We start from the raw sequence: 57,671 nt of genomic DNA on the forward strand, positions 1-57,671 counted from the left end.
CCTTCGATCCCACGGCCATCAATATCTACGCCAATTCCTGGCGCGTCGGCAGGGAGGCCTGAGCTTATGCAAAAGACGTGGAACAACAAAGCTTGGTTTCTGGTCCTGCCGGTTCTTGTGCTTGTCGCCTTTTCGGCCGTCATCCCGCTGATGACGGTGGTAAACTACTCAGTGCAGGACACGTTCGGCAACAATGAGTTCTTCTGGGCCGGCACCGACTGGTTCGAAGAAATTCTGCATTCTGCACGCTTTTGGGAGGCGCTGCAGCGTAACCTATTCTTCTCCTTCATCATTCTTGCCCTGCAGATACCGCTTGGGATTTTCATCGCGCTCAACATGCCCAAAAGCGGCATCGGCGTGCCGGTCTGCCTGGTGCTGATGGCCCTGCCGCTGCTCATCCCCTGGAATGTCGTCGGCACCATCTGGCAGGTCTTTGGCCGTGTCGACATCGGCTTGCTGGGCTACACTTTGCGGGCTCTGGGTGTTGACTACAACTACGTCAGAGATCCCGTCGATGCGTGGATAACGATCATCGTCATGGATGTCTGGCACTGGACTAGCCTCGTCGTGCTGCTCTGCTACGCCGGTCTCGTTTCCATTCCCGATGCCTATTATCAGGCGGCCAAGATCGATGGCGCGTCACGCTGGTCGGTGTTTCGCTACATCCAGCTTCCGAAGATGAAACGCGTGTTGCTCATCGCCGTATTGCTACGCTTCATGGACAGTTTCATGATCTATACCGAACCGTTTGTGGTGACCGGGGGCGGTCCTGGCAATTCGACCACCTTCCTTTCGATCGACCTCGTCAAGATGGCTGTCGGGCAGTTCGACCTCGGACCGGCGGCTGCCATGTCGATCATCTACTTCCTCATCATCCTGCTGCTCTCATGGGTCTTCTATACCGTGATGACCAGCAGCGACGCGAACGGTTGAGGGGAGCGCGCCAATGGCCGAGACAACCAAATTCAAGCCTGCCGGAAACCTCTCCTGGCTCGTATCGACCCTCTACATCGTCTTCCTGCTCCTGCCGATCTACTGGCTGATCAATATGAGCTTCAAGGAAAACGCGGAAATTACCGGTGCATTTTCGCTCTGGCCGCAAAATCCGACGCTCAGGAACTATAGCGTGATCTTTACCGATCCGTCCTGGTACAACGGATATATCAATTCAATCATCTACGTTGTGCTGAACACGATAATCTCGGTATTGGCCGCGCTGCCGGCGGCCTATGCCTTTTCCCGCTACCGTTTCCTGGGCGACAAGCACCTGTTCTTCTGGCTGCTGACGAACCGCATGGCGCCGCCTGCGGTTTTCGCCTTGCCCTTCTTCCAGCTGTATTCGGCTTTCGGACTGATCGACACACATATCGCGGTCGCTCTTGCCCATTGCCTTTTCAACGTGCCCTTGGCGGTCTGGATCCTGGAAGGTTTCATGTCCGGTGTCCCGAAGGAAATCGACGAGACGGCCTATATCGACGGATACTCCTTCCCGCGGTTCTTCGTGAAGATCTTCATGCCGCTGATCGCGTCGGGGATCGGTGTTGCCGCCTTCTTCTGCTTCATGTTCTCCTGGGTCGAGCTCCTGCTCGCGCGCACGCTGACGACAACGGCCGCAAAGCCGATTTCCGCCATCATGACCCGAACGGTTTCGGCCGCCGGCATGGACTGGGGGGTACTGGCCGCGGCGGGCGTTCTGACCATCGTTCCGGGAGCGCTGGTGATCTATTTTGTCCGCAACTACATCGCCAAGGGCTTTGCGCTCGGCCGCGTTTGAGGAGGAGAAATACCTATGACCTTTTCCTGGATGGCCTGGACGTTACCGACGGCGCTGTTTTTCCTGTCGATCCTAGGGCTTTTGATCGGCATGAGCATTTGGGAATATTTCGCTCCGGGCGGTTCGCCGCGCGTAGGGATCTTGAGATTCGAAACGACACGAGGTGACCGGCTGTTCATTTCGCTGCTCGGTTCGGCGTTCATTCATCTCGCATGGCTGGGGCTGATCGGCCCCAACCTGTGGTGGGCTCTTGCCATCGCAGTGGTCTACGCTGTCGGCGTTTTCCGCTTCGTCTGAAGGCAAGCTGAAAGAAAGGTGGCCGGGAGGACTGGCACCTCAAATCGCAATCGCAAAACCCTGGGAGGATATTATGCGACGGCATCTTATGACATCGACCGCAGCAATGCTGTTGGCACTGACCGGCTCGGCCTTCGCCGGTATGGAAGAAGCCAAACAGTTCCTGGACAAGGAAGTGGGCGACCTGTCCACGCTTCCCCGCGCCGAGCAGGAAAAAGAAATGCAGTGGTTCGTCAATGCGGCGAAGCCATTCGCCGGCATGGATATCAAGGTCGTTTCCGAGACGATCACCACGCACGAATACGAATCCAAAGTGCTGGCACCTGCCTTCACGGCAATCACCGGCATCAAGGTCTCGCATGACCTGATCGGCGAAGGCGACGTGGTCGAAAAGCTGCAGACGCAGATGCAGTCTGGCGAGAACATCTACGACGGCTACATCAATGACTCCGACCTGATCGGCACCCATTGGCGCTACCAGCAGGCGCGCAGCCTGACGGACTTCATGGCGAAAGAGGGTAAGGACGTTACCAACCCGAACATCGACATCGACGACTTCATCGGCAAGTCCTTCACGACGGCACCGGACGGCAAGCTTTATCAGCTTCCTGACCAGCAGTTCGCGAACCTCTATTGGTTCCGCTACGACTGGTTCAACGACGAGAAGAACAAGGCGGACTTCAAGGCCAAGTACGGCTACGACCTCGGCGTTCCGGTCAATTGGTCAGCCTATGAAGATATCGCAGCCTTCTTCACCGGCCGCGATGTCGGTGGCAAGAAGGTCTATGGCCACATGGACTACGGTAAGAAGGACCCCTCGCTCGGTTGGCGCTTCACCGACGCATGGCTTTCCATGGCCGGCAACGGTGACAAGGGCATTCCGAACGGCAAGCCGGTGGACGAGTGGGGCATCAAGGTTGACGAGAAGTCCCGCCCGGTCGGTTCCTGCGTTGCGCGAGGCGGCGACACGAACGGCCCGGCCGCGGTCTACTCGATCGAAAAGTACCTCGACTGGATGAAGGCATATGCCCCGGCTGCAGCACAAGGCATGACCTTCTCCGAATCCGGCCCGGTCCCTTCACAGGGCGAAATCGCTCAGCAGATGTTCACATATACGGCCTTCACTGCTGATTTCGTCAAGCCAGGCCTGCCCGTGGTCAACTCCGACGGTACGCCGAAGTGGCGCTTTGCTCCAAGCCCGCACGGCGTGTACTGGAAGGACGGCATGAAGCTCGGCTATCAGGACGCCGGCTCGTGGACGCTGATGAAGTCCACTCCGGATGATCGCGCCAAGGCCGCCTGGCTCTATGCGCAGTTCGTGACGTCGAAGACGGTGGACGTGAAGAAGAGCCATGTTGGCCTGACCTTCATCCGCCAGTCGACGCTCGATCACAAGTCCTTCACCGACCGTGCACCAAAGCTCGGCGGCCTGATCGAGTTCTATCGTTCGCCGGCGCGCCTGCAATGGTCGCCGACAGGTACCAACGTTCCTGACTATCCAAAGCTTGCCCAGCTGTGGTGGCAGGCGATCGGCGACGCATCCTCGGGCGCCAAGACTGCCCAGGAAGCCATGGACTCGCTTTGCGCCGAACAGGAAAAGGTTCTGCAGCGTCTGGAACGCGCGGGAGTTCAGGGCGAAATAGGCCCCAAGCTCGCCGAAGAACACGATCTCGAATATTGGAACAAGGATGCCGTGGCAAAGGGAAATCTGGCGCCGCAGCTCAAGGTCGCAAACGAGAAAGAGAAGCCCCAGACGGTCAACTACGATGAACTCGTCAAGAGCTGGGCGAAGGCAACCAAGTAAACTCTTTCAAACCAAGCCTGTCGCAAAGCGTCCTCCCCGGTGTCAACCGCCGGGGAGGACTATTTTATTTGACGGAGACGGGTGATATTGGTTCTCCTCCGAACGGACTCGGATGTCTGAAAACGACGAATTGCTTGATCAATTCTGATAGCTATGCTTCGATCGTACCAACTGGCCTCGGCGCTTCCACATGGCACGCAGGCCATTGTCTTCTTCTAGCCCGGGAATTGGATGTCTGGATTGTTTAATGCTGTACCGCTGCAGCGTCGCACTGCGGCGGATGCGTTCCCGCTGAAGCAGAGCATCGTCAGCATTGCTGTGATCAGCGGCATCGTCAATATTCTGGCCCTGACGTCGCCGTTGTTCATGCTTCAGGTTTACGACAGAGTGCTTTCAAGCGGCAGTGTTCCGACGCTGATCGGCCTCGCTGTACTTGCGACCGGCCTATACGCCTTTCAGTCCATGCTCGACGTCATCCGTGCGCGCGTGTTGCTGAGGATCGGTGAGGGCTTTGATCTGCGCCTGTCGGACCGGGTGCATGAGGCCGTAACCCGATTGCCTTTGCTGACGCGTATGCCGGGCGACGGTCTGCAGCCCTTGCGCGACCTCGACAATGTCCGCGGCTTTCTCTCCGGAAATGGACCAACGGCCTTTTTCGACCTGCCCTGGATGCCGCTTTATCTGGCGATCTGCTTTCTGTTCCACTTCTGGATCGGCGTGACGGCGCTGGCAGGTGCCGTCATACTCGTGTGCCTTACCTTGCTCACCAACTCGCTGTCGAAAACGGCGATACGCGACGCCATCTCTTCCAATATGGCGCGAAACGGCCTGTTGGAGGCGGCGCGCCGCAATGCCGAGGTGGTACAGGCGATGGGCATCGGTCGGCGGATTGCCGCCCGCTGGCAGCTCGCGAATGCGGATTATCTGGCTGCGAACCGCAAGGCCGGCGATGTCGCCGGTGGATTTGGCAGCATCTCCAGGTCGCTGCGGATGATACTGCAATCGGCCATTCTTGCCGTGGGTGCCTATCTGGTTATCACACAGCAGGCGACCGGTGGCGTGATGATCGCCAGTTCGATCATGATGGGTCGCGCGCTTGCGCCTGTTGATCTCGCAATCGCGAGCTGGAAGCCCTTCCTGATGGCGAGGCAGAGCTGGACGAGGCTGAAGGACCTTTTGGCGAAGGTTCCGGAGAGTGCTCCCATGACGGCGCTGCCGGTCCCTGAAAAGGAATTGCGAGCCGAGGCCGTGACCGTCATGCCTCCGGGTGAGAGAAAACCGACCGTCGCGGGACTTGGCTTTGCAGTTGCTGCAGGAAGCGCATTGGGGATCATCGGCCCTTCGGGTTCGGGCAAGTCCACGCTGGCGCGCGTGCTTGTGGGGGCATGGGTGCCTGCCGCCGGCAAAGTTCGGCTGGATGGGGCGAGCCTCGACCAGTGGGATAGCGAAGCCCTCGGACGCCACATTGGTTATCTGCCTCAGGGTGTTGAACTTTTCGACGGCACGATTGCGGAGAATATCTCCCGTTTCGAGGATAACACCGATGCACAGGCCGTCGTGGCTGCTGCCAAGGCGGCGGGAGCCCATGAGCTTATCCTGCGTTTCGACCAAGGCTATGAGACACGGATCGGCGAAGGGGGCTCCGCATTGTCGGCGGGACAGCGTCAGCGCATCGGTCTTGCGCGAGCACTCTATCGCGATCCGTTCCTTGTCGTTCTTGACGAGCCGAATGCGAACCTGGACGCAGAGGGCGAAGCCGCGGTGATCAAGGCTATTGCATCGGTTCGCCAGAGGAGAGGCATCGCGGTCGTGGTCGCGCATCGTCCAAGCGCCATTGGTGCGGTTGATCTGGTGCTGATGATGGAGGCTGGCCGCCAAAAAGCTTTCGGTCCCCGGGACGAAGTGCTCTCGCAGGTTCTCAAAGCCGCGCCGGTGCCGCCGCCGGCAAACACGGGCTTTCCTGCGACCGGTGCTGCCGTGACGCCGCTGCGTGTGATTGCAAGCCCTTTCCGCGCCACTGCGGGCGGTGAAAGCACGGCGGAATCAGAGGATGGTTCGGAGGAATCCGATGTCAAACGTTGATCGTCTGAGGGGTGAGGTCACGGGCTCCATTCGACGCCATCTGGCGATTGGCCTGTTTACCAGCGTGCTGATGGTAGGCGGCGCAGGCGCCTGGGCTGCGGTGACGAACCTGTCGGGTGCGGTGGTCGCTTCGGGACATTTCGTGGTGAACTCGTATGTGAAGAAAGTCCAGCATCCCAAGGGCGGGGTCGTCGGCGAGATTCTCATTCGTGAAGGGGACGAAGTGGCCGCGGGTCAGATCGTCATGCGGCTGGATGCCACCCAGACGCGTGCGAACCTCGCAATCGTCACCAAACGACTCGACGAACTATCCGCCAGAATGTCGCGCCTGGAAGCCGAGCGCGACGATCTTGAAACGATCGTGTTTCCCGATCAGCTGACGACGCGAAGCAACGATCCGAATGTTGCCTCGGCGATGCGTAGCGAGACACGCTTGTTTGAGTTCAGGAAGCAATCGAGAGAAGGAAAGAAAGCACAGCTTCGCGAACGTATCTCCCAATTTGAACATGAGATCGAAGGGTTGAAGGCACAGGAAGCGGCCTATCAGCAGGGGATCGAGGTGTTGAACAAGGAAATCGCCTCCTTAGGCGGCCTGCGAGAGCAGGGCATCGTGTCGGATCAGCGCTTGAACAGCCTGAGGACACAGGTCGCGACCTTCGGGGGCGAACGCGGAGAAAAGATTGCCTATCAGGCACAGGCAGCGGGCCGAATCACCGAAACCACGCTTCAGATTCTCCAGGTCGATCAGGATCTGAAGGCGGAAGTCGGACGCGAATTAAGGGAGGTCCAGGCCCAGGTCGGCGAATATATCGAGCGGAAGATTGCAGCCGAGGACGAATTGAAGCGCGTGGACATCATTGCCCCGCAGTCTGGCGTCGTCCATCAGCTTGCCGCGCATACGGTTGGCGGTGTCATTTCACCGGCCGATCCGGTCATGCTGATCGTACCGGAAGGTGATGATCTGGCATTGGAGGTGCAGATCGCGCCGAAGGATATCGATCAGATCCAGCTTGGCCAGAAGGCAGTCTTGCGCATGTCGGCGTTCAATCAGCGGACCACCCCGGAGCTGATCGGCAATGTCAGCCGGATCGCAGCCGACCTGACCACCGACGAGCGAAACGGATTGTCCTTCTATCTCGTGCGTCTTTCTGTTGCCGCGTCGGAAATGCAGAAGCTTCGGGATCTGACGCTCGTGCCGGGAATGCCTGCGGAGGCGTTGATTCAGACGGAAGACCGCACGGCACTTTCCTATCTGCTCAAGCCGCTCTCCGACCAGATCAGTCGCGCTTTTCGTGAGGAGTGACGGGGGTGAGAAGGGGCTCGGCATTCAGTATTGACAAGGCATTTGCGAAGGAGCCGACGACTGTCGGCAAGCGTTGAGCGGTGCGGATGTGAAGGCCAAAATCGGATTGAAGGACGTCGCGCTCGACGCGGGCGTATCTCTTAGCACTGCCTCGCATGTCTTGAATGGCACGGCGCCTATTTCCGTGGAGGTACGGGATCGCGTGCTGAACTCCGCCCAGCGGCTGGGCTATCTCGAGAAGCGAAAGAGCCGCGCGACGATTGCCACGTTGAGGACGATCCTTTTGGCTATCACCAGCGATGCGGCACCGCGCAGCGACCTCAATCTTGTAAGCTGGACGATGCTCAACGGCTTGCGTCAGGAATGCGAGCGACGCAGCATTCGCATCGTACCCTTGGTCAGCTCCAGCAACCGGCTCGACCCGGTGGAGGTGCGTAAATCGGCGCAGGCGGAGAAGGTGGATGGCATCGTAGTTCTCAACGACGACCGGCCTGAACTCATCCGCAGTCTTTCCGCGGTTCAGACACCACTTGTCATCCTGAACGGAGAAGATCCCTCCATGCTTGTGGATACGGTGACCGGAGAGAACCGGTTCGGGGCACGTCAAGGTACGGAACATCTCCTTTCGCTCGGGCATCGACGGATCATGCACTTGACCTGGAAAGGGCGGACGACCATCCGGCGGCGATATGACGGGTATGCTGACGCACTGCTTGCCGCAGGTATCCCCATTTCACCGGACATGATCATCGAGGCGGAGGGGTTCGAGCCGGTCCAGGGGGAAAAAGCCATTGCACGAATCCTGGCGGAGAACCGCGATCTGCGCGGTGCTACGGCCATCTCCTGCGCGGCAGACAATCTGGCTCTCGGTTGTCTCAAAGCGCTCGGTGACGCTGGCATCCGAGTGCCTGAGGATGTTTCGGTCCTGGGCTTCGACAACATCATTCTTGGCGAGTTCAGTTCGCCGCCGCTTTCGACGGTTCAATTGCCGAGCGACCGCCTTGGCGCTGCCGCGCTCGGGCTGCTCGAACAGCGGCTGCTAGCCAATGATCCGCTGCGCCCGGCTCACCGCCTGGAGCTAGGCTGCCGCCTGGTATTGCGCGGAAGCGTTCAGCCTCCGGCGCGTTAAAGTCATTTCATCCCGGTGCCGGCAATGCCGGTCGTGATGTACTTCTGCAGAAAGAGGAACACGGCGGTCACCGGCAGCAGGCTGAGAAACGTCATGGCGAGGATATAGTGCCATTGAACGGAGAACTCTCCCTGGAAGGCGTTGAGCCCCACCTGCAACGTAAAGTTTTCCCGACTGCTCAACACGATCAGGGGCCAAAGGAAGTCGTTCCATCGCCACAGGACCGAGAATATCGCAAGAACCGCAAGCGCCGGCGCGGTGAGCGGCAGGATAATGCGCCAGAAGATGCGAAACTCGCTAGCGGCATCGACGCGTGCGGCTTCGATCAGCTCGTCCGGAATGGTCAGCATATATTGACGTAACAAGAAGACGGCAGTCGGTGAGGCAACCGTTGGAATGATGATCCCCCACAGGCTATCGACGAGACCGACGCCTACGACGACAAGATAGGCAGGTACCATAACCACCGTGAGCGGGATCATCAGCGTTGAGATGATTAGCACGAAGATCGCGTTTTTGCCGCGGAAACGGTATTTGGACAGGGCGAAGGCGGCCATGGCGTTGACGATCAATGTCAGCAGGGTTGCGACAAAAGTTACAAAGACAGAATTTTTCAAGAAGGTCAGGAAGTCGAACCTGGTCAATGGGTCGGTGTAATTTTCGGTCGCAGCGGTCAGTTTTTGGACGGGAGACATCGCCCTGACATCGACACTGACAGGCGCTTCCGGCGACTGCGGATCGACCATTTGCGCTTTGAGGCCGATGCGACGGACCATCGCCATTTCCCGGGTTTTTCCATCGATCGTGACAGTCCAAAGACTCAGCGGCTTTTCATATCCCTGAACACTCGTTTCCACGGCAGTGCGCGGCAGCAAGGTAGGCGGAAAACGGGTGATCTCAGCGGCGGGCTTGAAGGAAGACAAGCCTGCCCATACAACCGGCACAAGTACGGCAAGCGTACCTGCGATCAGCCAAAGCCAGGACAGGATGTCGGTAATCTCGATACGTCCGGGCCGGCGGGTGCGGGTAAGGAATCCGATCGGATTGAAGCCATGCGACATGATCAGGACTCCATCTTGCGGCCGAGCCGCAGCTGAATGAGTGTTAGAACCAGAAGCACCAGACCCATCAGCACGGAAGCTGCCGACGCAAGGCCGAACAGACGAAGATCGCTGCCAAACGCCATTTGGTAGATATACTGCACGATGAAGCTGTTGGCTGTGCCGGGTCCACCGCCATTGGTCAAGACCCAGGCTTCGTCGAAGATCTGCACGGAGCGGATCATCAGCAGGATAAGCACGACCAGGAGGTTTGGTCCAAGAAGCGGCAGGGTGATGCGCAGGAGCGTGCGTCGAGGGGAGGCGGCGTCGATGGCGGCCGCTTCGTAGAGATCCTTCGGTATCGCCTGCAGCCCGGCAAGCAGGATGAGCGTATAGAAGCCCATATGGAACCACACGGAGACCACCACCACGAAGAAGCGCGACCAGCCGACGTCAAGAAGGAAGATTTCGGGCGGTACGCCGAGTATCTGCAGGAAGGCGTTGAGCAAGCCGTTGCGGTCCAGAAACCACTTCCAGATCAGGCCGATCACCACCGGAGACAACAAAACCGGGTAAAAGAAGATCGCCCGGAAAAAACCGCGCGCAGCAATGGCGCGATTGAGTATGAGCGCCGTGACCAGCGCTGCCAGCAAGGTTGCCGTAACGTTGAACGCGACGAACCAAAGCGTATTCCAGATCGCCGTCCAGAAGAGAGATTCACGGCAACTGCCGGGGCGAAGATAGTCCTCGCACGCAAGAAGCTGGCGGAAGTTGTCGAAACCGACGAAGGGCCTATCGGAGACGAAAAGTTCGGTCCCGCCTGTGAAAGCATATCCGGCGGCAATGGCGATCGGCAGGAAAGTGAAGATGCCAAAAAGGAGCAGATTGGGGGCGAGGAAAAGATAGGGCATCCGCTTCCGCCCCATAAAGCCCTCCAATGCATTGATCGGAGCCTCGACAATCCCCATCAGCAATCCGGCGAGCCGACCGATCATGTCTCTTACCTCAAGCAAACGCATGGGCTTCATCCCGCTGTTTGGCTTTTCGCGGAATAGCCAGGCCTGTTTCAGGATCAAAGACGTGCAGCCGATCGGGTAGCGGCGTGATCTTTAGTCTGGAACCTGGGGCTGGCGAGAAATGGCCCGCCTGGTGGATGATGATCTGATCACTTTGGCCTTCGAGCGTGCCGTAGACATAGGTTTCGGTCCCGAGGCTTTCGTAATACTGGACCACGAACGGCAGGCCGTCCTGTTCGCTCACGGAAAAATGCGCCGGCCTCACACCCGCCAAAACCGCCTTACCGATCATAGAGGTGTCAGGTTCGATCCCCGTCGTCCAGGTGGTGCCATAGCCCATATCCAAGGTCATACCGTCGTCATGCATGCCGATAACGGTCGCCTTCAACATGTTCATGCGAGGCGAACCCAAAAAACCGGCGACGAACAGGTTCTTCGGTCTCTCAAAAAGTTCGAGCGGCGTTCCCACTTGCTCGATCCGCCCGCTATTCAGCACGACGATTTGGTCGGCCATGGTCATGGCCTCGACCTGGTCATGGGTGACGTAGATCATCGTCGTCTTGATGTCGCGGTGCAGCTTGGTGATCTCAGCACGAGTCTGAACACGCAAGGCTGCATCCAGGTTGGACAAGGGTTCGTCGAACAAGAAGATGTCGGGATTGCGCACGATCGCCCGTCCGATCGCGACCCGCTGACGTTGCCCCCCGGAGAGCTGCCTTGGCTTTCTGTCCAGATAGGGTTCGATCGCCAGCATGCGCGCGGCTTCGTTGATACGAACCTCGATCTCGTCGCGCTTGAACCGTAGATTTTCAAGGCCGAAAGCGAGGTTCTTGCGAACGCTCATATGCGGATAAAGAGCATAGGACTGGAACACCATGGCAATCTTGCGCTCTGCGGGCGAGAGGTGGACGACGTCGCGTCCACTGATCTCGATCTCGCCGGTAGTGATGTCTTCCAGACCGGCTATGATCCTCAGGAGAGTCGACTTTCCGCAACCTGAGGGGCCCACGAAAACGACGAACTTTCCGTCGTCGATTGACAGGTTGATATCGTGCAGGACGGTGAGTGCGCCGAACGATTTGCTGATGTTGGTAAGCTTTAGATTTCCCATTCCCTGCTCCCGTCAGGTTCAGCGCGCCTGGTAAATGACTGGTTCTTCGTTCCAGCCGATTGGCAGCGGCTCAGGTCGGTCGACCTGCATGTCCTCGATAGTTATTCCTCCAGCACCGGCAGCAAAGAGCACTGGCATTCCTCCCGGATAGTCGATCTTCCCGACCACGCGGCCATCGGCCCCCTTGGTCCAGGCGTTCGCACGGCCCGCCGCATCGGCGCTTGGCGCCAGATCGGCATTGGTCGGTCTCAGATCGTAGCAACGGGCCGTACCCAAAGGCCCGTTCTCTTGCCGAAGCCTAAGACCTAACAGGCTCACATCCGTAATTTGAGCTGCCGAGGTCGAGACAAGTGTCATTGCGCCTTGCATGTTACCGGAAAGATCCTCGACAATGAGATTTGAGATCGGTCCCGCTTGTCGTTCAGGCACACGGTCGACCACCGTGACGGTGAGGGCTTCGCCGGAACCCCAAAAGCCATCCAGGGTTTCGTGACAATCGACCTCGATGCGACGGAAGCGGACCCTGGTGATCCGACCGCCATCGCGGGAGAACAGCCCCAGAGCACGATTGGAGTTTCGGACGAGGCAGTCCTCGAAGAGGATATCGGAGAAGTCGCCATAGGACTCCGTACCGACCTTCAAGGCGCAGCTGAAACTCTCGACCAGGCAACGGCGCACATGGACGTTTATGCACTCTCCTATCGCTTTTCCATCCACCCCGGCGCTGGTTTTCAGGCAGATGCCATCGTCTGCGGTAGAAATAATGCAGTCTTCAATGAGCGTGCGGCGGCATGCGTCAAGAACGATACCGTCGGTGTTGGGAAGCCGCCTATTGTTGGACACCGTCAGACGTCCGACATAGACATCTGCGCAATTGACGAGATGCACCGTCCACATCGGGGAATCGCGGATTTCCAGTTCTTCGAGCCGGACGTCCTGGCAGTTTTCGAAGACCACGACACGTGGGCGCGATGGCGCGGGAACAAACGTACCCATGGCAAGATCGTCGCCGACGATGAAGTGCTCACCGGCCGCTTCAATCCGCCCAGGCCCCGTCAAGGCAATGTCGGTAGCATCCTTGGCGACAATGATGCCGCGATCCGATTTCTCGGCGATCACCGAAACCGTCGTTCCGGCGTAAGCTTCATAAAAGGGGACAGGACGCAGGATCGCATTTTCCGCAAGGCGAAGCTCGACCTTGGATTTCAGCCGCAGACCGCGGGTTATGTGGTTTCCTGCACCCAGCTCGACGCGGCCACCACCGGCCTCGCAAACCTGATCGATGGCAGCCTGAATGCGGTCGGTCTGATCCTGATCGGAGGCATCAATGAGAAAGATGGGGCGCGCCGTCATTTTTACTCCTCGCCTTCGAGGAGAACTTCGGTCAACAACAGCATTGTGAGCGCCTGGCCGTAAGGGGTCGGCAGGTTGGGAATGCGCCGGTAGAATTCCAGGTCATGCCCCATGGGTGTGCCGTCGGAAACGCCCTGCACGACGCCCTCGCCGTCGATATGGGAAAGGACGGCCGCCAGCGCTCGTTCTGCATGTTGTCGGTCGGCCACTGGCAGGATCCCGGCTTCGATCCCGCGCAGGATTCCGTAGGCGATACCGGCGGTCGCCGAAGTTTCCACCGGCGAGTTCGGATCATCCAGGAGCGTATGGAACATGCCGTCGGCCCGCTGCAATTTTTTGAGCGCACGGACCTGGCTGGCTAGGACGTTTGCGAGGAACCGCTTGTCCTTGCCGTTCAGATCCGGAACCAGCTTGAATAGTTCCGGGATGGCGACGGTGATCCAGGCATTGCCCCGTGCCCAGAAAGCGTTGGCGAAATTATGCCGGCCGTCAAAGGTCCAGCCGTGATACCAAAGTCCGGTCACCGGATCCGAAAGATAGCGTGCGTGGACCATGAATTGATAAACGGCTTCGTCGACCCAGTCGCGCCGACCCATGACGACGCCCGCTCTGGCCAGGAAGAGACAGGCCATGAATAGCGTATCGTCCCACAGTTCCCCTTCGTTCAACCGCTCCTTTACAACATGCTGAAAACCTCCGTCCTCGGTCTTCGGCAATGTGTGGACGAGCCAATCCGCCCAATCCTCAACCAGATCACGAAACTCCGGCTGGTCGACATGCTCGATCAGGATGGCGAGCGGAAGCATCGGGGCCGTGCTGTTGATCTGCCGCGGCGGCAGGCCGCGTGCGATCTGTCGAGCATACCAGTCTACAAGATCGTCTATGGCAAGCCGGTCATTGGCGGCAGAGGCGCGCCGTAGAAAACCATAGAGACCTACGCCGACCTCCCAATCCCATTCATCGAACTGGATGCCGCCGGCATCCAAGCCGACCAGGCCCTCCTTGATGCCCTTGAGGCGGCTGAACGCTTTCGCGACCAGATCGATCTTATTCCTGAGAACAGGCTTGGTGAGGGGCATCGCATCCATAGGCTCAAAGGATCCTTTACGCATAGAACGGGTGGTCGATCTGGTTGTCGGCCGTACTGTCATAGGTGATGACCGGCTGAGGCTGGTCATGGACGAAGGGTCGCGGTTGATTGCCGACGGAAAAATCGCCGGAATAGGAAAGGGTCAGCGCGCCGCGCCCGGGAGGCGTCAGGGAGAGAGTTCTGCCTGACGCATCGAATCTGACCTCTGTCGCCCTGACCCGTTCGGAAAACCGTTGAAATGCCGCAGCATCGCCTGAGCCGACTACGGCTGCCCAGCCGGCGACGGAGCCTGGCGAACGCAGTTCGCGGCCTGCTGTGGGGCCTTGCTCGATCAATTGAAAGCCGTTTGTCGCATGAAGGGCAGCGAAGCCCGTGCCGGCGCGTGCCAGGAGCCATCCGTTCTCGAGAATGATTTCATCGAGCCCGTCGCGCCCAAGATAGGCATGGGTCCACGGCAGGCGGGAGCCCGTCGTATCGGCGATGAGCAAAGCCACATCGCGATGCTGCATGACGCGGGGAAGGATCCCGTTCCCGGCCCAATATGAGGGTCGTTGGGTTCCCCATGGATCATCCTCTCCCGGATGATTGATCCAAAGCCGCGCCATTGGATGGCCCGAAAGGCGGATGTCGAGCACGTGCTGCTGATGCCCCTTTCGGCCGGTCTTGTGATCGACGACGGTGGAAAGCTGGGATGAAGGGGTCTTGAACAGGACGAGCTTCGCCGGCTCGAGGCCCTGGCTATAACGCGCTTCGATGTTGCGTGGGCCATCGAGTTGAGCGTATTGCGCAAGATCCCGGGGCGGCTCGTAGGAGCCGGCGCAGAACATTGGCAGCGACGCGACGCCGCCATTCAGCCAACCGGTACCAAAAGCGACCCTTGCAAAGGGAGCGAGTTCGGTCAGAGGTCCGGCGCGCAATTCCTTGTCATAGGCGCGCCCCTGCGAGCCGGCCGGGACTCCTGCCAGCGTATGAAGCGCAATCATGCGGAAGATGAGGTCCAACTGACCGCGTGCTCTCGCGGCAAGGTCAGGCTCGGCCCATCGCTCGAGCGCAAACAGGCCGATGAAGTCGACCGGATAATAGGCTGCCGAGTTCCACTCCGCCAGGCCGTGGGCTTCGACGCTGTCAAACCAGCGATGGAGGCGTGCGGTCGCGAGTTCCGCTTGTTGCCGGCCAGTCCGGCCGGATGCGGAAAACACGGTCTCCGGCAACAACTGGCCGGCGATCAATTGGCTGATGTGGAAACAAAGGACATGGTTCTCGCTCCAGAACCACATGACGTCGTTGCCAGGCTCGTCCACCCAATAGCGGTAAGCAGAAACCGATGCCCGTATCTTTGCCGCTGTTGAGGGTGCAAGCGCTTGTTCGTGGGCAGCAAGAAGCCAGAGAAGCGGAACCATGGAGAAATCGGAGCAATCCTCACGCCGATCGATGCTGGCAAGCGTGGCGTCGATGATCGACTCTGCAGCCTCCTCGTCAACATCGCCAGACGCAGCCATGGCTAAAACGCGGCCTATACGATCTGCTCCGTGACGGGCACTGAAGGCGAGTGCTTCCTGTTTTCGTTGCGCAAGCGAGGAAGCGGCTTTCGGCGGCGTCAGGCTGTGCATGAAAGCCGCATCAATATGGCGATCCACGGTGGCCGTGCCGGAGCCGATCTTCACCCTGACGCCATGATAACCATCCGGCAGATCCGTGATGGTTTCAGCGATCAGTTCGGACCGATGGGAGGGCAGCGTAAGATCGGCGCTGCCGAGAACGGATCGGTCATGGCCGTGGCTATAAACCTCCAGATGGACCGGCACATCGAAATCGGGCGGGTTGTCGAAGATGATCTCAAGCGGTTGATCGGCGAAGACATCGGCAGACGGGCGGATGCTGCGGGCAAGAGGCTCGAGTTGCTGTACCGCGTCGCGGTCGACCACTGAGGGAAGGGCGATCTGGAGGGGGGCACTGCCGCTTAATTCAAGCTCGAAGAACCAGATCGTGTCGCGCTCTGCCAGATCTTCGGTCAGAAGCAGGACGTCGTTGCTGCCGGCGTTTAATGCCAGCACGATATCGGTTTCGCTTTCCGTATTGCGCCGGAACGGCTCGAAACGCACCTGCTCGCTGCCGTTCACCCAGATCCTCACGCCCCCGCATGTGCGTAGCCGCATGCTGACCTCTTGCGCCTGATCGACGAGGAAGGTGCCGCGCGACCAGCGACTGACATGGGTCGGTACGTGCCAGAAGCCGGTGAATTCGACGCGCCGATTGGACCCTGGGAGGCAGAGGGCCTCTGGCTGCCAGTGTAGGCGTGGTTCGATGTGACGTCCGACCATCTCCGCCCAGAAAGCTTTGCGGCAGGGCAGATCTCCGACATCCACAAAGCCATTGATGAATTTGTACTCGACACGATCCTCGGCTGGCGCAGCCTGACCCGGGAAGTAAGCCTCCGACACTTCAGACAAGATCCAGGCGGTGATCGTTTCGCCGGGTGAAACGCGATAGACGGAGCGAGCCGGATGCCCGTCGTCAGATAAACCGTCCTCCACGATCTCCTCCAATCATGAAAATATTTGCATTAAAACTCTCGAGATTCGCGGTTCCCGACGAGATCGTCTTGAATTTGAGGAAAACAGCTTGACGTTTGCGTTGTCAAGCGTCAAAAAATAGAAATTCGAGCGCGGGATCAGTTTGGGAACATCTCGATCGAACGAAAATATTTTCATTGGGAGGATGAAATGCTGAAATTCCTATCGCAAGTCAGTGCCCTGGTAATTGCAACCTTCGCCTTGACGGAAGCGGCCTTTGCCGAGAGCAAAACGATCACCTTCTTGTTTACCGACGACGACCAAAGCTATGTCGAGCGGATGGCGGCGCTGAGCAAGGAATTCGAAAGCGCGCATCCGGACGTGAAAGTGAATTTTGTATCGTCCGGATATGATGCAGTGTCAAAGCAGTTGCCGGTTCAGCTGGCGGCCGGCAAGGGCCCTGACGTTGCCAAGATAACCGATTGGCAACTGGCGCCTTACTATCTCGACATGCGCCAGTACATGAAGGATCCGGATTCCTTCGCCAAGCTGCACGGGGCGAGCCTCGATCAGTTGCGTTTGCCTAAGATCAATGATCCGAAGTCGATCAACGGATATGTGGCGTCCCAGACGTTGAACCTGCCTTTCGTCAACAAGACACTGTTCGAGCAGGCAGGCGAACCGCTCCCCGGTCCTAAGGCTACATTGAAGGAAATCGTCGAAGCGTCGGCGCGCGTTGCCAAGGCGACAGGCGCCCAAATTCCGTTCACTATGGACCGCTCCGGCCATCGCTTCTCGGGCGGGGCTTATTCCTACGGTTCTACCTATTTCAAAGACGGCAAGTTCAGCTTCCCTGACGCAGCAGCGAAAAAGTACATCGCCGATCTTTATTCCTGGACCCAGAACGGCAGCTTTCCGAAGGAAATGTGGGGCGCGGCCGGGGGATCCCAGTACAAGAACATGGGCGATGAGTTCGTCAACGGCAATGTCGTGACCTATCTGGCCGGCAACTGGATGGTGAATCCGTTCCAGAAGAAGATTGGCGACGCCTTCCAGTGGACAGCAATCAACGCGCCCTGCGCTGAAGCCGGCTGCTATGCCATGCCTGGTGCCACCGCGATTGTCGGCTTCAAGCGGACTGAGCATCCGGAAGCCGTTGCGCAGTTCATCGAGTTCCTGGGCTCTGAAAAGGTCCAGCGCGAAATCGCCGAAAGCTATGTGATCCTTACGGGAGCAGAGATCAAGGATCCGCAATACAAGATCTCCAGCGATGATGCGAAAGCCGCTATGACTGTCTTTTTGGACAACAAAAAGAACGTTCCCCAAGCCGCTCGCGAGTTTGAACGCATCAAGGGTGGCACGGCCATCTATCAAACGATCGTGCAGCGCATGAGTCAGCTCATTGTCGGTGAACTCACTCTTGAAGATACCTACAAGAACCTTGGGGCAGACGTCGCCAAGATCAACGAGTCGCTTGCTGTAAAGTGATGCGGCGGAGGTGTCGGGCGGCCCGATCACAGGCCTGACACCTCATCCCACTTACCGAGATCCTCCCGGAGATGGGCGGGGCGCGAATGCCCCGCCTATTTCTTTTGGATACGACAAAAAAGAGCGGCTGCGCAGAAGCCTCCCTGCGCAACCGTTCTTCAAAGCCTGAATTTGCCGATTGAGGGTGGAACCTATTTCAGGCTCTTCATGTCTACCATATCCATGTCCGTGAAAGACTGGTTGTCACCGGCCATGCTCCAGATGAAGGCATAGGCCGAGGTGCCGGAGCCGCAATGGATCGACCAGGGCGGCGAGAGTACCGCCTGTTCGCTGCGGACGATGAGATGGCCGGTGGCTTCCGGCCGCCCCATCAGATGCACGACGAAGGCGTTTTCCGGCAGGTCGAAATAGAGATAGGCTTCCATGCGCCGGTCATGAAGGTGCGCCGGCATTGTGTTCCACACGCTTCCGGTTTCCAGTCGCGTAAGCCCCATCAGAAGCTGGCACGTCGGCAATACCTTTGGATGGATATACTGGTAGAGCTTGCGCTTGTTGGACGTGGCGTTGTCACCGAGATTGTTTTCGATCGCGTCGCTCTTGGAGACGATGCGGGAAGGGAACTGGGAATGGGCAGGGGCACTGTTGATGTAGAATTTGGCGGGTGCCGTCGCGTCGACGCTTTCAAAAGCGATTTCGCGCGTTCCCTGGCCGAGGTAAAGCCCATCCATCGGCTGCAGTTCATAGGTAGTGCCGTCGGCGACGACGCGCCCCGCACCACCGATATTGATCAGCCCTAGTTCGCGACGCTCCAAGAGGTATTCCGACCCGACAATTTTTGCCAGGTCGTCACCTACGACCAGAGGGACGTTCGTCGGCATCGCACCAGCCACCAACATGCGGTCATAGTGGGTGTAAGCGGCCTCGAGCGCTCCCTCCGAAAAAAGGCTTTCGATCAGAAAGTTCTCCCTGAGTTCCGCGCCGATCATGCGTTCAGATTGTGAGTAGTGGATGGCATGGCGCGTTTGGATGGTCGTGGTCATGTTCTTCCTTTCGTGTCGCAAGCAGATTGTTGTGCGCCGAAATCTCCTGTGTCGGACATCTCTTTGGGATCGGGGCGAACGTCTATTGCTCGAGTTTGAACGCGGGTACGGGTGAACCTTCTGATCGGAAAAGCTGTTCCAGATCTCCGAGATCGGGGCATGCCGGCGGAGTGTCCAATACCGTTGTTGCGTAAGCATCGAGAGGTAATGCCATCACCGCGGCGGCCAGCACTGTCGTACCGGCAGTAACCTCGCCCTGCAACTGCGGCAGCAGCGTTTTGGCGTGAATGAGGTTGGTATTTGCAATTGGCGTCATTGCCCAGCCAGCGCGTTTCGGCCCGGGCGAGAGGTCGATGATGGCGCTGATGTCGCTCTGGCCATTCCAAACGGCGCGACCGTCCGACTGCTCGAGCCGATCGCGATTGAAGTCGGCCCGCTCGATCGCGAAGCCGCCCTCGATGGTGCGCAAGGGACGCGGGGTCACGATCCGGTGGATGCGAATATGCCATGGATTTGCGGGAAGAAGCCAGGTTTCCACCGTGACATCGGGCCAGGGTCGCCAGCGGGAATAAAGCCGATCCTCCGCGATCAGCGCCTCATCCAGGGTTTCACGCATTCGGAAGTGGACGCCGTCGTCGGAGAGGCCGAGCATTCCGTCAAAGCTTGCGGCAGAAAAGTTCCGGTCATCGGCCTCGATATTGAAGGCGTATCGCGTGGAATAGACGAACTTCGAGTATTTCTCATTTGCACCGCGCATCTTGTCGTGCTGTTGCCCTGACGACAAAACCACCACGTTACCGGGTGTGTGCATGGCCACCATACCGGGTTGGGCGAGCCGAACAGGCTCCGGAAACTCCGGCATGGGCGCTTCTTCCGCAACCCAAAACGGATGATTTTCGGGTAGGGCCAAAGGCAGAAAGAACTTCAGAGCCCAGTAAGGAGAACCGGCCGAATTGTAGCTTTCGCTCATGAGCAGGTTGGGATAGCCGTAGCCGATTGAAAGAACCCCGTCGCGGTCGGCGATCGGCAGCTTCGACCACCACCGGATATGGCGCATGTAGTAGCCCTTGATCTCGGACCACGGCAGGGCTTCAATATCGGCGAATGCCAGAGCGCCCCAAAAGCCGCCGGCTGCAAACCGGTAAGTCTGGCTGCGACCGAAGGCGAGCGCGGCGCCGTCCGGCCCAAACCAGTGGCGGATATCTCCGGCGAAAGTCCGGACGCGCGTCCTGAAGCGTTCCTTTCGCGCGTCGTCGCCTTTCGCCAGCACGGCGTAGATCAGGCCATAGAAATGCATGGCGAAGGGAATGTAGTGATCGACCCGCCGAACCGGCCCGTCGCGATACCAGCCTCGCCCGATATCAAACGCTTCGAGCTCATCAAGATAGATCTGGGTTTTTGAACGATCGAAATCGATTCCGACCCGCTCAAGCCCAAGATCGATCAGCACGCGGAAGAACTTCCAGTTGTTATCGACGAATTCGAGGTCACGGGCACGAAGGAGATAGGCCGCCACGGTTTGCTGTGCGGTCTCGCTCAACGGGTCCCAGATGTGTTCGGGTGCCAGCGCCAGGGCGAAGCCGATGGCAGCCAGTTCCACCAGTCTCTGATTGCGGTCGGCGAGATCCCCCCAATATTCGGGATGGCCGGGATCCGTTCCGTTTGCGAGACCGCGCCGATAGAGATCCCAGTGTGGAAAATCACCACCTCCGGCGACCAAAGGTACTATGCCCCAAAGAGGTCGGGCAAAGCCCTCGAGATCGGCTGCCGCCCGGTCGAATATCGCGGCTGCTGCATTGAGGCGCACGCGTGCACCGCCCTCGGAAAAGTAGGGCAAGAGCGGCTTGAACAGGTCGATGACCGCCTCTGAAACGTCGCCGCGGGACTTTAAGGGGTTGCCAAATAGCGGATTGGATTGGGAGGGATTGTAAACCAAAATCAAAATCCAGAAAAGTTCAGGAAAAAATGGCCGCGGGCGAGGATCTGCCCGCGACCAAGCGACGACGGCAAAGCTTATTTGATAGCCTTCACGCCGTCCGTCATTTCCTTCAGGCCGTCTTCGATCGAGATATTGTCGGTCATGATGGAGTCATGGGCGCGATTGAGCACCACCTCGATCTTGGCCGCATTGGGGTTCACCGCCATTTCGAGGAACGACTTCCCGGCCTTGAGCGCCGCTTTGCTTGCTTCGTCTTGCGGGAATCCGGAAAGCGCGGCGATTTTTGCCCCCACGTCGTCGGTGCGCTGCGCCGGAATGGTGCCGGTGTCGGCCACGATCTTCGCACCGTCCGGTCCGCTCGCGAACTTGATGAAGTCGAGCGCGGCCTGCTTATGGTCGGAGTTTGCATTGACGGCGAGACCGGCAATCTGGGCCGCAGTCGTGCCGGCAGCAACGCCGTCCGGATGCGGGAACTTGACGATACCCCAGTTCTTGCTCTTCGACTCGCCTGATTTCACCTTGGCGATCTGGGTTCCAATGAACCAGGTCCCCATCGGCAGCATGCCGATCGTGCCGTTGAAGAACAAAGCCGAGTAGTGGGTGTTCGATGTCTTCAGCGAGGCATAGGAGGGGATGGCGCCTTCCTTCTGGAGAGCAAGCGCCCGTTCATACCATGGCTTCAGGAAGGCATATTCGCCATCCACCAACGTATGCTTGCCGTCCAGAATACCGGGAAGTTGAACCGTCGAACGCCAGGTATGCAGGAGCGCGCCATAGGTCTTGTTGACACCCATGCCGCCGGCGAGCTTGGTGGCGATCTGGTCGAATTGGGCCCAGGTCATGTCGTTGGTCGGATAGGTGACGCCGGCTTTGTCGAAGATATCCTTGTTGTAGTAGACCACCCAGAAATCAGATCGGAAGGGCAACGCATAGATCTTGCCGTCGATCGTCAGCTCCTCGATCAGCCCACCGAACGGTGCGGGATCGACCTTCTGTTCTTTCATGAAGCCGCTGAGATCGCTGATCGAACCAGCCCGCACGAGGTTGGCATAACCGGGCACGTCCTTGACCGTGACGATGTCGATATCCTTCGAACCGCCGGTCAGCTGCGTGGAAATCATTTGCTGATAGTCTTGCGAGCCGAGGTCGACCGGCTCGAACTTTACGTTCGGATGTTTTGCCTGATAGGCCTCGATCAGGGGTTTGTAGTAGGCGACCTTGTCCCAGTCCCATAGCGCCCATTTGAGGGTTACCGCGTCGCCCGATTGGGCAAATGCCGATCCGGCGGTCGTTGCAGCCAGGGCCATGCCTGCCAGAGCGACCCTTATCGATCTCCCGAAGTTATCCAAATACATTCCGTTTCTCCTTCCCTGAAGTGTTTCTGGATTTCATGTGTCGTCTAGCGTCATGCGCACGCGGTTCGTTTCGCTCTTGATTTGCGATTGGCAGCGTTAGAACCGTTACCGCTGCCCGATGAACGCCGAAGGCAATGGCGAACATTCCGAGCGAAAAATTGAGGGTCGCCGGCATGAAGACCGAGACCGGATAAAAGACGATATGCGCAAGCCAGAGCGCGGCCACAAAGGTGAGCGAGACAAGCGCGGGAAGCGGACGGATCACGGTTGCAAGCGCCGCAAGGCGCATGAGCGTCAAAGGCGGCAGATCACGCATGACCATAAGCACGACGATGTGACATGCGAGCGCTGCAAGCAAAGCCGTAACGACGAAGCTGATGGCCAGCGGTGCGGCCATTACCAGGGTTTCCTTCGCCGCTGCGGCATAGGTGACGGTCGCATAAACTCCGACGCCGAGGGCCACGGTGAAAACAACACCCCATAGCGTGGCGCGCCAGAAGTATCGGAGGAAGGCTTCAGTGAAGTCCCGTAGAAGATAGGTGTTGCGGTCCTCGACGAAGGCGACGCAGATCCGCGCCATGGCGGCGAGTGCGGCGGGGAGGGTCACCACGAACATCGCCGCGAGGACGAACAGGATGTTAAGCTTGACCATCTCCCACCATTCGCGTGCGAAGATTTCTGCGAACAAGGCAAGCCCGGTCTTCTTCGGCACATCCTTGGGGATGCCCCGGCCTTCCTTGATCCACATATCCCGCAACCACTGCATGGTCGTCTCCCGCAGGCGCCTCAGTACAAGATCGAGCGCTCCGTTTCCTTGTCGAAGAGTTGCACATTGGTCATGTCTGCAAGCAGCGCGACTTCGTCACCGATTTTCGCCTTGAAGCGGGGCGAAACCCGCGCGATGAGATTTCGACCGCCTGTCGTCATGTTCAAATGAACCTCCGATCCCATCGGCTCGGCGAGATCAACGACAGCCTTGAAGGCTGCCAGATTTTCCGCCGGGATATCGGCCAGCGGCAATTCGTGAAAGTTTTCCGGGCGAATGCCAAGCACCAGTTCCTGCCCTTCGTAAGGCGCGATGCGGGCCTTGTCGAAATGGGCGGGCAACGGCAATTCGCGGCCGTCGAAGATTGCGACAAAGGTCTCCCCTCGGCGCTGGACGACACATGGCAGCATGTTCATCTGCGGCGCTCCGATGAAGCCGGCGACGAACATGTTGACTGGCCGGTCATAGAGGTTTTGTGGCGTATCGACCTGTTGGATATGCCCGTCCTTCATGACCACGATCCGATCCGCCATGGTCATGGCCTCGATCTGGTCATGGGTGACATAGATGAAGGTTGCATCCAGTCGCTTGTGTAGCTTGGTGATCTCTGCGCGCATCGTACCGCGCAGTTTCGCGTCGAGGTTGGAGAGCGGTTCGTCCAAAAGGAATACTTCCGGATTGCGCACCATGGCGCGGCCGAGGGCCACGCGCTGGCGCTGTCCGCCGGAAAGCGCCTTCGGTTTGCGGTTGAGAAGGTGCGTGATATCGAGGATCTTCGCTGCCTCCTGCACCTTGGTATCGATGATTTCTCGGGAAGCCTTCCGCAGCTGCAGGCCGAAAGCCATGTTTTTATAGACCGTCATATGCGGATAAAGCGCATAGTTCTGGAAGACCATGGCGATGTCACGGTCCTTGGAAGGAACGTCGTTCATCAGGTCGGTGCCGATCTTCAGTTCACCTCCTGAAATCTCCTCGAGGCCGGCAATCATCCGCAGCGTCGTCGATTTGCCGCAACCCGACGGGCCGACGAGGATGATGAATTCCTTGTCTGCAATCTCGAGGTCGATGTCGTGGACGACGGTAAGTGCGCCGTAGGTCTTGTTCAGTTTCTTGAGTGAAATGCTGGCCATCAGGTCCTCTCACCAATAGGAAGACCAGTTGCGCGAAAGGCGCATCAGGGCTTCCATGTAATAGTAATCGCCCCAGGAGACGCACTCGTCGACGCCTTCACCGCGGCAGGTGTTGAAGGGCGATTTCTTGGAATAGGTGCCATGCAGAACCAGGCCGTTCGAAATGGCTGGATCCCTGACGGCATAGCCGTCCGCCAGGCTCTTGATCATCCGGCGGGCGAGTTCGCGGTAACGTGCGGCGTCCTCGGTCGGGACGAGATCGGCCATCTCGAGCAGACCGCAAGCGACGATCGACGCGGACGAGCTGTCACGAGGCTCGCCGTCCTTATCCGAGAAGGTCAGATCCCAATAGGGCACCATGTCGGCCGGCAAGCGATTCAGATAGAAGGCAAGAAGGCGCTCGAAGGCTCCGCGATATTCGGCAAGCGGTTCGTAGCGGTAGGAAAACGCCATGCCGGCTATGCCCCAGGCTTGACCTCGCGCCCAGGCGCTCTCGTCGCTGTAGCCCTGTTTGGTGACGCCGCGCACAGGTGCACCGGTCGCCGGATCCATGTAGAACGTGTGATAGGTCGAGTCGTCGGAACGGACGGAATTGGCAAGCGTCGTGCGCGCATGCACCAGCGCCACCTCGCGATATTTCGGATTGCCTGACTGCGCACTTGCCCAATAAAGGAGCGGCAGGTTGAGCAGGCAGTCGATGATATATCGGTATTCTTCCGCGACGCCCTTGCGGCCCCAGGCTTGAATGAATTGGCCGATCGGCTGAAAGCGCTCGATCAACTGATCCGCGGCGAGCAGGGCGGCCTTGCGACCGTCCTCGTCACCCACCAGCTTCCAGGCGGCGACGCAGGATGGGGAATAGAGAAATCCCATGTCGTGATGATCGGTCTCTATGCGGTTCACGATCCGGTGCAGGAAGCTCTGGACCTGGATTTGTGCGGCGTGTTGGAAGACCTTGTCGCCTGTATGCTCGAAGGCAAGCCAGATTTCTCCGGGCCAGAAACCGGCGGTCCACTGATCGTTGGCAACCGCCGGATAGATATTGGCGACGCTCGAGTGGTTCTGTGAGGCATAGGTGAATTTAGGCAGATTTCGCCTGACCTGTTCCACGGCAACATCGAGGGCGTTTTTTACTTCGATATCGGTGATCGGCCGCGGCCCGAGGGATAAGTTAGTATTCATGAGCTTAGCCCTTGATACCCGACGAGGCGACGCCCTCGACGAAGAAGCGTTGCAGAGACAGGAAAACGATGAGGACGGGGATGAGCGCGACGACGGAGGCAGCCATGATCAACCCGTATTCGGCCGAATACTGGGCGATAAACATTCGCAGGCCGATCTGGATGGTCTTCAGCTCGGTCTTGGTCAGATAGATCATCGGCCCCAGGAAGTCGTTCCAGGTGGTGACGAAGGTGAAGATAGTGAGCGTCGAGAGCGCCGGTTTCGAGAGGGGCAGCATGATGCGCGCCCAGATCTGGTATTCGTTCATGCCGTCGATCCGCGCCGCTTCGCACAACTCGGTCGGGATCGACATGTAGAATTGCCGCATCAGAAAGACGCCGAAGGCGGTAAAGGCCTGCAGGCAGATCAGCGCGAGATGGGTGTTGTTGAGCCCGAACTCCCGCATGAGCAGGAACTGCGGCACCATGTAGACCTGCCAAGGCATGGCGATGGTGGCGATATAGCCGAGAAAGAGCGTGTTCTTGTAAGGAAAGTCGAGCTTGGCGAAGGCGTAGGCAGCAAAGCTGGACGTGAGGAGCTGAAGAAGCGTGACGATGATCGTCAGCTTGGACGTATTGTAGATGAAGAGCGCCAGCGGAATCTTCGTCCAGATGTCCACATAGTTCTGCCATTGCGGCTCGGAAGGGATCCATTCGACAGGGAAGACGAACACGTCGCGGCTCAGCTTCAACGAGGCTGACAGCATCCACGCGAAAGGCATGAGCATGACCGCCGTGATAATAATGGCGGTGGCATAAACCGCGACGGTCTTTACCGCTATTCTGCGTCCGGCAATCCCCATGATGTCAATCCTCCCTCTGGCGCCGGAACTGGATGACGGTAACGGCGAGCACCAGAAAGAACAGCACCAGGGCGATCATGCTGGAGTAGCCGAGATCCCAGGAGATGAAGGCCTCGTTGTATATGTGATAGACGAGCACGAGCGTCGATGTGCCGGGGCCGCCTTGGGTGATCATGTAAACCTGATCGAAGACCTTGAACGACTGGATCGTCAGCATGACCGTCACAAAGAACGTCGTCGGCGCAAGCTGCGGCACCGTGACATAGATGAATTTCTGCCAGGAGTTCGCGCCATCGAGATCTGCCGCCTCGTAGAGTTCGGAATTGATGCCCTGCAGGCCGGCGAGATAGATGACCATGTAGTAGCCCATGCTCTTCCAGATGCCGAAGAGAATGACGGTTACCATGGCCCAATGACGGTCAGCCGCCCAACCGGGCATATCCTTTGGGTCGAGGCCCAAGGTATAGAGGATCATGTTGACCGGCCCCATTTCGGGGTTGAAGATCATGTTCCAGACAACCGCGACAGCCACCAGCGAGGCGACGTACGGAAAGAACATCGCCGTGCGAAAGAAATCCCGGCCAAAAATCTTCTGGTTGAGCAAGATCGCCAGGCCGAGCGCGCAGACGAGCGTGGCTGGTACCGACACCACCGTATAGATGATTGTGTTCCAGAAGGCGGCGATGAACGCCTTGTCCTCGAAAAGCCGCCAGAAGTTGTCGAGGCCGGCGAAGGTTATCGCGTTGGAGCCGTCCCAGTGCATGAAGGCCAGCGCGAAGGCAAAGAGGATCGGGCCGAGCGTAAAGACGGCAAAGCCGATGAAATTCGGCGCAATGAACGAATAGGCGACAAGAGCATTCTGCAGCTTGCGCCGCCGCCTGGACAAGACCTTGATCCTGTTTCGAGGAATTGCCGGTGCTCGGCCCGCCGCGGACGCCGTATTTGAAATTGACACCGAACCTTCTCCTCCAGGCGATCGCCCGCAGCGCAAAGCCGCAAGAGCTCAATTTTCCCTCATGAAAAACGGGCGCCTTGGCGCGCTCGCTCCTGCCTCCTGATCCACCACATAGCATATCTTCCACATTGGTCAAACAAGTTATGAATAAATCATACGAATTTTGTGGATCGAGCGAAATACGTATGATAGGTGAGAGCGCGGGCGGATCTGAAGGAGTTGCGGAGGAGGCACATGTTCAGCAAGATGGCAGCAAGGCTGCCGGACTTCCTGCTTGATTTTTCGCCGGGCGCCCAGTGGGGAGATCGCGCCATCTGGGCCGCCGTGCCAGCTCCCATCCGCGACGCGGTCCTTCTCGACGCGGAGGAAACGCTTCAGCAGGTCTGGCCGCTTATTCGGGCTTCCGACTACCGTGAATATGTCGAAACCGGCAACCGCTCACGCTTCGAGGACCTCTATTTCACCCGACGGAGGATGTTGAACAATCTGGTGCTGGGAGAGCTGCTCGAAGGCAAGGGGCGGTTCCTTGGTGCAATTGTCGATGGGATCTTCCTGATTGCGGAAGAAAGCGGCTGGCAGCTGCCAGCACACAATTCCTATGAGAGAGGCGGCCCCCGGTCCCTGCTCCCCGACGTATCGAAACCCGTCATCGATCTTTTCGCCGCGGAAACCTCTGCGCTACTGGCAACCGTGGTTGCCTTGCTGAGGGACGGATTGGACTCGGTCAGTCCGCAGATCGTCTCCCGCATCGAGCGCGAAGTCGAAAGCCGCATCTTTGAACCCTATCTCAACAGGCATTTCTGGTGGATGGGGCGCGGCACCGAAAGGATGAACAACTGGACGGCATGGATAACTCAAAACGTCCTGCTGTCCGTCTTTTGCCTTCGCACCGACCAGATGTTGCGCCGGAATGTGGTGGAGAAGGCGCTTGGCAGTCTGGATGCCTTCCTGAAGGATTATGCCGAGGACGGCGCCTGTGAGGAAGGCGTCGTCTATTATCGGCATGCCGCACTGTGTCTGCACGGGGCGATGACTATTCTCGATTCCGCAGCGCCGGGCGTGTTCACCTCGCTCTGGGACGAGCCGAAAATCCGCAACATGGCGGAATACATTTTGAATATGCACGTCGCAGATCGCTACTATTTCAATTTCGCGGATTCCTCTGCGGTGGTCGATCCTTGCAGCGTACGAGAATATCTGTTCGGCAAAGCCGTCGGGTCGGAAGCGCTGGCGTCCTTTGCTGCTGCCGACAGAGCGGCGGCCGCAAATCAGCATCTGCCGCAGGAATGGAACCTCTGGTACCGGGTGCAGGAGCTACTCATTAGCTCGACGATTCCGGGCAATATTCATCAGCCAGAAGACATCGTCTATCCGGGCATCGGGCTATTCATTGCGAGGGACGAGCGCTTTGCTCTTGCTGTGAAGGGTGGCCACAACGGCGAAAGCCACAATCACAACGATGTCGGAAGCGTGACCCTTTACAAGGACGGGCGGCCGTTTCTGATCGATGTCGGCGTCGAGACCTATACGGCCAAGACCTTTTCTCCGCAGCGCTACGAGATTTGGACGATGCAATCTGCATTTCATAACCTGCCGACGTTTGATGGCGTCATGCAGTCGGATGGGGAAGAGTTTGCGGCGCGATATATGGCAACTGAATTCAACCCGGCCGAAGCACGCATATCGCTTGAGATTGCCGGAGCCTATCGGGACGAGGCGCAGGTGCGCAGTTATCAACGCACCGTTTCTCTCTTGCGAGGCCGGCATGTCGAAATCGTCGACGTCTATGATGGGGATGTCCCGGCTGTTCTGTCGCTGATGACATGCGTCGAGCCACAGGTATCAGCCGGCGCGATCGATCTGCCGTCACTTGGCCGGATCGAGGTCGAAGGTGCCGGGAAAATGGAAGTTGAACCCATTGAGATAAGAGATGCGCGGCTGGGGATCTCATGGCCCTCCAGGATCTACCGCCTGCTTGTTCCCCTCGCGGAGAAACGCCTGACCCTACGGATCGTCTGAGGAGGACGAGAATGGAACTGACGTTGAAAATCGTTAGCCTCGACGGGACGGTCTTGGCATCCTCGACAGGGGAGCAAGAGGTGTTTCTGGTCTATCGCAAAAGCTACCTGGACGGCGACCGGATCATTGTCGAAGCGTCTGAATCGGGACATGTCGTATTGGCGCTCGACGATGCAATCGGAAGCACCGCAGTTTATCTCTTGGGCTCTGCGTTTGCTCTCAATATTCCCTTCGGCGCCAAGCGGGCATCCTATTCCCCCAGGGCTTTCCAAGGTGACATCCATCGGCTTTACGTTCGCAAGGCCCGACAGGACGAAATCGCGCCGCGGCGGAATCTTGCGCTAAATCCGTTCGACGATCATGCCAACACCACACTGTTTCCGCATGCGCAGGCCAATGCCGAGACACGAGGAGAGGCGGCATTTGCCGCGCGAAATGCAATCGATGGGGAGAAAGCCAACGACGGACATGGCTTCTGGCCTTATACGAGTTGGGGCATAAATCGGAATCCGCACGCGGCACTGACGGTGGAATTCGGACGACCGGTACGGATCGACGAGGTCGTACTCTATCTGAGAGCGGACTTTCCGCACGACTCCTGGTGGGAGAGGGCGAGTATCACTTTCTCCGACGGAGAAACGCGTTATTTTCACCTGGAAAAATCGGGTGCGGCTCAATCCCTCCGGATAGAGCAGCGGACCGTCGACTGGATCAGGCTGCACACCCTGATGAAAGCTGATGACCCGTCGCCGTTCCCGGCCCTCACGCAGATAGAGGTCTGGGGGCAGGAGGCCGCCTACCTGCAATCCAGCCTGCGCGCGAAATTCGGTTAGCTCCGTTTTCGACGTTGATCTAGCCGGCTGTAGTTCGTAAGGCCTTCAACAGGTCCCGATATCTGAGCTGACTTCCTCGCAAATGGTCGCGCATGGCGTTTCGAGCAGCCTCTTCATTCCTGTCGGAGATCGCCACGATGATCGCCTCATGCTCCTTGTGAATCAGCCGCCTATAGGCCGTTTGTTCACCGGAGCGAGATTCTGCAACCACTTTCGACTGGGGAATGACCGCGGAGCCATGCGATTCCAGAAACTGACGGAACAGCGGGTTGTTTGTGGCATCGGCGATGGCGAAGTGAAGGGCGAGGTCTGCCTCGCGGATCGATCTGTCATTCTCGATGCAGTCAAGGATGACGCGGTGGCACGCGAAGATCGTCTCTTCTTGTGCCGGCGAGCGACGCATGGCGGCCAACCCTGCGGCCTCGATTTCGAGGGGAGTTCGGATCTCCAGCACCTCAAGATCGGAGGAGACGCGTGCCTTGTCGATCTTTCGATTGGCTCCGCCGAGGCCGCCGTCGGCGGACAATACGAATATTCCCGCTCCCTGGCGTACCTCGACAAGACCATCGGAGCGCAGGACGGCCACCGCTTCGCGAATGACGGTTCGACTGACCCCGTGGGCCTCAGTCAATTCGATTTCGCTCGGCAGCTTGTCACCTGGGCCGTATTGCCCGCTCAGAATCGCTTGGCGAAGGGTTTCGCCGACCTGTGAGACCAGCGATCCAGGGCCCCTGTTGCGATCCTTTACTTGTATTGCCACGCTTTGATCCTTCGCATTGGGCGCCGGGGGCCAATCGGTGAGTCACGCTGTGACTTGAGATTCATCACACATGTATGACAAATACCCTCTATATTCAACGGAAGAGTGCAGTTGCCTGCCGGCAGAACGATTCATCACCTTGTCGCGGCGCGCCGATCGAAGATGAATGCCAGCGCGGCACTACCGCATAAAGCGGCGCCAAGGGCGATCACAAGGTGGTAATCCGAAATGGTGTTGGTTCCGCCACCAGCGGAGAGAAGGCCAAGCAAGCCGCCCGCGAGAGCGAAAGAAAGTGCAGACGCGACCGGCCGTGAGACTGCGGCGATAGCAGTTGCATGACCGGCTTGTTCGGGTGCCGTATCCGCGACGGTAAGCACGGCATGACCCGTGAAATAGACCGAGCGGACGAGGCCGTTCAGGAAAAGCAGTACCACGATCAAAAGGGCAGGCGTGGCGGGCAGAAGCGTTGCCTTGAAGGCGATGCCCACCCCGGAAAGCAAAGCCGAAAAGATCATGACCCGCCGAAAGCCCAATCGTCTGAACAAGGGTGCCACGATGAATTTTGCAGCCAGCGCGCCGATCGCGCCGGAGAAGACAAGAAGGCCCGCTTCAAACGCGTTCATTCCGAACCCCAGCTGCAGCATGAGTGCCGTCAGGTAGGGAAGGGCCGCACAACCCATCAGCATCAAGCTTGTGCCGATGGTGGTTGCCCGGAAAGTCGGCTCGCGGAATACGGACATATCGAGCACCGCATCGACCGCTCTTCGGGAGTGAAGAAGATATCCAAGCCCCGTTAGTCCTCCCACGGTAATGGTAGCGAGCGTGAGCCATGTTGGAAGGATCGGCATGCTGATCAAGGAGGCGCCGAACACAAGGCTTGACAGGCTGATCGCGAGAAGTACGAAACCCTTGAAATCGAGGCTGCGTGTCGGCAGGCGGGCAGGCTCCCGCATGAAGCGCGAGATCAGGACGATTCCCGCCACTGCGAGAGGAAGATTGACCAGGAAAATCCACTGCCAGGCAACGAAGGTCGTGAGGAAGCCTCCAAGCGGTGGACCGAGCATGGGCGCGATGGTCGGCGGGATCGTCAACCACGATGTCGCCCGAACAAGGTCTTCGCTGGGCGTCACCCTGAAAAGGGCCAGCCTTGCAACCGGTGCCATGAAAGCCGCGCCGATCCCCTCGATAAACCGGGCAAGGACGAAGGTGAGAAGAGACTGCGATATCGCGCAGCCGATCGAGCCAAGGATAAACAGTGCCATTGAAGCCCGCAGCACTGTCCGGCATCCCAATCTGTCAGCCAGCCATGCGCTCATCGGCACGAAGATCGCCATTGCGACATAGTAGGCGGTAAATGAGAGCTTCAGAGCGGCCGCAGTGCTGCCGATATCTGCCGCGATCGCCGGAAGCGCGGTCGATACGACGGTAGCATCCATGCTTTCCATGAACAGAGCCACCGAAAGGATGAGCGGCGTGCGAGACAATCGGGAGACCAGCTTTCATGCGATGGTTCCTTTTGGCTTGTCAGCCATGTCTCGTCAAGTCGAATGACGATTTACAGATTGATATGACGAATATCGCGTGACGACACTAATGCGCTCTATATCTGCCTGCCGCAGCTTACTGGCGTGACATACGTGCGCGGCGCGCCTTCGGCACCACGTCTTTGATAGCGGTCAGCTGGTCAATGGGCGCCGGGCGACCGACATGGAAGCCTTGGACATGGTCGATGCGAAACTCCCGCATCAAAGCAAGTTGCTCTTCCGTTTCTACGCCTTCGACAAGGATTTTCGGGCCGCGGTTGCGAATGAGGCCGATAATATCCTGAAGCATAGCCTTGCCCCGCGGCGAGGCGCTGTCGTGCAGGAAGGAGCGGTCGATCTTGACCGTGTCGAAATCGATAAGCCGCAACCACGACAGTCCGGCAAAGCCCGTCCCGAAGTCATCCAGCCAAATATTGATTCCCAATGTTTTCAAGTCGCTGATGCATCGCAAGACATCGGAATGCATTTCCATTTCGAGGCCTTCGGTAATCTCGAACGCGAGCCTGCCTCCACTCACCCCCGTCTCGTAGAGGATTGCAGCGACGCTTGCCGCAAAGCCGGGGGTTTTGAGCTGGATTGGCGAAACGTTGACGCTTGCGATCTGGACGTGGTTCGGGGCCAGGAGATCGCGGCAGACGGTTCGAATGAGCCAGCGACCGAGTTCGATGATGATGCCGGTCCGTTCTGCAATAGGGATGAACAGGCTTGGCGGGACCATATCGCCGTCAAGCGTCTTCAGCCGCATGAGGGCTTCTACCGCGTCGCGCTCGCCAGACCTAAGGTCCACAATCGGCTGATAGACGAGCGATACGAGGTTTTGATCGGTAGCGATCTTGAGCAAGGCCGCAATGTTCTCGGTTTCGTCGCTGTTGTTCGGGTCATCGGGATCAAACATGCGGACGCAATTGCGGCCACTGGCCTTGGCGCTGTAGAGCGCTCTATCGGCTTCATGGATGATTTTTTCCAGTTTTGCTCCGGTCTGATCCCGGGTAAAGGCCGCGCCTACACTGACGGTAACGATCGATGTGCCGTCGCGACGTTCCCTATGGGGGAGGCCCAGGTCTTCGACGGTCATGCGGATTTTTTCGGCCAGTTCGGTGAGCTGCTCCTTCCGGTCGATCGGCGCAAGCACAATGAATTCCTCGCCGCCATAGCGGCCGATTGATCCGCCGAATGGTGCTATTGCCTCCTTGATCGCGGTGGCGACCTGGATCAGACAACGGTCGCCTTCCTGATGCCCGTAGCCGTCGTTATATTTTTTGAAGAAGTCGACATCGGCGAGGATCGCGGTAAATCCGCGGCCTTTTGCTTGCCATTCATTCCAATACTGCCTCAGCCTGTGATCGACGGCCCGACGGTTTTCCAGTCCGGTCAGGTAGTCGGTATTGGACATGCGCAGCAGCGCTTCTCCTCGGTCGGTCGCTTCTTTCTGCTGTATCTTCGCTTCGAGCGCGTTCAAGAAAACGTGATACCGCTCGAGGTTCAACTTCCAGTTCACGTAGGACGTGAAGACGAAGCACGAGAGGTAGAAGGTGCCGAAAGCAAGCGCATAGATATCGGTCGGCCAGAAGGTTGATAGGGTAAGGAAGAAAGTCGCCAAGACCGCACTGGACGCTGCGACCGACAGTCCGAAACGGAAGCTGAAGAACAGATTCGCGCCCATCATGAAAATGGCGCCGAAGATCATGTAGTAGGACAAGCTGTCCGTATAGGCGGTCCGCACAGCGGGGATCGCCCATATGGCATATCCCATGACGAGCGCCAGAGCGCTTGTTCGGTCGAGCCATTTGATGCCGAGTTCCAGGCGGAACTGGGCTTCAAGCAGCACAAGAGCAACGCCTCCGACCAGCAGCCGTGCCGTGATTGTTTGAATGGCGACGTCCGGGATGAGCAATATGTCGGTGGCCGAGAAGAGCACGTAGATGATGACCGCGATCCACAGGCCGTGTCTCGTGGCGATCCGTCGCTCTGCCTCAGCGTCGCTCTCGTAAAGTCTGCGAAGCTCGTGCACCGACGGCCTCTGCAACTTCTTTTGCAGATCGATTTCGACCGCATCGGCAAACGTGTGCTTCATGCACTGTTCCATCCGCTCGTATTTCCGTTTCACGAGGGGGCTGGCCGCCTCGCCTGCCCCAGGCTCTTTTGGCTCGTGCGGTCGCTGATCCCTTCTTGGATCAAAGAAACGACGAGACGTGGTTTCAACCACCAAAATGAGGGGGTGCTGTTAAATCTTGTTAAATTTAACCCGAAATCCCCGCCGTTAATCTTATTTCGTAAATGTGATAGTTAACCAGAAGTTTCCAGCTATGATAAAAATCATCGGGACGGTCAGAACGCGACAATGCGCAACGCCCGACCAGTAGAGTCCTTTTGTAACTGGAGTATTTTCGCGTGACGCAAATGAAGATCGAATTTGACGGTCATAGTCTTATCACCCCCGCAGCGATCGCAAACGAACTCGTGGCACCCAAGAGCGAACAGTTCGAGGAGCAATTGGCTGTTGCAAAAGGTGAAATGGCGCTGATGCTGGAACTGGCCCGCCAACAGTTCGAACGGGGCGACGATCCCGTCAAGATTGCGGACAAAGTAACTATCTCGCTTCATGAAAGCCGGCACAAACTGGATCCGCGCGTCTGGCAGGAACTGGTGCCCTTCGTCCAGAACCATTCCATTTCTTCATTTTTTCTGCAGGATCCTCTGACGCGCTGGTCTTACGACAAACCGCGCGGTTATTCCGGGGACGCAAGGCTGCTGGATTTCATTTATCGGCACGAAAGCGTCGCTGAAGACGTCGCAAAGGCATCGAAGCTCGGTCAGGCGTTGTTTGAGTATACCAGCACGGCACCGTCATCGCTGGCCAACTGGGATCGCCGTGACATTCTGGCACGTCATGTCGATGAAGTGGCCGATGCAAAGGGACCTGAAACGGAGGTGTTGAGCGTCGCCGCAGGTCATCTACGCGAATGCGAACATTCGGTAGCCCTGCGCGAGAAGCGGCTGAAGCGCTGGGTCGCGCTGGATCAGGATCCTTTGAGCGTCGGGACGATCGCAAGGGACTATCAGGGAACGGCGGTCGAGGCGATCGACGGTTCGGTACGCCAGATACTGACCGGCCGCCTGCGGCCGGGTCAGTTCGATCTTGTCTATGCTTCCGGCCTTTATGACTATCTGGTCGACAAGGTCGCCATCAAGCTGACCCAGCGTTGCCTGGAAATGTTGAAGCCAAATGGCGTCTTCCTTTTTGCCAACTACTCCTATCCGATCCAGGTAGACGGTTATCTCGAGACCTTCATGAACTGGGCTCTGCTTCTGCGTTCGGAAGCGGACATGTGGAAAATCATCCACGCCAGCACCGAGGGGCAGGATTTCGAGGCGAGCGTATTCTTCGGCAAGAATCGCAACATCGTTTACGGTGTCCTGAAGAAGCGTTCCTGAGCCGAAGGCTCGGAGTTGGCCTGCCTAGCCCATCATATGCGGCGGGCGGGAAGGTTATAGGCAAAAAGATCACCCCGGCGGAGGCACATGCTTCCGCCGGGGTGATGATATTGCAACGGATGTGTTGCTCGTAAAGCCCGTCGTCATCCTTCAAGTCAAAAGACGCTTTATGTAACGTCTGTCTTCCTTTACCAACCAAGCTCTTGCCAGCCTGTTTGCGGAAGACCTATGCAGATCACCAGATTTGAAACCCTACTCGTCCTGCGGGTTATCGGGTGTGATCCCTTGGGTTCGATCCCCTGGCGCAGGAAAAATTTCAAACATCCAAGGTGCATCTGAAATGAACGCTTCATCCGCGATGGCGCTCAAAACCGCCAGTCTGGCCGGTCCTCTCGTCATGCTGCTCGGCATGCTGATGTTTGCCTTGAACGATGCAATGGGAAAATGGCTGGTCGCGAACTACGGTCTTGGTCAGGTCATCCTGATCCGCAGCCTGGCGGCACTTCTTATTCTCGTGCTCATGGTCTGGAAGGCAGGCCTCGGCAATCTTCTGGCGGTCGAGCGGCCGGGCATGCAGTTCGCCCGCGTCTTCTTTTCCACGGCAGAGGTTTTTTGCTTCTACTACGCGGTGATGTATCTGCCGCTGGCCGACGTGATGACTTATTGGCTGGCCGCTCCGATCTATGTTGCAGCCGCTTCGCCTTTCCTGCTTGGCGAGAAGGTCGGCTGGCGACGCTGGACAGCGATCGCGGTCGGCTTCGTCGGTGTCATCATCACTCTGGAACCTTCGAGCGCCATGTTCACCATGCCGGCGGTCATCTCGATCATCGGCAGCGGCGCGTTTGCCTTCATGTTGATTTCCGGCCGTTTCCTGCGCGGCACCCCGGACAGCGCGTTGGTCTTTTTTCAGGTCACAGGCGCCGGTCTTGCCGGCCTTGTCGCCGCGCCGCTCGACTGGTCGCCGATTGCATCGAGCACGGACCTCGTCCTGCTTGGGCTGCTCGGTATCGTCGCTATGGCCGCCCATATGCTGGTCAACCGGGCCCTCAAGATTTCCGATGCGGCCACGGTGGCGCCGCTGCAATATACTTTGCTGCTTTGGGCGGTAATCTTCGGCTGGATGTTCTTCGGCGACGTGCCGCGTTTCGGGATGTTGATTGGCGCCGGTTTGATCGTCGCGTCCGGCCTTTTCATCTTTATCCGGGAACAGGCGCTCAAGAAGCGCGAGAAGGTACTCCCATCTATACCGGAATGAAAAAAGCCTGCGGCGTGAACCGCAGGCTTTCGATCTGCTAAGAAGCGCTTGGCTTACTTTCCGCGGATTGTCTTCAGTTCGGTGAGGATGCTGTCGACAACGTCGGCGCCGATGGTTGGCTTGTGCTTTTCATAAACGGCCATCGACTTTTCGCGGATGCGCTGCTGCTCTTCCGGAGAGAGAGTGTTGACTGCAAGACCCGCAGCCTTGATCTTTTCCAGGGATTTCTTGTTGAGATCCTGGATGACCTTGCGCTCTTCGTCACGGCCGGCGACGGCGCAATCACGCAGAGCCTTCTGCTCGTCCGGCGTATAGGTGTTGAAGATCGCCTTGGAGAAGAGGAACAGGAATGGCGTGTATGCGTGGTTCGTCTCCGTGACGTATTTCTGGACTTCGAAGAACTTCGAGGTGTCGATCGTCACATAGGGGTTTTCCTGTGCGTCGATGGCCTTGGTTTCGAGTGCCGAGAACACTTCGCCGAAAGCCATGGGCGTAGCGTTGGCGCCAAGGTTCTGGAAGGTATCGAGGAAGACGTTGTTCTGCATGACGCGAACCTTCATGCCCGACAGGTCTTCCCACTTGTTGACCGGACGGACGGAGTTCGAGAGGTTGCGGAAGCCATTTTCCCAGTAGGCGAGGTTGACGAGGCCAGCCCCATCGAGCTTCTGGTTCATCATATCGCCGAATTTGCCGTCGAGCACCTCGTAGGCTTCGTCGGCATTGGCAAACAGGAACGGCAGGTCGAATACGCCAAGTGCCGGGATGATGCCGACGAGCGGAGACGACGATGTGACGACGGCTTCCTGAACGCCGGAGCGCAGGGCCTGGGTCGCCTGAAGGTCGCCGCCGAGTGCGCCGCCCCAGAATGCGGTGAGCTTGAGCTTGCCGCCCGACTTTTCGTCGAGGCATGCCTGCATCGTCTTGATGCCGTTGCCGACCGGATGGTCTGCGTTGATGCCGTTCGAGACGCGGATATTGCGCGAATTGAATTCAGCGAAAGCAGGCGCCGCGGCCGAAAGACCGAAGGCAATCGCGGTTGTCGCAAGAAGCAGTTTTCTCATTTTGTCCTCCCATTGGACGGTTGATTGAACAGTTTGAATTTAAGTCGGTCAGCGCAGCCAGCGGGCCGGTACGATGACGAGATCCGGGAAAAGCACTAGGATAAAGAGCACGATTGTCTGAGCGACCAGGAATGGCCACACCCCAGCCGTGACCTTTCCGAGCGGAATACGGGCGACGCCGCTGACGACGTTCAACACCACGCCGACCGGTGGGGTAATAAGCCCGATGCAATTGTTCATGATGAACAGTACGCCGAAATAGACCGGGTCAATGCCCGCCTGCTTGATGATCGGCATCAGCACAGGCGTGAGGATCAGAATCGTCGGCGTCAGATCGAGCGCAGTGCCGACGATCAGAACCAGGATCATGATGGCGAACATCAGAAGCGTTGGGCGATCGATGAGCGGCTCGATGTAACCGGTGATCTCGGCTGGAATGTTTGCCGCAGTGATCAGCCAAGCCGATACGAGCGCGGCGCAGACCAGGAACATGATGACGGATGTCGTTTTGGCGGCCTGCAGGATGACTCGCGGCAGATCGCGTGGCTTGAGTTCCCGGTAGACCACCATGCCGACAAACAGCGCATAGGCAGCCGCGATGACCGCCGCTTCGGTCGGCGTCACAACGCCTGCCTTGATGCCGCCGAGGATGATGACGGGCATGCCGAGCGCCCAGGCAGCGCGGCCGGTCGCCCGCACACGCTCGCGTAGGGACGCTTTGGGAAGCGCCTGCACGTTATCCTTGCGAACCACGATCAGCCAGGTGACGATCAGCGAAAGCCCCATCAGGATTCCGGGCACGATCCCGGCCATGAAGAGCTGTGTGATCGAAACGTTTGCCGCGACGCCGAAGACGATGAAGGCCATGGATGGCGGGATCACCGGCGCAATAATGCCACCCGCAGCGATAAGGCCGCCGGAACGGGGAACGTTGTAGCCGGCTTTGGCCATCATCGGAATGAGAATGGCGGCAAGCGCTGCCGTATCGGCGGCAGCCGAACCTGAAATACTCGCCATGATGAGCGCAGCGACGATCGCCACGATGCCAAGGCCACCACGGATATGCCCGACGCAAGCGATCGCGAAGTCGATGATGCGGCGCGACAGGCCGCCGGAATTCATCAGTTCGCCGGCCAGAATGAAGAAGGGAATCGCCAGAAGCGTAAATGTATCAGCACCGGCGATCATGTTCTGGGCAATGATCTGGGTATTGAACATCCCCATGTACCACATGAGGATGACGCCGCAGAACATCAGCGAGAAAGCGACGGGGACGCCGATTGCCATGGCACCGAGGAGCGATCCTACGAAGACGATAAGGGTCATCAGGTACGCTCCGCCATCTGCTCAAGTGTCAGGTTTTCACCAGCGAAGGCTGAGAGTTCGTCTTCGGTCACGCGACCCGTCAACAAGCGGACAAGACGTTCAAGCGCGATGATCGTGCACCCGGCGCCGGTGAAGAAGCCGATGCCATAGACCCATGCCATGGAAAGGCCGGTAACCGGCGCGACCATGCTGGCATTTATGGGGAGTTGGTTCCACGTCCCCCAGAAGAAGATCGCCGAACACAGAATAATGATGATGTTGCTGACCATCATGCAGATGATCCGCCCTGTGCGACCGAACAAGGCCACCAAGGTCTCGACGCCCAGATGTCCGTATTCCCGGAAGGTAACGACAGCGCCGATAAAGGTCAGCCAGACGAAGAAATAGCGGGACATTTCCTCCGAGACATTCAGCCCCGAATTGAACCCATACCGAAGCACCACGTTTGCGAACACCATCAGCGCCATACCGGCGAGTAGGATGATCAGCAGAAATTCCAGAAATTTGTAAAAAAGATCGATAGCCTTTTGCATCGCTTCCCCCCTTTTCGCTTAGATAAGACCTCGGCCTGCGAGGTTTCTCATCAGCGCCGTCAGCCCGAACGTCCATTCCGGGCAGTTGTTGCTATGCTCAACCCAATTGACCAAGTGCCCGAGCCTCGGCGACGATATCTCCACCCGGTCACCAATCTCATGCGTAAATCCGAGGCCCGCGCCTCGTCGGTCCTTGACCGGCGCAAACATCGTCCCAAGGAAGAAGAGAACGCCATCCGGATATTGATGATTGCGGTTGAGCAATTGCGACACGAGATTTTCCGGAGTCCGGCTGATCGCTTTCATCGCACTGACGCCGGTCATTACAAATCCGTCCGGGCCTTCGACGGAGAGCGATATCTCCGCCGATTTGACGTCTTCGAGAGTGAAACTGTCGTCAAACAGGCGGATGAACGGCCCAATTGCGGATGAGGCGTTGTTATCCTTCGCCTTGCTGAGGAGCAGTGCGGAGCGCCCTTCGAAGTCGCGAAGGTTGACGTCGTTGCCAAGTGTTGCGCCAATGATCTTGCCCTTGGACGTCACCGCGAGCACCACTTCCGGCTCGGGATTGTTCCAGTCGGACTTGGGATGAATGCCGATCAGTGCGCCACATCCGACAGAGGACATCGGCTGTGCCTTGGTAAAGATTTCGGCATCGGGACCAATTCCCACTTCCAGATACTGCGACCAGAGGCCCATATCCTGCAGCAGGGATTTGACCTCCGCCGCCTTTTCTGAACCCGCAGCAAGGCCGCGCAAGTTGTCGCCCAATACCGGAGCGAGACTGCCGCGAATGTCTTGAGCGCGCTGAGGGTCGCCTTTGGCCTGTTCTTCTATGACGCGTTCCAGCATGCTGTCGGCGAATGTGACGCCTGCCGCTTTGATAGCCTGCAGGTCCGCCGGAGCGAGCAATTCGCCTGCGGTTCCGTCCAGGAATGAGGCAAGCGGCCCAAGGTCGGCAAAACGGCTCGTATCGCGAAGAGAACCCGCAAGATCGTCGATCTCAAGAAGGCCCGATATGGTCGGCGCAAGAATGGACAGATCCAACAAATGTCCGGATGCCAGCAGTACAGGGCATGGACCGCCCAATTTCTGCGACCAGACTCGTCCGATCAGCAGCGCTGAAGAGGCGTCATGCGGCAAGATTGTTTCCGGAACAAGCGTCCGCTCAGCACCCATCGGGGATCCTCCTCAAACTCATTAAACCCAAGCCTCCACTTGGTTGACCTATTGTCAGGATGTCTGACAACAGAGGCCCATCGCTTTTAGTGCGACTCCACCACCATGTCCAGCCAGAGGCCGCGCGAAGCGTGGAAAAATCTGGATCGATCTAAAGACCCGATACCGCTACCTAAAGCATTTCCAGTTTCAGGCCAAGTCGGGAAGCCGCACCATTGAGATGGTGGCGCATTGCCTCTTTTGCTTTTGCCGGGTCGCGGGTCGCGATCGCATCCCTGATAGCGACGTGCTCGGCAATCGTCACCTCGACGATTTCCTCCAAAACGGCTGAAGCGCGCGCCGCGTTGATGGCAAGATGCGTCCGTTCGGCGATAAAGGTGATGAATTGAAGGAAATATTCGTTGCGTGTAGCGGCCGCGACGAGGCGGTGAAATGCGAGATCAGCCACGATACCCTCGTCCGTCCATTTTTCCGCACCATTCATCTGCGCCAGAGCATTGTCGAGCTTGGCGAGATCGGGTGAGGTATGATGAACAGCTGCAAGTCCAGCGGCCTCGACTTCCAGAGCCAGCCGCAGTTGAAAAAGACTGCGAAAGCTTTCGCGATCTGCCAGATCACCCTGCTCGATCCGCAGTGACTGGCGACGGTCGATCTCGGTTGCAAATGCACCGACGCCTTGCCTCGTCTCGACCAATCCCTCATTGCGGAGCTGTGCGATGGCTTCGCGTATTACCGAACGACTGACGCCGAAGGTTTTCGCCAGCAAATGCTCGGTCGGCAACTTATGTCCGGGCGCTATGCGACCTTCGCTGATCTCACGCCCGATCTGGGCGGCGATACGGGACGGCAAATGCTCATTGCGCCTGATTTGACTGAAGTCTGCCACTGCCACGATTCGCCCTCTTGCCGAACTGTCGTCTATGACTCGGCTTGGAAATTCAACTGTGATCCGGGATTCATCAAGAGATCGGGATCCACGGCGCGCTTGATCGCGGTTAGAAGCCTTCTGTGGGTCTCCGGGAGTCGCGTGTCGAAATCGCTTCTTTTGAGGCGGCCGATTCCGTGTTCTGCACTGATACTGCCGTGGTAGCGATCGACGACGTCGTTAAGTACGGTCTTTGCTCGGTAGATTTGCGTTGCTCGCTCGTCGGGCGAAAGGCCTGCAGGCGGCAGGACGTTCAGATGAACATTGCCGTCGCCGACATGACCGTAGGAAACGCAGAGGCAATCCGGCAATTCCTGCTCGATCGATTTTTCTGCCTCAGCGACGAAGGAGGCGAGTTGGGAGAGCGAAACCGAGATGTCGCTGCGCATATGAGTGCCCCGTTTAGCCTGTCCTTCGTTCATGCCCTCACGGATCAACCAGAGATTTCGGGCCTGGCTCTGTGATGCTGCGATCGTACCGTCCAGCACCAGCCCGTCCGACATGACGCCCTCCAGGAAGCGCTGCATCAAATCATCGATATCGACAAGGCCCGAGCCGGAGATTTCCATCAAGACATAGGCCGGATATTCATCGCTGATCGGAATAGGCAGATCGGGCATCGCTTCCCGGGCCAGGGTGAAGGCCAGCGGTGGCATGAATTCGAACGCCGACATCAGATCGCAGCACTCGCGCCTGGCGCGCCGATATAACCCGATTGCGTCTTCGAGCGAGGCGAGGCCGAGCAGGGCGGTAGCCACCTGATCCGGATAAGGCGTCAGCTTGATCGATACGGCTGTGATGATCCCAAGGGTTCCTTCCGCGCCGATGAAAAGCTGCTTGAGATCGATGCCGCGATTGTCTTTGCGCAGCGTGGAAAGCCCATCAAAAATGGTGCCGTCGGGCAGAACGACTTCGAGCCCGAGAACGAGTTCGCGTGTCATCCCATATCGTAAGACATTGATCCCACCGGCATTGGTAGAGACATTGCCACCGATTCGGCAGCTTCCCTGGGCGCCGAGCGCCAGCGGGAAGAACATACCCTTCTCGGAGATGGCCTCCTTCACGTCCCAGAGGATGCAGCCCGCTTCAACCGTTGCGGAAAAGTCCTCCGCATCGATCTTGCGGATACGGTTCATGCGTTCGAGGGTGAGAACGACCTGATGGTCGGGAGTATCGGGTAGGGCTCCCAAAACGAGCCCGGTATTCCCGCCCTGCGGCACGACCGCGAGCCCAAGCTGACGGCAGACCTTGACGGCAGTGGCGACATCCTCGGTAGAACGAGGCCGCAAGACCGCCACCGCCCCGCTCGTCACGTCCCCGTGCCAGTCACGGCAGTAGCGTGTCATCGCATCCACGTCAGTCAGGACAAGATCGTCCCCCAACATGGATCGCAATGCCAGGCGGTGCTCTCCGACCAGGTCAGTTTCCGCCACGGTCATAGTGTCCTCCTTCGGTTGCGCGTCCCCGATATTCACCTCAACCGGTAGATAATTAGAAGGGCGCGCAACTCTCTTGTTTTCAAACAAAGCATATAAGGTTATCAGACAACCGTACAAGATATTTTTGGAACCCTCGGCTGCTCTAATGCGGACGAGGTGGTGATGGGAGGTTTTCGTTGCATATCCTGATTATCGGTGCGGCCGGAATGGTAGGCCGCAAACTGACAGCGCGCCTGGTTGCCGAAGGCGGCATTAACGACCAGCCCGTCGAGAAACTGACATTGGTCGATGTGGTGAAGCCCGAAACGCCCCAGGGATTTGCCGGCGTTGTGGTGACGCGTGAGGCTGATTTGTCGACGCATGGCGAGGCTGAGCAACTCGTCCAATCACGGCCGGATGTGATCTTCCATCTCGCGGCGATCGTCTCTGCAGAGGCCGAGCTCGATTTCGATAAGGGGTATCGCGTCAACCTCGATGGCACGCGCTATCTTTTCGATGCGATCCGAATGGCACACGATCAGGACGGTTATCGGCCGCGTGTCGTCTTCACCTCATCGATCGCCGTCGTCGGCGCGCCCTTGCCTTATCCCATTCCTGATGACTTCCATCTGACGCCGCTTACCAGTTACGGCACGCAGAAGGCCATTTCGGAACTGCTCCTGTCCGATTACACGCGCCGCGGATTTTTCGATGGCATCGGCATCCGCCTTCCAACCGTATGCATTCGGCCGGGAAAACCCAACAAGGCCGCGTCCGGTTTCTTCTCCAATATCCTGCGCGAGCCGCTGATCGGTCAGGAAGCCATTCTGCCGGTTTCCGAAGATGTCCGCCATTGGCACACTTCGCCGCGTTCGGCGGTCGGATACTTGCTTCATGCAGCGAACCTCGATCTTGAGACGGTGGGTCCGCGTCGCAATCTCTCGATGCCGGGTGTCAGCGCCACTGTTGGCGAGCAGATCGAGGCATTGCGCCGGGTTGCCGGAGACAGGGCTGTGCGGCTCATCCGCCGGGTGCCCGACGAGATGATCATGAAAATGGTCTCGGGCTGGGCACCGGGTTTTGAGGCGAAGCGAGCCAAGGAACTCGGCTTCAAGGCGGAGAAGAATTTTGACGAGGTCATCCGGGTCCATATCGAAGACGAGCTCGGAGGCACCCTATGATGGAGGCTATCGAAAAGCCTGCTGGCGGCAAAAAGATTGCCTTTCTGGGCACTGGGTTGATGGGCGCGCCGATGGCCCGTCGGCTTGCCCGCGCGGGATATCCTCTAATCGTATGGAACCGTGATCCGATCAAGGCAAAGGCTCTGGAATCGGATGGTGCACGGGTCGCAGCCTCGCCGGCAGAGGCCGTAGACGGGGCGGACATTGTGTTCACGATGCTGACTGACGGAAACTCTGTCGGTGAGGTTCTGTTCGGCTCGGGATGCGCGCAGGCGATGCGCAAGGGTGCGGTCGTCGTCGATACGAGTTCGATTGCGCCGCCTGCCGCAAAAGACCATGCCGCACGGCTTGCGGCCCTCGGCATTGATCATCTCGATGCGCCCGTTTCGGGCGGGGTCGTGGGAGCCGAGGCCGGGACGTTGGCAATCATGGCCGGCGGCAAGGCGGAGGTCGTGTCGGCTTTGAGTGACGTCTTCGCGGCGCTCGGTCGCGTCACCCATGTCGGACCGAGTGGAGCCGGCCAGATCTGCAAGCTCGCCAACCAGCAGATCGTGGCGGTGACCATTGGTGCGGTGGCCGAAGCCATGATCCTGGTGGAGGCGGGCGGTGCTTCCCGCGAGGCTTTCCGTGACGCCATTCGCGGGGGCTTTGCCGAAAGCAGGATCCTCGAACTGCATGGCGGGCGGATGGTGCGCCGCGATTTCGAGCCGGGGGGATCATCCCGCAACCAATTGAAGGACCTCAACGCCGTCATGGCTATGGCTCAATCTTTGTCGTTGCAGCTGCCACTGACGGAAAAGGTTCGTGACGAATTTACGCAATTCGTTGCCGAAGGCGGCGCCGAACGGGACCACAGCGCGCTTCTACTTCATCTCGAAAAACTCAATCGCGGGGATAAGACTTGATACACCGGTGTCGGTGACGTCGCCTCTGTTGAACTCGACAATCGGTTCGCCGCTTGGGTCACCATTCAGCCGAGCTCAAGCGTCGTGATCCCAAAGACACCGGCCATCCGGATTTCCGGGACGGGGCCGTGGTACATGCGGGTGGTGGTAAAACCGCGTGTGAAGCCATGGCTTGCGAGCCTTGCGGAAAAACCGGTTTGTGACGCCGGGACATCGATATGCATAGTTTGCGCACCGGTTTCGATGGCGCAGGCCATCAGCAGCGAAGTTGCGTCGTCCGCAGTCTCGGCAAACAGCGGCCCGATTTTATAACCGTCATGGCATTGCCGGCAGACTGCATAACCTCGAAGGCCGCTCTCGCCGAGGACAGTTTTGGCAAAGCGCGGCGGCTGCAGCCATTCGGTCAGGAACACACTTCTTTCAGAGGGAAAGAAGTGGCGGTCATAGTGGCAGAGGACTGGCTGCAGTTCGGCGGTGATGGAAACCACGTCTTTGGATAGCCCACCCTCAATGCTGCCGCTCCAGCGGAATGTCTCATAGACCGCTTCGAAGCCCATCCGGCGATAGTTGGTCTGCTGTTCTGGCACACCATCAAGACCAATGGTGCGGCCTTGCAGATGCGCCATCCCGGCATCCCAGACCCGACGCCCATAGCCTTTGCCGCGGAAGTTTGCCCGGGCAATATAGAGGCCGATAAAGCCGAAATCCTTGCCGTATCGAACCGCAGAGATCCCGGCTGCCATCTTGCCGTCGACAAAACAGCCGATGAGGCCGCTCGGATCCGCGGCATGGAAAGCCGCGGCATCTGCGAGACCTGGATTCCAGCCCTCCGCGTGCGCCCAGTCGATGAGCGTCTCGGCCTCTGGAAGCGTCAGCGGACGGATGACTGGATCGGTGGTCATGAGGCGGCGAGTTTGCCCGGAGCGAAGGCTTCGAGCAAGCCTATGTAGGGTTTGGCAACCGGCGAAGCATAAGCGCCGCGCTTGGCGGTGGAAAGGCCGAGCGATACCAGGGCTTCTGCCTGTTTGACGGCCGCTGCGACACCGTCAATCACCGGGACGGCAAACTCCGCTCCAAGCTTCGCCGCGAGGTCGGCCATTCCGGCGCAGCCGAGCACGATGGCTTCGGCCTTGTCGTCGCGCAGGGCCGTGGCGATCTCGCTGCGCAGTCGGTCTCGGGCATTCGAATTGGGGTCTTCCAGCGAGAGGACGGGGATGTCGGCTGCTCGCACCTTGCAGCGGCCGGCCATGCCGTAGCGGTGAACCAGATGCTCGAGCGGCAGACGGGAGCGATCCATTGTGGTGACGATCGTAAAGCGCTGGGCGATGAACGCGGTGGTGGCAAGAGCTGCTTCGCATATGCCGATCACCGGTATGTTTGCAAGCGCGCGTGCGGCGTCGAGGCCCGTGTCGTCGAAGCAAGCGATGATCGCCGCTCGGGCTCCCGACGCTTCGCCCTTCGCTATCTCCACCAGTAGGCCAGGTACGGCGAAGGCCTCGTCGTAGTAGCCTTCGATCGAAACAGGCCCCATCGACGAGGTGACGGCGTCGATCCGGGTGCCCGGATGGGCCGCGCGCATTGCCGAGTCGGCAATCGTCGCCGTCATGCTGACCGTGGTGTTGGGGTTTACAACGAGAATATGCATGGATTTCAGGACCGCTGGCGACGCCGGTTGAGGTGGACGATCAGGCCGAGAGTGCCGGCGATGACGAGGAAGGAGAAGATCGTGGTAACCGTGCCGAGCGCATAAAGCACGGGAGTGGTGACATTCGTGGTCATGCCATAGATTTCGAGCGGCAGCGTGTTGAACGTGCCCGCCGTCATCAGCGTGCGGGCAAATTCGTCATAGGAAAGGGTGAAGCCGAACAGGCCGACGCCGATGAGGCTCGGCGCGATCATCGGCAGCACCACGTGGCGGAAGGTTTGCCAGGACGTGGCGCCGAGGTCGCGCGCGGCCTCCTCGTAGGCGGGGGAAAAGCGGTTGAAGACGGCCAACATGATCAGCACGCCGAAGGGCAATGTCCAGGTCAGGTGGGCGCCGAAGGCCGAGGAGAACCAGGAGGGCTGCAGGCCGATCTGTTGGAAAAGCACCCCGATGCCGAGCGAGATGATGATGGAAGGAACGACGAGGCTTGCCACCGCGAGATAGAAAAGGGCGGTCGCGCCGACGAAACGACGTCGGAAAGCGAGGCCGGCCAGCAGCGACACGACGACGGTGACGATCATCACCATGAGCCCCAACAGCAGCGAGCGCCGGAAAGCGCCCCCGAAATCCCCGACTGCCTGCGTCTCGAAAAGGTTTGCGAACCAATGCACCGATACGCCGTTGAGCGGGAAGGTGAGCCCGCCGTTCGGCCCCTGGAAAGACAGGATCAGGATCGCCGAGAGCGGCCCGTACAGGAACAGGACGAAGACTGCGAAGAAGATTGCGAGCATGTAAAATTCGCGGCCGCGCTTGTCGCCGTGCATCTTAGAGTTCCTTGCGAATGTCGACGATGCGGACAATTGCCGCGACCATCAGAAGGACGAAGACGAGCAGCACGACGGCATTCGCCGCCGCCGCGGGGTATTGGAGCAGCGACATCTGGTTTTTCATCATAAGGGCGACGGAAGCGCTCTGGCCTCCCGACATGACCTGTACGGTCGAAAAATCTGCCATCACTAGCGTCACAACGAAAATCGTCCCGATCGCCATGCCGGGTTTGGCGAGCGGGAGGATGACATTGGTGAGTGTCTGCCAGCTTGACGCTCCGGCGTCGCGGGCGGCTTCTACGAGCGATTTGTCGATGCGCATCAGCGTATTGAAGATCGGAGTCACCATGAAAAGCGTGTAGAGATGCACCATCGCGAGCACGACAGCGAAATCGGAATAGAGGAGCCATTCGATGGGCTCCGACACAATCCCCGCGCTGATCAGGGTGGAGTTGACGAGGCCGTTGCGGCCGAGCACGGGAATCCAAGAGATCATGCGGATGATATTCGAGGTCAGGAAGGGCACGGTGCAGACGAGGAAGAGCACCATCTGCATGGCGGCGGTTCGAATATGGAAGGCGAGAAAATAGGCCACCCAAAAGCCGATGAAGAGGGTAATGGCCCATACGAAAAAGGCGAATTTCAGCGTGTTGAGATAGGTCTTCCACGTCACCCAGGAACCGAGGGTTTCGGCGTAATTGAAGGTGACAAAATCGGGATACATCTGGGCGAAGTCGTAGTCCCAGAAACTGACCATGCCGATCATCAGGATCGGCACGGCCAGAAAGCTGCCGAGGATCAACGTCAGAGGTGCCGCCTGCAGATAGGAGATCAGTGCCGGCGGCAAGCGGAAGCTCTTCGCGCGCGCGCCTTCTATCTTTTCCGTTTCCGAGGACGTCATCGTCGCCATTGTCATTTCCCTTTTCGAGGGCTCAGCGGTGCTGCGATCTAAACCCTCCCCTTGTGGGGAGGGTGGCCGGCAGGTGGAAGGGGTTTTGCTTCGAGTGAAGACCCCTCCAAAACCCTCCCCACAAGGGGAGGGAGCCGGTTGGCGAGTGGATCAAGCCGCGATGAATTCGTTCCAGCGGCGGACCATGTAGCGGTCCTCGTCCATGACGGAATTCCAGCATGCAACCTTGCCCATGCGCTCCTCGAACGAGCCGCCGTCGCGTACGGCACCGGCCTTTTCCATGACCTTGCCATCCGGAGCGACGATATCGCCCTTGGCCGCCTTGCCTTCGACCCAATAACCCCACTCGTCGGCAGACATGTGCTGCTTGGCGGTTTCCATCGCCGCCGAGTAATAGCCCTGGCGGTTGAGATAGGCGCCGACCCAGCCGGACGTGTACCAGTTGATATATTCATAGGCGGCGTCGAGCTTGGCGCCGGAAAGATGCGCGGCAAGGCCGAGACCGCCGCCCCATGAGCGGTAACCTTCCTTGAGCGGCTGATATTTGCAGGCGATGCCCTTGGAGCGGACGGCGGCAACGGCCGGCGACCACATGGACTGAATGACCACTTCGCCGGAGGCCATCAGGTTGACGCTTTCGTCGAACGACTTCCAGAAGGCGCGGAACTGGCCCGCCTGCTTGGCTTTGATCAGGAAGTCGATCGTCTTGTCGATCTCCGCCTTCGTCATGTTGCCCTTGTCGGCATATTTGATGTTGCCCATGGCTTCCATGATCATCGCGGCGTCCATGATGCCGATCGACGGGATGTTGAGGATCGAGGTCTTGCCCTTGAACTTCGGGTCCATGATATCCGCCCAAGTTGAAATCTCACGGCCGACGAGATCCGGGCGAATGCCGAGCGTATCGGCGTTGTAGATGGTCGGCATCATGGTGAACCACTGGGTTTCACCCTTGGCGAAGGTCTTGGTGCCGGGTTTTTCAACGAAGCCGACGGTATGCGGCGCGGTGCCCTGGGCGATAACGCTGTCCGGTTTCAGCTTGCCGGTTTTGAACAGCGGCACGACCTTGTCATAATATTTGAGCTTCTTGACATCCATCGGCTGGATGACGCCTGCCGGATAGACCTTCTTCAGGATCCAGTATTCGATATCGGCGATGTCGTATGAATTGGGTTGTGTGACGGCGCGCTGAGCGGCAGCGTCGGAGTCGGTGGCCGTCATCTCGAGCGTAATCCCGAGGTCGGCCTTGCACTTCTCGGCGATCGCATTGAGGTTGGAAACGCCAGTGCCGAATTGGCGCAACGTGATCGTGTTCTGCGCCCAGATGGTCGGGAAGCCGGTGATGGCGCCGGAGCCGGCCGCAAGACCGGCTGCGGCGGATGCCGTCTTCAAGAGCGTGCGGCGCGAAATGCCTTTGTTGGTTTTCTTCTCAGTCATTGCCTTTGTTCTCCTCTGGTTGAGTTTTTGTTGGCATTCAGTGTTTGAGTTTGCCGAGCATGATCGCGTCGGTGCGGTCCCAGGCGAGCGGGATCGCCGCGCCGACCTTCACCGGATTGGCGAAGAAGGCCGTGTCGCTCAGAATGGCGGTGAAATCCTCTATGCCGGCGCCGCTGACGGAGAGCTTCACGGAGGAGCCGCGATATTCGATATTGGTGACGGAGCCGGTGAAGCCGAGCCCCTTTTCGGATGGTTCGCCGATGCGGACATGGTCGGTGCGCACGGCGATATCGGCAGTGTCTGTAAGGCCCGCGGTCTCTGCGCCGACCGCCAGGAAATCGCCACCGGCGGGGACAGACAGCATTAGTCCATCGCCCTCGCTTTTGATCACCCGGCCGGAGATGACATTATGATCGCCCATGAAGCGGGCGACGAAGGCTGTCGCCGGGCGCTCGAAGACGTCGCGCGGCGGCGCGGCCTGCTCGATGCGTCCGTCATTCATCACGACGATGAGATCGGCGAGCGCCATCGCCTCCTCCTGGCTGTGCGTCACATGGACAAAGGTGATGCCGAGCGAAGTCTGCAGTTTCTTGAGTTCGGCGCGCATGCGGATTTTCAGGAAGGGGTCGAGTGCCGAAAGAGGTTCGTCGAGCAGCAATGCTTCCGGATCGGTGATCAAGGCGCGGGCAAGCGCCACACGCTGCTGCTGGCCGCCCGAAAGCTGGGCTGGCCGACGCGTCGCATAGGCTTCGAGCTGCATCAGCCGCAGCATATCCATAGCCTTGGCGCGCCGTTGGTCCTTGCCCAGGCCTTTCATTTTCAGGCTGAAGGCAACATTGTCGACGAGATCGAGATGCGGAAAGAGCGCGTAGGACTGAAACATCATTGCCGTGCCCCGCTTGGCCGGCGGTAGATCGGTGACCACGCTGTTTCCGAGACGAATGTCACCGGACGAGATGCTTTCATGTCCCGCGATCATACGAAGCGTTGATGTCTTGCCGCAGCCGGAGGGACCAAGGAGACAACAGTAGGTTCCTGCCGGAATCTTCAGGCTGATCGATTCGACGGCAGTCGTCGTGCCATAGATCTTCGAGACAGATACGATGTCGATTTCGGCAGCTTTACTCATCCGGCGCTCCTTTGCGTCGGACAGTGCGATGCATCCGCCGTGCCAAATGGCTAAATCACTATAATTATTCGATTAAGTTCCCAGGGACGGGAGGATTAAAAAGAAGTTGCGTAAAAATAAGGCGATTGTTTCCGATCCTTGGCCAAATCGTATGCAATCTGATCTGTACTTTGAGAACAACGATGCTGGCAATTCATGTCCGGTCGCGCTACAAGGCTGAGGCAGTGGATTAATGTCATGAATATCAGCGAAAACATCACTTTTCCGGAAGCTTCTCAAGAGGACCGTTCGCTGGCGATCCGCGAGGCCTTGCGCAACGCCATTGTCGACCGACGTCTTGCGCCTGGGACCAAGCTGTCGGAGAGCGAAGTGGGAGCGCTGTTTTCCGTCAGCCGCACGGTCGCCCGGGCGGCATTGCAGATGCTTGCTTTTGAAGGACTGGTCAGGATCGAGCGTAACCGAGGCGCCTTCGTGTCCAATCCTTCTCCGGACGAGGCGCGACAGATCTTTGCCTCACGTCGGTTGATTGAGCCGGGAATCATCGCAGCAGCGGTCGAACGCATCACCGCTGCCGACATCGAACAGTTCCGCCGCCAGCTTGAAGAGGAGCAGCGGCATATCAACGAACGAGGACCTTCGGCCCGACGGGCGGAGATCAAGGCGTCGGGGGACTTCCACCTGATGCTCGCTTCGGTGGCAGGTAATGTCATCCTTCAGAAATTCATGGACGAACTGGTCGGCCGCTCGTCGCTGGTGATCGCCCTTTACGGTCGTTCCGGCATATCAAGCTGCGGACACAACGAGCATCTGGCTATTCTCGATGCGTTGGAAAAAGGCGATGCAGCCCAGGCGTCGCAGTTGATGCTGCACCACATCGATCACATCGAAGCCGATCTTGACCTGCAGCTCAAGCAGGGCTTCGCGCTGAAGGACGCCCTCGCACTGACCTGATTTTATTGGCTTTATGGTCTCGGGCAACGGCGAGGTCGCAGCTGTTACAAACCGTTACACGATCGCACCAATTTTCACGGTGTTAGCATCCAGGTGTTACTTGAGAAGGGCCATTTCCTCCGTGGAAAAGAACGGAGATGACGCCAATGTTTCTCAGCAGCTATGCGATTAACCATCAAGTTGCCAAAGCCACACCGTTTGCGGCGGCGGAAAACCTGCACGAGCTTTTCTCGAGTCAGCCAAGGGAGCATCTGGAGGCGAGCCAGGCGGTTTTTTTCGAGGGAGACGATGCAAAGCATATCTTTGAGGTCGTCGAAGGCACTTTGAGACTTTTCCGTATCCTTTCCGACGGCCGGCGGGTTATCACCGGTTTCCTCTACGCCGGCGATATCGTCGGTGTTTCGCTCAGGAATAAGTATCTCTACGGCGCCGAAGCGATCGGCCCAGCATCCGTGCGGCGGATCTCTCGCAAGGCTTTTGAAGAGGCCGTTGCGGATTCCGACGCGTTGCGCCCCGAGGTTTTTTCACGCATCTGCGACGAGATGGCGGCGGTGCAGGATCAACTGGTGCTGCTGTCCAGCAAGACGGCCGAAGAGCGGCTCTGTACTTTCCTGCTCAAACATCTGCAGCGTTCATTGGCAGGGGGTAGCCCTGACGCGGTCATCGAGTTGCCGATGACGCGCCAGGACATGGCAGACCATCTCGGTCTTACGATCGAGACAGTCTCTCGGACGATCACAAAGCTTATCGGCAAGGGGGTGCTGAAAGTTGCGAATCCAGTTGCGCGCCACTTCATCAGGATCGAAAAGCCGGCAAAGCTGGTTCAACTTTCCGGTGACGGCCGGACGAACCCGCTGGCGCTTCGCGTCCTCCCCTGCCACCGGGGCCGTTTGCCTCACTGATCATGGGTTCCGCCATGAGTGGTGAGGAGGGCAAAGTAGCGCCTTTTTTAAATACGGTAGCGCACGTCCTAACGGCCCCATGAGACAGGTGGCGGCCGCCGCGTCAGGCGTAACGAGAAGAGTTTTTCATGCCAACTCATCCGACACCGATGCAACCTGTTGCCTTCAGAACAGTTAACGGTGGAACATTATGGAGGATGAGATGAAAAAAGCATTGATCATTGGTTTCGTAGGTATGGCTCTGGCTTCATGCACGGCCACCGAACGAGGCGCTGGTGTTGGCGCGGCAACTGGCGCGGTCATTGGCGGCGTAGCAACCGGCAACGTGCGCGGGGCGGCAGTTGGTGCGGCGGTAGGCGGAGTATCCGGAGCGTTGATCGGCAGTGTGGCTGAACAACCTGGACGCTGCTACTATCGCGACCGTTACGGGAACCGCTATATCGACCGCTGCTAAGCAGCCTTCATGTCTTAAGGGTTTGCCGGGCGCCGAAACGTCAGCGTTGCGGCGCCATGGCGACTCTTGTTTGCCGTCCTCAGGCAATGGGCGCGTGTCAGGTCTGATCCCGCGAGTCTTCCTCCAGGATCCGCCAGGCTGCCCCATCAAGATCTTCATATTGCCCGCTTTTCAGCGACCACAGAAACGCAGATAGGCCGAGCGCTCCGAGAAAAAGCGCGATCGGAATGAGGAAGATAAGCATGTTCATGCGAGTCGAGCCTTTCCGGTTTGCCTCTCGTGGCGCCCCTTCATCGTGACATGACGGGTTGAATGCCCTGCACGGTTCAGTCGCAATGCGTTGGCGATGACGATGAGCGAAGATGTCGACATGGCAATCGCCGCGATCAAAGGGGTGGCATAGCCAGCTAGAGCGATCGGGACGGCGATGACGTTATAGCCGATAGCGAGTGCGAAATTCTGCCGGATCAATCTTCCCGCCTGCCGAGAGACGTTGATCGCCAGCGGCACGGCTTCGAGGCTTTCGTGCATGAAGACGAAGTCGGCGGCCTGGCGGCCGATGTCCGCCGCAGTCGCCGGTGCGATCGAGACATGCGCAGCAGCCAAGGCCGGAGCATCATTGATGCCATCACCGACCATCAGGACCTTGTGACCTTGTTCGGCAAGAGAAACACAGAATTCCGCTTTTGCTTTGGGAGCCAGTTCGGCGGCCCATCGGGCAATACCGAGCCGGCTTGCGAGGCTACCAACCGAACCTTGGCGATCTCCAGAGAGGATCCCGCTCGAGATCCCTTGAGCCGCAAGCGCTTCAATCGCCACCCGCGAATCCGGGCGCAGTTCATCCTCAAACAGGAAACAGGCCACTTCTCGTCCATCGCATGACAGGACTACCTCAAGCGTTGAAGAAACCGCCGTCGTTTCCGCGCCGTTATCGCCGTCGGCGAACCGCCGGTTGCCGAGCCGATACACGGCGTCGAGAGCGCGACCTTCCAGACCTTGTCCAGGGATTTCCACGACCTCATCGAAAACCGGTACGGACCCCGACGCTATGTCGGAAAGGGCTTTGGAAAGAGGGTGGCGTGAATGGGTAGCAAGGCCGGCCGCGACCGCCAGATGATCCGATTTCACCGATCCGAGATTCACAAGCCGAGGTTTACCGAGAGTGAGGGTGCCGGTCTTGTCGAAAGCGACCGTATCGATCTCGGCGAGCCGTTCCATTGCGGAACCGTCCTTGACCATGATGCCGTTCTTGAACAATCGGCCGGCGGCCACGACCTGAACCACGGGAACGGCCAGTCCGAGCGCGCATGGGCAGGTGATGATGAGCACCGCGATCGCGATCAGCATCGCCTGCTTCCAGTCTCCTCCGAAAAAGCCCCAGCCGAGAAACGCCAGAAGCGCCAGAAGATGGACTGCCGGCGAATAGATCTGGGCGGCGCGATCTGCGATCCGCCGGTAGCAGGCCCGACCGCCCTCCGCGGCTTCCATCAATGCGATGATCTCGGATAGGAATGAATCCCGCGCGGACGCTGTGGCTACGAGAACAAGCGAACCTGTGAGGCTTAGCATTCCCGCCTGGAGTGCGTCGCCGGTCTTGACCGCGCGGGGAGCGCTTTCGCCGTTGACGATGGAGACGTCCATGTCGCTCGTGCCGCTTTCGACGATTCCATCGACGGGTACTCGTTCCCCCATTGCGATTGCTACGCGCTCGCCAGGTGCAATATCCTCGACCGCGCGATAGTCGCGGCTTCCGTCTTCGCTGATGATCATCGCGCCTCTGGGGGAAAGCCTCGAAAGCCCGCTGATGGCGGAGCGGGCACGATCGCGCATGACGTGGTCGAGGGTTCGCCCGATCAGCAGGAAGAACAACAGCGACACAGTGGCATCGAACCACGCGTGTTGCCCGTGATGGATCGTTTCCCACACCGAGACCGCATAGGACAAGGTGATGGCCAGCGCGATCGGCACATCCATATTGGTGCGTCCCCGGCGAAGCGCCCGCCAGGCCGACTGATAGAAGAAACGGCCGCCGTAGATCAGCGCCGGAGCGGCAATCATCGCCGAGATCCAGTGAAACATGTCGCGGGTCGAGGCGTCGGCGCCCGACCATACCGAGACTGAAAGCAGCATGATATTGGCCGCCGCGAAACCCGAAAGAGCGACTGCGCGGATCAACTCACGTTGCAGTTTTTGGCCGCTGTCTTCGCCATCGGAGAATAGGTGAGTATCATAACCGGTGGCGTCGGTGATGGCCTTGACGAGGGAACCAGGGTCGGTGGTTTCGCTCCCAAGTAGTTCCTTCCAGATGATCGATACGCGTTTAGTCGATAGATTGACGCGGGCGCGCTCCACCGCCGGCAAGGCTCTCAGGCTGGTTTCGATCGCCGTGATGCAGGTACCGCAATGGACCTGAGGCACGCTGAGCTCGGTTTGCCGCAGCCCGGGACCCACGATCCGGCTCGACAGGATCAATTCTTCCGAAGAGGGCAACTGGCGCGTGATCGTACCTTCGGTGCCCGGCGCACAGCAACTCATTGCTGCCCTCCCAGGATCGAAATACGTTGTGCTTCATGCAGGATACGTTTGCCGTTTCTCGCGGCGCTCGCGTCGACGATCCACTGGCCGGGCAGCAATTGGTGGCTCGTGGTGAAGACGCCCTTTGCCACCGGCGTGAGACGAAGTTCGAAATCCTGATGTTCGCCAACGGGTCGCTTGAACTTGAGCGTGAGTTCACTGGCCTCGACTGGACCCTCTGCGGGATGGGAAATCTCGTAGCGGATGGCGCTGCCGTTGATGAGAAGCTTGCCTGTGACGCCGCTCGCCGTCAAAATGCGCGCCTCGGCAGCCTTTCCGTTGAACTGCTGGCTCGCAATATAGGTATTCTGCGCGACCAGGCCGCTCCAGCTGCGCGTTGCATTATAGGCCATATAGAAGTTGACCGAGATGATTGTGCCGAAGAAGAGCACCATGACAGCCAGCATATGCCACCCGGTGAAGACGAAGGTTTTTGCTCGGGAAGCGTTCATTTCTTGGCTCCGGGAGTGTTGAAGACTGCGGCATAGCTGTCTTGTTCGTGGCTGGACCGATCTTCGGCAATGAAGCGGAAGTCGCTGGTTTGCGCAGATATGGCCTCTTTGGGGAGGGTAACGAACACCCTCAATGCCAGCGTCTTGTCGGGCTCGACATTGACGGCGAAAAGGCGCCCGGGAACATCGGTGACCCCGGTGATCTTCATGGTCGCTTCCGGCAGCCCCTCCATCGAGACCATGATGGTGCGCGGTTCCGGGATCATGTTGAGCAGGCGGATCGTGTACCCGTTACGGATCGAGCCATCCGACTCCAGAACGAATTGCGGGTTGCGGTCATGCAGGACGTTGACCTCCAACCGGTCACGGGAAAGTAGGGCAAAGATCAGGCCGAGGCCCACGGCCGACCAGACGCCGAAATAGAGCAAGGTGCGGGGACGGAAGATAACTCTCCAGTTGAAGTGGCGTACCTGGTCGATGAAAGTGCCGTCGACGTTGCGGATACGTGATGGCTCGATGACCGTGGTGCCGCCATTTGTGGCCAGAGCCATGTTGCTTTCATACTCTTCCAGTGTGGCATAGGCGATCAGACCGCGCGGCTTGCCGATCTTGTCCATGACGCCGTCGCATGCGTCGATACAGAGCGCGCAGGTGATACAGGCAAGCTGCTGTCCGTCGCGGATGTCGATCCCCATGGGACAGACCGCGACGCAGGCATTGCAATCGACGCAGTCGCCGATGGCCTGTCCGGCGGCAGCGGCTTTTTTGGCGTGCCGGCTGCGGGGCTCTCCGCGCCAGTCATTGTAGG

General features: G+C 58.6%; 51 protein-coding genes (2 of these 51 cut by a window edge). 18 read left to right on the forward strand and 33 right to left on the reverse strand.

The genetic code is table 11. The annotated features are described in order from the left end of the window. From C5L13_RS07725 to C5L13_RS07760, 8 genes are all read left to right on the forward strand, one after another. A protein-coding gene (locus C5L13_RS07725) for an ABC transporter ATP-binding protein (RefSeq protein ID WP_105382705.1) crosses the window boundary here: on the forward strand, positions 1-62 show its 3' portion. 1,009 nt of this gene lie to the left of the window's left edge; the window shows 62 of its 1,071 coding nt (coding positions 1,010-1,071); its start codon lies beyond the left edge, outside the window; it ends in the stop codon at positions 60-62. Positions 63-66: 4 nt separating this feature from the next. Continuing rightward, complete coding sequence (locus C5L13_RS07730; protein ID WP_105382706.1) at positions 67-933, forward strand: carbohydrate ABC transporter permease; 867 nt, start codon at positions 67-69, stop codon at positions 931-933. A gap of 13 nt (positions 934-946) precedes the next feature. Continuing rightward, a complete protein-coding gene (locus C5L13_RS07735) occupies positions 947-1,774 on the forward strand; it encodes a carbohydrate ABC transporter permease (RefSeq protein ID WP_105382707.1) in 828 nt (275 codons plus the stop codon). A 15-nt stretch (positions 1,775-1,789) separates the two neighbouring features. After that, positions 1,790-2,071: a DUF2160 domain-containing protein gene (locus C5L13_RS07740; RefSeq protein ID WP_105382708.1), complete on the forward strand. Its 282-nt coding sequence runs from the start codon at positions 1,790-1,792 to the stop codon at positions 2,069-2,071. A gap of 73 nt (positions 2,072-2,144) precedes the next feature. Then, complete coding sequence (locus C5L13_RS07745) at positions 2,145-3,875, forward strand: ABC transporter substrate-binding protein (RefSeq protein ID WP_105382709.1); 1,731 nt, start codon at positions 2,145-2,147, stop codon at positions 3,873-3,875. Positions 3,876-4,106: 231 nt separating this feature from the next. Continuing rightward, a complete protein-coding gene (locus C5L13_RS07750; protein ID WP_105382710.1) occupies positions 4,107-5,957 on the forward strand; it encodes a type I secretion system permease/ATPase in 1,851 nt (616 codons plus the stop codon). Beyond that, on the forward strand, positions 5,944-7,260 hold the full coding sequence (locus C5L13_RS07755) for an HlyD family type I secretion periplasmic adaptor subunit (protein ID WP_105382711.1): 1,317 nt from the start codon (positions 5,944-5,946) through the stop codon (positions 7,258-7,260). The genes C5L13_RS07750 and C5L13_RS07755 overlap by 14 nt, the downstream gene beginning before the upstream one ends. Before the next feature lie 88 nt (positions 7,261-7,348). Further along, positions 7,349-8,389, forward strand: a complete 1,041-nt coding sequence (locus C5L13_RS07760; protein WP_407070413.1) for a LacI family DNA-binding transcriptional regulator — start codon at positions 7,349-7,351, stop codon at positions 8,387-8,389. Between the two features lie 2 nt (positions 8,390-8,391). Here C5L13_RS07760 and C5L13_RS07765 read toward each other — a convergent pair whose 3' ends face one another. Genes C5L13_RS07765 through C5L13_RS07790 form a run of 6 tightly spaced genes read right to left on the reverse strand, consistent with a single transcriptional unit; the run spans position 8,392 to position 16,533 of the window. Further along, entirely contained in the window at positions 8,392-9,450 is a 1,059-nt protein-coding gene (locus tag C5L13_RS07765) for a carbohydrate ABC transporter permease (RefSeq protein WP_105382713.1), read from the reverse strand. 2 nt (positions 9,451-9,452) lie between these two features. Next, positions 9,453-10,448, reverse strand: a complete 996-nt coding sequence (locus tag C5L13_RS07770; RefSeq protein WP_105382714.1) for a carbohydrate ABC transporter permease — start codon at positions 10,446-10,448, stop codon at positions 9,453-9,455. Beyond that, positions 10,435-11,556, reverse strand: coding sequence for an ABC transporter ATP-binding protein (locus C5L13_RS07775; protein ID WP_105382715.1), 1,122 nt, complete (start codon positions 11,554-11,556; stop codon positions 10,435-10,437). Before C5L13_RS07775 ends, C5L13_RS07770 begins: the two co-directional genes overlap by 14 nt. Positions 11,557-11,574: 18 nt before the next feature. Then, on the reverse strand, positions 11,575-12,909 hold the full coding sequence (pglB, locus tag C5L13_RS07780) for a polygalacturonase PglB (RefSeq protein ID WP_105382716.1): 1,335 nt from the start codon (positions 12,907-12,909) through the stop codon (positions 11,575-11,577). A 2-nt stretch (positions 12,910-12,911) separates the two neighbouring features. Next, positions 12,912-13,997: a beta-galactosidase BglB gene (gene bglB, locus C5L13_RS07785; RefSeq protein WP_105382717.1), complete on the reverse strand. Its 1,086-nt coding sequence runs from the start codon at positions 13,995-13,997 to the stop codon at positions 12,912-12,914. A 16-nt stretch (positions 13,998-14,013) separates the two neighbouring features. After that, positions 14,014-16,533, reverse strand: coding sequence for a hypothetical protein (locus C5L13_RS07790; RefSeq protein WP_105382718.1), 2,520 nt, complete (start codon positions 16,531-16,533; stop codon positions 14,014-14,016). Between the two features lie 189 nt (positions 16,534-16,722). Here C5L13_RS07790 and C5L13_RS07795 point away from each other — a divergent pair, with 189 nt between their 5' ends. Then, entirely contained in the window at positions 16,723-18,000 is a 1,278-nt protein-coding gene (locus C5L13_RS07795; RefSeq protein ID WP_105382719.1) for an ABC transporter substrate-binding protein, read from the forward strand. 191 nt (positions 18,001-18,191) lie between these two features. Here C5L13_RS07795 and kduI read toward each other — a convergent pair whose 3' ends face one another. The 8 genes from kduI to C5L13_RS07835 all read right to left on the reverse strand — a co-directional run bounded on the left by kduI (position 18,192) and on the right by C5L13_RS07835 (position 27,208). Then, positions 18,192-19,040 (reverse strand): 5-dehydro-4-deoxy-D-glucuronate isomerase, encoded by an 849-nt coding sequence (gene kduI / locus C5L13_RS07800; RefSeq protein ID WP_105382720.1) that lies wholly within the window; start codon positions 19,038-19,040, stop codon positions 18,192-18,194. Positions 19,041-19,122: 82 nt separating this feature from the next. Next, positions 19,123-20,976: a DUF2264 domain-containing protein gene (locus C5L13_RS07805; RefSeq protein ID WP_105382721.1), complete on the reverse strand. Its 1,854-nt coding sequence runs from the start codon at positions 20,974-20,976 to the stop codon at positions 19,123-19,125. Positions 20,977-21,053: 77 nt separating this feature from the next. Then, positions 21,054-22,334: an ABC transporter substrate-binding protein gene (locus C5L13_RS07810; RefSeq protein WP_105382722.1), complete on the reverse strand. Its 1,281-nt coding sequence runs from the start codon at positions 22,332-22,334 to the stop codon at positions 21,054-21,056. After that, positions 22,321-23,100 carry a YesL family protein gene (locus tag C5L13_RS07815; RefSeq protein WP_105382723.1) on the reverse strand — a complete coding sequence of 260 codons (780 nt, stop codon included), beginning with the start codon at positions 23,098-23,100 and terminating at the stop codon, positions 22,321-22,323. The genes C5L13_RS07810 and C5L13_RS07815 overlap by 14 nt, the downstream gene beginning before the upstream one ends. A 20-nt stretch (positions 23,101-23,120) precedes the next feature. After that, positions 23,121-24,230: an ABC transporter ATP-binding protein gene (locus C5L13_RS07820; RefSeq protein WP_105382724.1), complete on the reverse strand. Its 1,110-nt coding sequence runs from the start codon at positions 24,228-24,230 to the stop codon at positions 23,121-23,123. Between the two features lie 9 nt (positions 24,231-24,239). Then, positions 24,240-25,412 (reverse strand): glycoside hydrolase family 88 protein, encoded by a 1,173-nt coding sequence (locus C5L13_RS07825; RefSeq protein ID WP_105382725.1) that lies wholly within the window; start codon positions 25,410-25,412, stop codon positions 24,240-24,242. Between the two features lie 4 nt (positions 25,413-25,416). Then, positions 25,417-26,253 (reverse strand): carbohydrate ABC transporter permease, encoded by an 837-nt coding sequence (locus C5L13_RS07830; protein WP_105382726.1) that lies wholly within the window; start codon positions 26,251-26,253, stop codon positions 25,417-25,419. 4 nt (positions 26,254-26,257) lie between these two features. After that, positions 26,258-27,208 (reverse strand): carbohydrate ABC transporter permease, encoded by a 951-nt coding sequence (locus C5L13_RS07835; RefSeq protein WP_105382727.1) that lies wholly within the window; start codon positions 27,206-27,208, stop codon positions 26,258-26,260. A 234-nt stretch (positions 27,209-27,442) separates the two neighbouring features. On the opposite strand from C5L13_RS07835, the gene C5L13_RS07840 reads away from it, so the two are divergent. Continuing rightward, complete coding sequence (locus tag C5L13_RS07840) at positions 27,443-29,227, forward strand: heparinase II/III domain-containing protein (protein ID WP_105382728.1); 1,785 nt, start codon at positions 27,443-27,445, stop codon at positions 29,225-29,227. Between the two features lie 11 nt (positions 29,228-29,238). Next, on the forward strand, positions 29,239-30,060 hold the full coding sequence (locus tag C5L13_RS07845) for a discoidin domain-containing protein (protein WP_105382729.1): 822 nt from the start codon (positions 29,239-29,241) through the stop codon (positions 30,058-30,060). A gap of 19 nt (positions 30,061-30,079) precedes the next feature. On the opposite strand, the gene C5L13_RS07850 is transcribed toward C5L13_RS07845, so the two are convergent. The 3 genes from C5L13_RS07850 to C5L13_RS07860 form a co-directional block, all read right to left on the reverse strand. Further along, complete coding sequence (locus C5L13_RS07850; RefSeq protein WP_105383113.1) at positions 30,080-30,814, reverse strand: FadR/GntR family transcriptional regulator; 735 nt, start codon at positions 30,812-30,814, stop codon at positions 30,080-30,082. Between the two features lie 140 nt (positions 30,815-30,954). Next, positions 30,955-32,277, reverse strand: coding sequence for an MFS transporter (locus C5L13_RS07855; protein ID WP_280952609.1), 1,323 nt, complete (start codon positions 32,275-32,277; stop codon positions 30,955-30,957). A gap of 163 nt (positions 32,278-32,440) precedes the next feature. Beyond that, on the reverse strand, positions 32,441-34,438 hold the full coding sequence (locus C5L13_RS07860; RefSeq protein ID WP_105382731.1) for a putative bifunctional diguanylate cyclase/phosphodiesterase: 1,998 nt from the start codon (positions 34,436-34,438) through the stop codon (positions 32,441-32,443). 317 nt (positions 34,439-34,755) lie between these two features. On the opposite strand from C5L13_RS07860, the gene C5L13_RS07865 reads away from it, so the two are divergent. Then, positions 34,756-35,799: a methyltransferase domain-containing protein gene (locus C5L13_RS07865; protein ID WP_105382732.1), complete on the forward strand. Its 1,044-nt coding sequence runs from the start codon at positions 34,756-34,758 to the stop codon at positions 35,797-35,799. 340 nt (positions 35,800-36,139) lie between these two features. Then, a complete protein-coding gene (locus C5L13_RS07870; RefSeq protein WP_245571173.1) occupies positions 36,140-37,054 on the forward strand; it encodes a DMT family transporter in 915 nt (304 codons plus the stop codon). A 53-nt stretch (positions 37,055-37,107) separates the two neighbouring features. Here C5L13_RS07870 and C5L13_RS07875 read toward each other — a convergent pair whose 3' ends face one another. From C5L13_RS07875 to C5L13_RS07900, 6 genes are all read right to left on the reverse strand, one after another. Next, complete coding sequence (locus C5L13_RS07875; protein WP_105382733.1) at positions 37,108-38,115, reverse strand: TRAP transporter substrate-binding protein; 1,008 nt, start codon at positions 38,113-38,115, stop codon at positions 37,108-37,110. Positions 38,116-38,163: 48 nt separating this feature from the next. Beyond that, positions 38,164-39,441 carry a TRAP transporter large permease gene (locus tag C5L13_RS07880; RefSeq protein WP_105382734.1) on the reverse strand — a complete coding sequence of 426 codons (1,278 nt, stop codon included), beginning with the start codon at positions 39,439-39,441 and terminating at the stop codon, positions 38,164-38,166. Further along, entirely contained in the window at positions 39,441-39,974 is a 534-nt protein-coding gene (locus tag C5L13_RS07885) for a TRAP transporter small permease (RefSeq protein ID WP_105382735.1), read from the reverse strand. Before C5L13_RS07885 ends, C5L13_RS07880 begins: the two co-directional genes overlap by 1 nt. Before the next feature lie 18 nt (positions 39,975-39,992). Continuing rightward, positions 39,993-41,153: a fumarylacetoacetate hydrolase family protein gene (locus tag C5L13_RS07890; protein WP_105382736.1), complete on the reverse strand. Its 1,161-nt coding sequence runs from the start codon at positions 41,151-41,153 to the stop codon at positions 39,993-39,995. A gap of 172 nt (positions 41,154-41,325) precedes the next feature. Then, positions 41,326-42,045 carry a FadR/GntR family transcriptional regulator gene (locus C5L13_RS07895; RefSeq protein ID WP_105382737.1) on the reverse strand — a complete coding sequence of 240 codons (720 nt, stop codon included), beginning with the start codon at positions 42,043-42,045 and terminating at the stop codon, positions 41,326-41,328. A gap of 26 nt (positions 42,046-42,071) precedes the next feature. Then, positions 42,072-43,517 carry an FAD-binding oxidoreductase gene (locus tag C5L13_RS07900; protein WP_105382738.1) on the reverse strand — a complete coding sequence of 482 codons (1,446 nt, stop codon included), beginning with the start codon at positions 43,515-43,517 and terminating at the stop codon, positions 42,072-42,074. Positions 43,518-43,693: 176 nt separating this feature from the next. On the opposite strand from C5L13_RS07900, the gene denD reads away from it, so the two are divergent. Further along, positions 43,694-44,677, forward strand: a complete 984-nt coding sequence (denD, locus tag C5L13_RS07905; protein ID WP_105382739.1) for a D-erythronate dehydrogenase — start codon at positions 43,694-43,696, stop codon at positions 44,675-44,677. Continuing rightward, positions 44,677-45,582, forward strand: coding sequence for an NAD(P)-dependent oxidoreductase (locus C5L13_RS07910; protein WP_105383115.1), 906 nt, complete (start codon positions 44,677-44,679; stop codon positions 45,580-45,582). Before denD ends, C5L13_RS07910 begins: the two co-directional genes overlap by 1 nt. Positions 45,583-45,647: 65 nt before the next feature. Here the strand turns inward: C5L13_RS07910 and C5L13_RS07915 are convergent, their stop codons facing one another. The 6 genes from C5L13_RS07915 to C5L13_RS07940 form a co-directional block, all read right to left on the reverse strand. Next, positions 45,648-46,484, reverse strand: coding sequence for a GNAT family N-acetyltransferase (locus tag C5L13_RS07915; RefSeq protein ID WP_105382740.1), 837 nt, complete (start codon positions 46,482-46,484; stop codon positions 45,648-45,650). After that, positions 46,481-47,227 carry an aspartate/glutamate racemase family protein gene (locus C5L13_RS07920; RefSeq protein WP_105382741.1) on the reverse strand — a complete coding sequence of 249 codons (747 nt, stop codon included), beginning with the start codon at positions 47,225-47,227 and terminating at the stop codon, positions 46,481-46,483. The genes C5L13_RS07915 and C5L13_RS07920 overlap by 4 nt, the downstream gene beginning before the upstream one ends. Positions 47,228-47,232: 5 nt before the next feature. Continuing rightward, the gene (locus tag C5L13_RS07925) at positions 47,233-48,051 is read right to left on the reverse strand and encodes an ABC transporter permease (RefSeq protein ID WP_105382742.1); all 819 of its coding nucleotides are present in this window, start codon (positions 48,049-48,051) and stop codon (positions 47,233-47,235) included. Position 48,052: 1 nt separating this feature from the next. Continuing rightward, positions 48,053-48,964 carry an ABC transporter permease gene (locus tag C5L13_RS07930; RefSeq protein ID WP_105382743.1) on the reverse strand — a complete coding sequence of 304 codons (912 nt, stop codon included), beginning with the start codon at positions 48,962-48,964 and terminating at the stop codon, positions 48,053-48,055. Positions 48,965-49,114: 150 nt separating this feature from the next. Beyond that, complete coding sequence (locus C5L13_RS07935; protein ID WP_105382744.1) at positions 49,115-50,401, reverse strand: ABC transporter substrate-binding protein; 1,287 nt, start codon at positions 50,399-50,401, stop codon at positions 49,115-49,117. A 37-nt stretch (positions 50,402-50,438) separates the two neighbouring features. Then, positions 50,439-51,530 (reverse strand): ABC transporter ATP-binding protein, encoded by a 1,092-nt coding sequence (locus C5L13_RS07940; protein WP_105382745.1) that lies wholly within the window; start codon positions 51,528-51,530, stop codon positions 50,439-50,441. 237 nt (positions 51,531-51,767) lie between these two features. Between C5L13_RS07940 and C5L13_RS07945 the strand changes: the two genes are divergently transcribed. The 3 genes from C5L13_RS07945 (at position 51,768) to C5L13_RS07955 (ending at position 53,837) form a co-directional block, all read left to right on the forward strand. Next, positions 51,768-52,481 (forward strand): GntR family transcriptional regulator, encoded by a 714-nt coding sequence (locus C5L13_RS07945; RefSeq protein ID WP_105382746.1) that lies wholly within the window; start codon positions 51,768-51,770, stop codon positions 52,479-52,481. 146 nt (positions 52,482-52,627) lie between these two features. Next, on the forward strand, positions 52,628-53,383 hold the full coding sequence (locus tag C5L13_RS07950) for a Crp/Fnr family transcriptional regulator (protein WP_105382747.1): 756 nt from the start codon (positions 52,628-52,630) through the stop codon (positions 53,381-53,383). 202 nt (positions 53,384-53,585) lie between these two features. Next, positions 53,586-53,837, forward strand: a complete 252-nt coding sequence (locus C5L13_RS07955; RefSeq protein WP_105382748.1) for a glycine zipper domain-containing protein — start codon at positions 53,586-53,588, stop codon at positions 53,835-53,837. A gap of 97 nt (positions 53,838-53,934) precedes the next feature. Here C5L13_RS07955 and ccoS read toward each other — a convergent pair whose 3' ends face one another. The 4 genes in view from ccoS to ccoG are tightly spaced (each overlapping or abutting the next) and all read right to left on the reverse strand, a layout consistent with a single transcriptional unit that may run on beyond the window. Further along, positions 53,935-54,087 carry a cbb3-type cytochrome oxidase assembly protein CcoS gene (gene ccoS, locus C5L13_RS07960; protein ID WP_105382749.1) on the reverse strand — a complete coding sequence of 51 codons (153 nt, stop codon included), beginning with the start codon at positions 54,085-54,087 and terminating at the stop codon, positions 53,935-53,937. Further along, positions 54,084-56,372, reverse strand: a complete 2,289-nt coding sequence (locus C5L13_RS07965) for a cation-translocating P-type ATPase (protein ID WP_105382750.1) — start codon at positions 56,370-56,372, stop codon at positions 54,084-54,086. Before C5L13_RS07965 ends, ccoS begins: the two co-directional genes overlap by 4 nt. Beyond that, the gene (locus C5L13_RS07970) at positions 56,369-56,863 is read right to left on the reverse strand and encodes a FixH family protein (RefSeq protein WP_105382751.1); all 495 of its coding nucleotides are present in this window, start codon (positions 56,861-56,863) and stop codon (positions 56,369-56,371) included. Before C5L13_RS07970 ends, C5L13_RS07965 begins: the two co-directional genes overlap by 4 nt. Next, positions 56,860-57,671, reverse strand: partial view of a cytochrome c oxidase accessory protein CcoG gene (gene ccoG, locus C5L13_RS07975; protein WP_105382752.1) — the 3' portion only. Its footprint extends 778 nt past the window's final position; 812 of the gene's 1,590 nt are visible here — the last part of the coding sequence; its start codon lies off the right edge, out of view; the stop codon is at positions 56,860-56,862. Before ccoG ends, C5L13_RS07970 begins: the two co-directional genes overlap by 4 nt.

This window comes from Neorhizobium alkalisoli (assembly GCF_002968635.1).
Lineage (GTDB): Bacteria > Pseudomonadota > Alphaproteobacteria > Rhizobiales > Rhizobiaceae > Neorhizobium > Neorhizobium alkalisoli.

Excerpts from the sequence above, each read along its gene's own strand:
- C5L13_RS07745 (WP_105382709.1), top strand. The coding sequence starts at position 2,145 with ATGCGACGGCATCTTATGACATCGACCGCAGCAATGCTGTTGGCACTG.
- C5L13_RS07810 (WP_105382722.1), bottom strand. The coding sequence starts at position 22,334 with ATGTATTTGGATAACTTCGGGAGATCGATAAGGGTCGCTCTGGCAGGC.
- C5L13_RS07890 (WP_105382736.1), bottom strand. The coding sequence starts at position 41,153 with ATGGGTGCTGAGCGGACGCTTGTTCCGGAAACAATCTTGCCGCATGAC.
- C5L13_RS07910 (WP_105383115.1), top strand. The coding sequence starts at position 44,677 with ATGGAGGCTATCGAAAAGCCTGCTGGCGGCAAAAAGATTGCCTTTCTG.
- C5L13_RS07945 (WP_105382746.1), top strand. The coding sequence starts at position 51,768 with ATGAATATCAGCGAAAACATCACTTTTCCGGAAGCTTCTCAAGAGGAC.
- C5L13_RS07840 (WP_105382728.1), top strand. The coding sequence starts at position 27,443 with ATGTTCAGCAAGATGGCAGCAAGGCTGCCGGACTTCCTGCTTGATTTT.
- C5L13_RS07935 (WP_105382744.1), bottom strand. The coding sequence starts at position 50,401 with ATGACTGAGAAGAAAACCAACAAAGGCATTTCGCGCCGCACGCTCTTG.
- C5L13_RS07815 (WP_105382723.1), bottom strand. The coding sequence starts at position 23,100 with ATGCAGTGGTTGCGGGATATGTGGATCAAGGAAGGCCGGGGCATCCCC.
- C5L13_RS07770 (WP_105382714.1), bottom strand. The coding sequence starts at position 10,448 with ATGCGTTTGCTTGAGGTAAGAGACATGATCGGTCGGCTCGCCGGATTG.
- C5L13_RS07885 (WP_105382735.1), bottom strand. The coding sequence starts at position 39,974 with ATGCAAAAGGCTATCGATCTTTTTTACAAATTTCTGGAATTTCTGCTG.
- C5L13_RS07755 (WP_105382711.1), top strand. The coding sequence starts at position 5,944 with ATGTCAAACGTTGATCGTCTGAGGGGTGAGGTCACGGGCTCCATTCGA.
- C5L13_RS07820 (WP_105382724.1), bottom strand. The coding sequence starts at position 24,230 with ATGGCCAGCATTTCACTCAAGAAACTGAACAAGACCTACGGCGCACTT.
- C5L13_RS07775 (WP_105382715.1), bottom strand. The coding sequence starts at position 11,556 with ATGGGAAATCTAAAGCTTACCAACATCAGCAAATCGTTCGGCGCACTC.
- C5L13_RS07940 (WP_105382745.1), bottom strand. The coding sequence starts at position 51,530 with ATGAGTAAAGCTGCCGAAATCGACATCGTATCTGTCTCGAAGATCTAT.
- C5L13_RS07900 (WP_105382738.1), bottom strand. The coding sequence starts at position 43,517 with ATGACCGTGGCGGAAACTGACCTGGTCGGAGAGCACCGCCTGGCATTG.
- pglB (WP_105382716.1), bottom strand. The coding sequence starts at position 12,909 with ATGACGGCGCGCCCCATCTTTCTCATTGATGCCTCCGATCAGGATCAG.
- C5L13_RS07740 (WP_105382708.1), top strand. The coding sequence starts at position 1,790 with ATGACCTTTTCCTGGATGGCCTGGACGTTACCGACGGCGCTGTTTTTC.
- C5L13_RS07955 (WP_105382748.1), top strand. The coding sequence starts at position 53,586 with ATGAAAAAAGCATTGATCATTGGTTTCGTAGGTATGGCTCTGGCTTCA.
- C5L13_RS07825 (WP_105382725.1), bottom strand. The coding sequence starts at position 25,412 with ATGAATACTAACTTATCCCTCGGGCCGCGGCCGATCACCGATATCGAA.
- ccoS (WP_105382749.1), bottom strand. The coding sequence starts at position 54,087 with ATGAACATGCTTATCTTCCTCATTCCGATCGCGCTTTTTCTCGGAGCG.
- C5L13_RS07965 (WP_105382750.1), bottom strand. The coding sequence starts at position 56,372 with ATGAGTTGCTGTGCGCCGGGCACCGAAGGTACGATCACGCGCCAGTTG.
- C5L13_RS07915 (WP_105382740.1), bottom strand. The coding sequence starts at position 46,484 with ATGACCACCGATCCAGTCATCCGTCCGCTGACGCTTCCAGAGGCCGAG.
- C5L13_RS07765 (WP_105382713.1), bottom strand. The coding sequence starts at position 9,450 with ATGTCGCATGGCTTCAATCCGATCGGATTCCTTACCCGCACCCGCCGG.
- C5L13_RS07880 (WP_105382734.1), bottom strand. The coding sequence starts at position 39,441 with ATGACCCTTATCGTCTTCGTAGGATCGCTCCTCGGTGCCATGGCAATC.
- kduI (WP_105382720.1), bottom strand. The coding sequence starts at position 19,040 with ATGACCACGACCATCCAAACGCGCCATGCCATCCACTACTCACAATCT.
- bglB (WP_105382717.1), bottom strand. The coding sequence starts at position 13,997 with ATGGATGCGATGCCCCTCACCAAGCCTGTTCTCAGGAATAAGATCGAT.
- C5L13_RS07845 (WP_105382729.1), top strand. The coding sequence starts at position 29,239 with ATGGAACTGACGTTGAAAATCGTTAGCCTCGACGGGACGGTCTTGGCA.
- C5L13_RS07750 (WP_105382710.1), top strand. The coding sequence starts at position 4,107 with ATGTCTGGATTGTTTAATGCTGTACCGCTGCAGCGTCGCACTGCGGCG.
- C5L13_RS07920 (WP_105382741.1), bottom strand. The coding sequence starts at position 47,227 with ATGCATATTCTCGTTGTAAACCCCAACACCACGGTCAGCATGACGGCG.
- C5L13_RS07950 (WP_105382747.1), top strand. The coding sequence starts at position 52,628 with ATGTTTCTCAGCAGCTATGCGATTAACCATCAAGTTGCCAAAGCCACA.
- C5L13_RS07860 (WP_105382731.1), bottom strand. The coding sequence starts at position 34,438 with ATGAAGCACACGTTTGCCGATGCGGTCGAAATCGATCTGCAAAAGAAG.
- C5L13_RS07830 (WP_105382726.1), bottom strand. The coding sequence starts at position 26,253 with ATGGGGATTGCCGGACGCAGAATAGCGGTAAAGACCGTCGCGGTTTAT.
- C5L13_RS07870 (WP_245571173.1), top strand. The coding sequence starts at position 36,140 with ATGAACGCTTCATCCGCGATGGCGCTCAAAACCGCCAGTCTGGCCGGT.
- C5L13_RS07925 (WP_105382742.1), bottom strand. The coding sequence starts at position 48,051 with ATGCACGGCGACAAGCGCGGCCGCGAATTTTACATGCTCGCAATCTTC.
- C5L13_RS07730 (WP_105382706.1), top strand. The coding sequence starts at position 67 with ATGCAAAAGACGTGGAACAACAAAGCTTGGTTTCTGGTCCTGCCGGTT.
- C5L13_RS07795 (WP_105382719.1), top strand. The coding sequence starts at position 16,723 with ATGCTGAAATTCCTATCGCAAGTCAGTGCCCTGGTAATTGCAACCTTC.
- C5L13_RS07735 (WP_105382707.1), top strand. The coding sequence starts at position 947 with ATGGCCGAGACAACCAAATTCAAGCCTGCCGGAAACCTCTCCTGGCTC.
- C5L13_RS07875 (WP_105382733.1), bottom strand. The coding sequence starts at position 38,115 with ATGAGAAAACTGCTTCTTGCGACAACCGCGATTGCCTTCGGTCTTTCG.
- C5L13_RS07930 (WP_105382743.1), bottom strand. The coding sequence starts at position 48,964 with ATGGCGACGATGACGTCCTCGGAAACGGAAAAGATAGAAGGCGCGCGC.
- C5L13_RS07970 (WP_105382751.1), bottom strand. The coding sequence starts at position 56,863 with ATGAACGCTTCCCGAGCAAAAACCTTCGTCTTCACCGGGTGGCATATG.